Source organism: Synechococcus sp. A10-1-5-9 (assembly GCF_047716785.1).
GTDB lineage: Bacteria > Cyanobacteriota > Cyanobacteriia > PCC-6307 > Cyanobiaceae > Synechococcus_C.
In genome coordinates, this window is sequence record NZ_CP180406.1 from 102,207 (window position 1) to 152,267 (window position 50,061).

At 57.3% G+C, this 50,061-nt stretch carries 71 protein-coding genes and 2 pseudogenes (2 of these 73 running past the window's edge); 39 read left to right on the forward strand and 34 right to left on the reverse strand.

Annotated elements, in window-relative coordinates; genetic code table 11:
* The 3 genes from ACLM45_RS00655 to ACLM45_RS00665 form a co-directional block, all read left to right on the forward strand.
* On the forward strand, positions 1 to 123 hold the final stretch of the coding sequence (locus ACLM45_RS00655; RefSeq protein ID WP_415410042.1) for a hypothetical protein. Its footprint begins 351 nt before the window's first position; only the last 123 of its 474 coding nucleotides appear in the window; its start codon lies off the left edge, out of view; its stop codon occupies positions 121 to 123.
* Positions 120 to 296, forward strand: coding sequence for a hypothetical protein (locus ACLM45_RS00660; RefSeq protein WP_415410044.1), 177 nt, complete (start codon positions 120 to 122; stop codon positions 294 to 296). The genes ACLM45_RS00655 and ACLM45_RS00660 overlap by 4 nt, the downstream gene beginning before the upstream one ends.
* A 100-nt stretch (positions 297 to 396) precedes the next feature.
* The gene (locus ACLM45_RS00665) at positions 397 to 570 is read left to right on the forward strand and encodes a Nif11 family protein (RefSeq protein ID WP_071933719.1); all 174 of its coding nucleotides are present in this window, start codon (positions 397 to 399) and stop codon (positions 568 to 570) included.
* Between the two features lie 229 nt (positions 571 to 799).
* On the opposite strand, the gene ACLM45_RS00670 is transcribed toward ACLM45_RS00665, so the two are convergent.
* Complete coding sequence (locus tag ACLM45_RS00670; RefSeq protein WP_415410046.1) at positions 800 to 1,183, reverse strand: hypothetical protein; 384 nt, start codon at positions 1,181 to 1,183, stop codon at positions 800 to 802.
* A gap of 228 nt (positions 1,184 to 1,411) precedes the next feature.
* Between ACLM45_RS00670 and ACLM45_RS00675 the strand changes: the two genes are divergently transcribed.
* Complete coding sequence (locus ACLM45_RS00675; RefSeq protein ID WP_006040949.1) at positions 1,412 to 1,729, forward strand: TIGR03894 family protein; 318 nt, start codon at positions 1,412 to 1,414, stop codon at positions 1,727 to 1,729.
* A 13-nt stretch (positions 1,730 to 1,742) separates the two neighbouring features.
* Here ACLM45_RS00675 and ACLM45_RS00680 read toward each other — a convergent pair whose 3' ends face one another.
* The gene (locus tag ACLM45_RS00680; RefSeq protein WP_415410047.1) at positions 1,743 to 3,194 is read right to left on the reverse strand and encodes a glycosyl hydrolase family 57; all 1,452 of its coding nucleotides are present in this window, start codon (positions 3,192 to 3,194) and stop codon (positions 1,743 to 1,745) included.
* A gap of 199 nt (positions 3,195 to 3,393) precedes the next feature.
* Here ACLM45_RS00680 and ACLM45_RS00685 point away from each other — a divergent pair, with 199 nt between their 5' ends.
* A complete protein-coding gene (locus tag ACLM45_RS00685) occupies positions 3,394 to 3,936 on the forward strand; it encodes a hypothetical protein (protein ID WP_415410048.1) in 543 nt (180 codons plus the stop codon).
* An 11-nt stretch (positions 3,937 to 3,947) separates the two neighbouring features.
* Here ACLM45_RS00685 and ACLM45_RS00690 read toward each other — a convergent pair whose 3' ends face one another.
* From ACLM45_RS00690 to ACLM45_RS00700, 3 genes are all read right to left on the reverse strand, one after another.
* Complete coding sequence (locus tag ACLM45_RS00690) at positions 3,948 to 4,178, reverse strand: hypothetical protein (protein WP_415410050.1); 231 nt, start codon at positions 4,176 to 4,178, stop codon at positions 3,948 to 3,950.
* 88 nt (positions 4,179 to 4,266) lie between these two features.
* Positions 4,267 to 4,740, reverse strand: coding sequence for a hypothetical protein (locus ACLM45_RS00695; RefSeq protein WP_415410051.1), 474 nt, complete (start codon positions 4,738 to 4,740; stop codon positions 4,267 to 4,269).
* Complete coding sequence (locus ACLM45_RS00700; protein ID WP_415410052.1) at positions 4,737 to 4,895, reverse strand: hypothetical protein; 159 nt, start codon at positions 4,893 to 4,895, stop codon at positions 4,737 to 4,739. The genes ACLM45_RS00695 and ACLM45_RS00700 overlap by 4 nt, the downstream gene beginning before the upstream one ends.
* A gap of 135 nt (positions 4,896 to 5,030) precedes the next feature.
* Here ACLM45_RS00700 and ACLM45_RS00705 point away from each other — a divergent pair, with 135 nt between their 5' ends.
* Positions 5,031 to 5,282, forward strand: a complete 252-nt coding sequence (locus ACLM45_RS00705) for a hypothetical protein (RefSeq protein ID WP_415410054.1) — start codon at positions 5,031 to 5,033, stop codon at positions 5,280 to 5,282.
* Between the two features lie 29 nt (positions 5,283 to 5,311).
* Positions 5,312 to 5,611, forward strand: coding sequence for a hypothetical protein (locus ACLM45_RS00710; RefSeq protein WP_415410056.1), 300 nt, complete (start codon positions 5,312 to 5,314; stop codon positions 5,609 to 5,611).
* Between the two features lie 6 nt (positions 5,612 to 5,617).
* Here ACLM45_RS00710 and ACLM45_RS00715 read toward each other — a convergent pair whose 3' ends face one another.
* The 3 genes from ACLM45_RS00715 to ACLM45_RS00725 form a co-directional block, all read right to left on the reverse strand.
* A complete protein-coding gene (locus ACLM45_RS00715; protein WP_415410058.1) occupies positions 5,618 to 5,911 on the reverse strand; it encodes a hypothetical protein in 294 nt (97 codons plus the stop codon).
* Entirely contained in the window at positions 5,896 to 6,330 is a 435-nt protein-coding gene (locus tag ACLM45_RS00720; RefSeq protein WP_415410059.1) for a secondary thiamine-phosphate synthase enzyme YjbQ, read from the reverse strand. Before ACLM45_RS00720 ends, ACLM45_RS00715 begins: the two co-directional genes overlap by 16 nt.
* Before the next feature lie 157 nt (positions 6,331 to 6,487).
* On the reverse strand, positions 6,488 to 6,910 hold the full coding sequence (locus ACLM45_RS00725) for a hypothetical protein (RefSeq protein ID WP_415410061.1): 423 nt from the start codon (positions 6,908 to 6,910) through the stop codon (positions 6,488 to 6,490).
* A gap of 230 nt (positions 6,911 to 7,140) precedes the next feature.
* Between ACLM45_RS00725 and ACLM45_RS00730 the strand changes: the two genes are divergently transcribed.
* The 3 genes from ACLM45_RS00730 (at position 7,141) to ACLM45_RS00740 (ending at position 8,540) form a co-directional block, all read left to right on the forward strand.
* A complete protein-coding gene (locus ACLM45_RS00730; protein WP_415410063.1) occupies positions 7,141 to 7,317 on the forward strand; it encodes a hypothetical protein in 177 nt (58 codons plus the stop codon).
* Between the two features lie 132 nt (positions 7,318 to 7,449).
* Positions 7,450 to 7,812, forward strand: a complete 363-nt coding sequence (locus ACLM45_RS00735) for a nucleoside deaminase (RefSeq protein ID WP_415410065.1) — start codon at positions 7,450 to 7,452, stop codon at positions 7,810 to 7,812.
* Positions 7,813 to 7,853: 41 nt separating this feature from the next.
* Positions 7,854 to 8,540, forward strand: coding sequence for a hypothetical protein (locus ACLM45_RS00740; RefSeq protein ID WP_415410067.1), 687 nt, complete (start codon positions 7,854 to 7,856; stop codon positions 8,538 to 8,540).
* A gap of 144 nt (positions 8,541 to 8,684) precedes the next feature.
* Here the strand turns inward: ACLM45_RS00740 and ACLM45_RS00745 are convergent, their stop codons facing one another.
* Both ACLM45_RS00745 and ACLM45_RS00750 read right to left on the reverse strand, forming a co-directional pair.
* Positions 8,685 to 9,467: a PhzF family phenazine biosynthesis protein gene (locus ACLM45_RS00745; RefSeq protein WP_415410069.1), complete on the reverse strand. Its 783-nt coding sequence runs from the start codon at positions 9,465 to 9,467 to the stop codon at positions 8,685 to 8,687.
* Positions 9,464 to 9,667 carry a hypothetical protein gene (locus ACLM45_RS00750; RefSeq protein ID WP_415410071.1) on the reverse strand — a complete coding sequence of 68 codons (204 nt, stop codon included), beginning with the start codon at positions 9,665 to 9,667 and terminating at the stop codon, positions 9,464 to 9,466. Before ACLM45_RS00750 ends, ACLM45_RS00745 begins: the two co-directional genes overlap by 4 nt.
* 89 nt (positions 9,668 to 9,756) lie before the next feature.
* Here ACLM45_RS00750 and ACLM45_RS00755 point away from each other — a divergent pair, with 89 nt between their 5' ends.
* From ACLM45_RS00755 to ACLM45_RS00765, 3 genes are read left to right on the forward strand one after another with little or no spacing between them, the layout of a single operon-like run.
* The gene (locus ACLM45_RS00755; RefSeq protein ID WP_415410073.1) at positions 9,757 to 10,422 is read left to right on the forward strand and encodes an SDR family oxidoreductase; all 666 of its coding nucleotides are present in this window, start codon (positions 9,757 to 9,759) and stop codon (positions 10,420 to 10,422) included.
* A 55-nt stretch (positions 10,423 to 10,477) separates the two neighbouring features.
* Positions 10,478 to 11,269 (forward strand): J domain-containing protein, encoded by a 792-nt coding sequence (locus ACLM45_RS00760; RefSeq protein WP_415410075.1) that lies wholly within the window; start codon positions 10,478 to 10,480, stop codon positions 11,267 to 11,269.
* A gap of 34 nt (positions 11,270 to 11,303) precedes the next feature.
* On the forward strand, positions 11,304 to 11,513 hold the full coding sequence (locus ACLM45_RS00765) for a hypothetical protein (protein ID WP_415410077.1): 210 nt from the start codon (positions 11,304 to 11,306) through the stop codon (positions 11,511 to 11,513).
* Positions 11,514 to 11,517: 4 nt separating this feature from the next.
* On the opposite strand, the gene ACLM45_RS00770 is transcribed toward ACLM45_RS00765, so the two are convergent.
* Entirely contained in the window at positions 11,518 to 11,682 is a 165-nt protein-coding gene (locus tag ACLM45_RS00770) for a hypothetical protein (RefSeq protein ID WP_006040970.1), read from the reverse strand.
* 157 nt (positions 11,683 to 11,839) lie between these two features.
* Between ACLM45_RS00770 and ACLM45_RS00775 the strand changes: the two genes are divergently transcribed.
* Entirely contained in the window at positions 11,840 to 12,106 is a 267-nt protein-coding gene (locus tag ACLM45_RS00775; RefSeq protein WP_011932768.1) for a hypothetical protein, read from the forward strand.
* A gap of 6 nt (positions 12,107 to 12,112) precedes the next feature.
* Here the strand turns inward: ACLM45_RS00775 and ACLM45_RS00780 are convergent, their stop codons facing one another.
* Positions 12,113 to 12,502: a putative quinol monooxygenase gene (locus ACLM45_RS00780; protein ID WP_415410079.1), complete on the reverse strand. Its 390-nt coding sequence runs from the start codon at positions 12,500 to 12,502 to the stop codon at positions 12,113 to 12,115.
* A 22-nt stretch (positions 12,503 to 12,524) separates the two neighbouring features.
* Positions 12,525 to 12,890: a hypothetical protein gene (locus ACLM45_RS00785; RefSeq protein WP_415410081.1), complete on the reverse strand. Its 366-nt coding sequence runs from the start codon at positions 12,888 to 12,890 to the stop codon at positions 12,525 to 12,527.
* A gap of 122 nt (positions 12,891 to 13,012) precedes the next feature.
* On the opposite strand from ACLM45_RS00785, the gene ACLM45_RS00790 reads away from it, so the two are divergent.
* Complete coding sequence (locus tag ACLM45_RS00790) at positions 13,013 to 13,438, forward strand: DoxX family protein (RefSeq protein WP_006040974.1); 426 nt, start codon at positions 13,013 to 13,015, stop codon at positions 13,436 to 13,438.
* A 76-nt stretch (positions 13,439 to 13,514) separates the two neighbouring features.
* On the opposite strand, the gene ACLM45_RS00795 is transcribed toward ACLM45_RS00790, so the two are convergent.
* A complete protein-coding gene (locus ACLM45_RS00795) occupies positions 13,515 to 15,401 on the reverse strand; it encodes a gamma-glutamyltransferase family protein (RefSeq protein WP_415410082.1) in 1,887 nt (628 codons plus the stop codon).
* On the opposite strand from ACLM45_RS00795, the gene ACLM45_RS00800 reads away from it, so the two are divergent.
* The 3 genes from ACLM45_RS00800 to ACLM45_RS00810 are packed head-to-tail and all read left to right on the forward strand — an operon-like array spanning position 15,363 to position 19,710.
* A complete protein-coding gene (locus ACLM45_RS00800) occupies positions 15,363 to 16,994 on the forward strand; it encodes an FAD-dependent oxidoreductase (RefSeq protein ID WP_415410083.1) in 1,632 nt (543 codons plus the stop codon). The two genes, ACLM45_RS00795 and ACLM45_RS00800, sit on opposite strands and share 39 nt — an antisense overlap.
* A gap of 10 nt (positions 16,995 to 17,004) precedes the next feature.
* Positions 17,005 to 17,979 carry an SDR family NAD(P)-dependent oxidoreductase gene (locus ACLM45_RS00805; protein WP_415410084.1) on the forward strand — a complete coding sequence of 325 codons (975 nt, stop codon included), beginning with the start codon at positions 17,005 to 17,007 and terminating at the stop codon, positions 17,977 to 17,979.
* Between the two features lie 24 nt (positions 17,980 to 18,003).
* A complete protein-coding gene (locus ACLM45_RS00810) occupies positions 18,004 to 19,710 on the forward strand; it encodes an alpha-keto acid decarboxylase family protein (RefSeq protein ID WP_415410086.1) in 1,707 nt (568 codons plus the stop codon).
* A gap of 28 nt (positions 19,711 to 19,738) precedes the next feature.
* Here ACLM45_RS00810 and ACLM45_RS00815 read toward each other — a convergent pair.
* Positions 19,739 to 20,968: pseudogene (locus ACLM45_RS00815) on the reverse strand (iron-containing alcohol dehydrogenase); the annotation flags it as partial.
* On the opposite strand from ACLM45_RS00815, the gene ACLM45_RS00820 reads away from it, so the two are divergent.
* The 5 genes from ACLM45_RS00820 to ACLM45_RS00840 all read left to right on the forward strand — a co-directional run bounded on the left by ACLM45_RS00820 (position 20,947) and on the right by ACLM45_RS00840 (position 25,088).
* A complete protein-coding gene (locus ACLM45_RS00820; protein WP_415410088.1) occupies positions 20,947 to 21,156 on the forward strand; it encodes a hypothetical protein in 210 nt (69 codons plus the stop codon). The pseudogene ACLM45_RS00815 and the gene ACLM45_RS00820 overlap by 22 nt on opposite strands.
* Before the next feature lie 50 nt (positions 21,157 to 21,206).
* Positions 21,207 to 21,737 (forward strand): thermonuclease family protein, encoded by a 531-nt coding sequence (locus ACLM45_RS00825; RefSeq protein ID WP_415410089.1) that lies wholly within the window; start codon positions 21,207 to 21,209, stop codon positions 21,735 to 21,737.
* The gene (locus ACLM45_RS00830) at positions 21,716 to 21,928 is read left to right on the forward strand and encodes a hypothetical protein (RefSeq protein WP_415410091.1); all 213 of its coding nucleotides are present in this window, start codon (positions 21,716 to 21,718) and stop codon (positions 21,926 to 21,928) included. Before ACLM45_RS00825 ends, ACLM45_RS00830 begins: the two co-directional genes overlap by 22 nt.
* A gap of 817 nt (positions 21,929 to 22,745) precedes the next feature.
* Positions 22,746 to 23,273: a hypothetical protein gene (locus ACLM45_RS00835; RefSeq protein ID WP_415410093.1), complete on the forward strand. Its 528-nt coding sequence runs from the start codon at positions 22,746 to 22,748 to the stop codon at positions 23,271 to 23,273.
* Positions 23,274 to 23,489: 216 nt separating this feature from the next.
* Positions 23,490 to 25,088 (forward strand): hypothetical protein, encoded by a 1,599-nt coding sequence (locus tag ACLM45_RS00840; RefSeq protein WP_415410094.1) that lies wholly within the window; start codon positions 23,490 to 23,492, stop codon positions 25,086 to 25,088.
* 943 nt (positions 25,089 to 26,031) lie between these two features.
* Here ACLM45_RS00840 and ACLM45_RS00845 read toward each other — a convergent pair.
* Positions 26,032 to 30,660 (reverse strand): beta strand repeat-containing protein, encoded by a 4,629-nt coding sequence (locus ACLM45_RS00845; RefSeq protein ID WP_415410095.1) that lies wholly within the window; start codon positions 30,658 to 30,660, stop codon positions 26,032 to 26,034.
* A 587-nt stretch (positions 30,661 to 31,247) separates the two neighbouring features.
* Between ACLM45_RS00845 and ACLM45_RS00850 the strand changes: the two genes are divergently transcribed.
* Positions 31,248 to 31,673 (forward strand): hypothetical protein, encoded by a 426-nt coding sequence (locus ACLM45_RS00850; RefSeq protein WP_415410097.1) that lies wholly within the window; start codon positions 31,248 to 31,250, stop codon positions 31,671 to 31,673.
* Positions 31,674 to 31,781: 108 nt separating this feature from the next.
* Here the strand turns inward: ACLM45_RS00850 and ACLM45_RS00855 are convergent, their stop codons facing one another.
* Positions 31,782 to 33,941 (reverse strand): mechanosensitive ion channel family protein, encoded by a 2,160-nt coding sequence (locus ACLM45_RS00855; protein WP_415410099.1) that lies wholly within the window; start codon positions 33,939 to 33,941, stop codon positions 31,782 to 31,784.
* A gap of 113 nt (positions 33,942 to 34,054) precedes the next feature.
* On the opposite strand from ACLM45_RS00855, the gene ACLM45_RS00860 reads away from it, so the two are divergent.
* Complete coding sequence (locus tag ACLM45_RS00860) at positions 34,055 to 34,459, forward strand: hypothetical protein (RefSeq protein ID WP_415410100.1); 405 nt, start codon at positions 34,055 to 34,057, stop codon at positions 34,457 to 34,459.
* A gap of 46 nt (positions 34,460 to 34,505) precedes the next feature.
* Here ACLM45_RS00860 and ACLM45_RS00865 read toward each other — a convergent pair whose 3' ends face one another.
* The 3 genes from ACLM45_RS00865 to ACLM45_RS00875 form a co-directional block, all read right to left on the reverse strand.
* Positions 34,506 to 35,219 carry an SDR family oxidoreductase gene (locus tag ACLM45_RS00865; RefSeq protein WP_415410102.1) on the reverse strand — a complete coding sequence of 238 codons (714 nt, stop codon included), beginning with the start codon at positions 35,217 to 35,219 and terminating at the stop codon, positions 34,506 to 34,508.
* 116 nt (positions 35,220 to 35,335) lie between these two features.
* Positions 35,336 to 35,512, reverse strand: coding sequence for a hypothetical protein (locus ACLM45_RS00870; protein WP_006040995.1), 177 nt, complete (start codon positions 35,510 to 35,512; stop codon positions 35,336 to 35,338).
* Positions 35,513 to 35,569: 57 nt separating this feature from the next.
* Complete coding sequence (locus ACLM45_RS00875) at positions 35,570 to 35,746, reverse strand: hypothetical protein (RefSeq protein WP_415410103.1); 177 nt, start codon at positions 35,744 to 35,746, stop codon at positions 35,570 to 35,572.
* A 12-nt stretch (positions 35,747 to 35,758) separates the two neighbouring features.
* On the opposite strand from ACLM45_RS00875, the gene ACLM45_RS00880 reads away from it, so the two are divergent.
* Together ACLM45_RS00880 and ACLM45_RS00885 are read left to right on the forward strand one after the other, a co-directional pair.
* On the forward strand, positions 35,759 to 35,989 hold the full coding sequence (locus ACLM45_RS00880) for a hypothetical protein (protein WP_415410105.1): 231 nt from the start codon (positions 35,759 to 35,761) through the stop codon (positions 35,987 to 35,989).
* Positions 35,990 to 36,492: 503 nt separating this feature from the next.
* Complete coding sequence (locus ACLM45_RS00885) at positions 36,493 to 36,933, forward strand: tellurite resistance TerB family protein (RefSeq protein ID WP_415410107.1); 441 nt, start codon at positions 36,493 to 36,495, stop codon at positions 36,931 to 36,933.
* Positions 36,934 to 36,971: 38 nt separating this feature from the next.
* Here ACLM45_RS00885 and ACLM45_RS00890 read toward each other — a convergent pair whose 3' ends face one another.
* The 3 genes from ACLM45_RS00890 to ACLM45_RS00900 form a co-directional block, all read right to left on the reverse strand.
* Positions 36,972 to 37,361, reverse strand: coding sequence for a hypothetical protein (locus ACLM45_RS00890; protein WP_415410109.1), 390 nt, complete (start codon positions 37,359 to 37,361; stop codon positions 36,972 to 36,974).
* Between the two features lie 22 nt (positions 37,362 to 37,383).
* Positions 37,384 to 37,584: a hypothetical protein gene (locus tag ACLM45_RS00895; RefSeq protein WP_006041000.1), complete on the reverse strand. Its 201-nt coding sequence runs from the start codon at positions 37,582 to 37,584 to the stop codon at positions 37,384 to 37,386.
* A 271-nt stretch (positions 37,585 to 37,855) separates the two neighbouring features.
* Positions 37,856 to 38,257, reverse strand: a complete 402-nt coding sequence (locus ACLM45_RS00900) for a hypothetical protein (protein WP_415410110.1) — start codon at positions 38,255 to 38,257, stop codon at positions 37,856 to 37,858.
* Between ACLM45_RS00900 and ACLM45_RS00905 the strand changes: the two genes are divergently transcribed.
* From ACLM45_RS00905 to ACLM45_RS00915, 3 genes are read left to right on the forward strand one after another with little or no spacing between them, the layout of a single operon-like run.
* A complete protein-coding gene (locus ACLM45_RS00905; protein ID WP_415410111.1) occupies positions 38,247 to 38,462 on the forward strand; it encodes a hypothetical protein in 216 nt (71 codons plus the stop codon). The two genes, ACLM45_RS00900 and ACLM45_RS00905, sit on opposite strands and share 11 nt — an antisense overlap.
* Before the next feature lie 39 nt (positions 38,463 to 38,501).
* Positions 38,502 to 38,987, forward strand: coding sequence for a cupin domain-containing protein (locus ACLM45_RS00910; RefSeq protein ID WP_415411447.1), 486 nt, complete (start codon positions 38,502 to 38,504; stop codon positions 38,985 to 38,987).
* Positions 38,988 to 39,031: 44 nt separating this feature from the next.
* Positions 39,032 to 39,334 carry a hypothetical protein gene (locus ACLM45_RS00915; protein ID WP_415410113.1) on the forward strand — a complete coding sequence of 101 codons (303 nt, stop codon included), beginning with the start codon at positions 39,032 to 39,034 and terminating at the stop codon, positions 39,332 to 39,334.
* A gap of 45 nt (positions 39,335 to 39,379) precedes the next feature.
* On the opposite strand, the gene ACLM45_RS00920 is transcribed toward ACLM45_RS00915, so the two are convergent.
* A complete protein-coding gene (locus ACLM45_RS00920) occupies positions 39,380 to 40,201 on the reverse strand; it encodes an acid phosphatase (RefSeq protein WP_415410114.1) in 822 nt (273 codons plus the stop codon).
* A 218-nt stretch (positions 40,202 to 40,419) separates the two neighbouring features.
* Between ACLM45_RS00920 and ACLM45_RS00925 the strand changes: the two are divergent.
* Positions 40,420 to 40,812 (forward strand): annotated as a pseudogene (locus ACLM45_RS00925) (ATP-dependent zinc protease); the annotation flags it as partial.
* Positions 40,813 to 40,902: 90 nt separating this feature from the next.
* A complete protein-coding gene (gene rimK, locus ACLM45_RS00930; protein WP_415411448.1) occupies positions 40,903 to 41,820 on the forward strand; it encodes a 30S ribosomal protein S6--L-glutamate ligase in 918 nt (305 codons plus the stop codon).
* 219 nt (positions 41,821 to 42,039) lie between these two features.
* Here rimK and ACLM45_RS00935 read toward each other — a convergent pair whose 3' ends face one another.
* Both ACLM45_RS00935 and ACLM45_RS00940 read right to left on the reverse strand, forming a co-directional pair.
* The gene (locus ACLM45_RS00935; protein ID WP_415410116.1) at positions 42,040 to 42,297 is read right to left on the reverse strand and encodes a hypothetical protein; all 258 of its coding nucleotides are present in this window, start codon (positions 42,295 to 42,297) and stop codon (positions 42,040 to 42,042) included.
* Complete coding sequence (locus tag ACLM45_RS00940; protein WP_415410117.1) at positions 42,298 to 43,029, reverse strand: Coq4 family protein; 732 nt, start codon at positions 43,027 to 43,029, stop codon at positions 42,298 to 42,300.
* A 264-nt stretch (positions 43,030 to 43,293) separates the two neighbouring features.
* On the opposite strand from ACLM45_RS00940, the gene ACLM45_RS00945 reads away from it, so the two are divergent.
* Positions 43,294 to 43,509 (forward strand): hypothetical protein, encoded by a 216-nt coding sequence (locus ACLM45_RS00945; RefSeq protein WP_198005718.1) that lies wholly within the window; start codon positions 43,294 to 43,296, stop codon positions 43,507 to 43,509.
* Between the two features lie 351 nt (positions 43,510 to 43,860).
* On the opposite strand, the gene ACLM45_RS00950 is transcribed toward ACLM45_RS00945, so the two are convergent.
* The 6 genes from ACLM45_RS00950 to ACLM45_RS00975 all read right to left on the reverse strand — a co-directional run bounded on the left by ACLM45_RS00950 (position 43,861) and on the right by ACLM45_RS00975 (position 45,812).
* Positions 43,861 to 44,271 carry a YccF domain-containing protein gene (locus ACLM45_RS00950; RefSeq protein ID WP_006041019.1) on the reverse strand — a complete coding sequence of 137 codons (411 nt, stop codon included), beginning with the start codon at positions 44,269 to 44,271 and terminating at the stop codon, positions 43,861 to 43,863.
* A 51-nt stretch (positions 44,272 to 44,322) separates the two neighbouring features.
* A complete protein-coding gene (locus ACLM45_RS00955; protein WP_415410118.1) occupies positions 44,323 to 44,472 on the reverse strand; it encodes a hypothetical protein in 150 nt (49 codons plus the stop codon).
* Complete coding sequence (locus ACLM45_RS00960; protein ID WP_415410119.1) at positions 44,469 to 44,831, reverse strand: hypothetical protein; 363 nt, start codon at positions 44,829 to 44,831, stop codon at positions 44,469 to 44,471. Before ACLM45_RS00960 ends, ACLM45_RS00955 begins: the two co-directional genes overlap by 4 nt.
* A gap of 81 nt (positions 44,832 to 44,912) precedes the next feature.
* Complete coding sequence (locus tag ACLM45_RS00965) at positions 44,913 to 45,089, reverse strand: hypothetical protein (RefSeq protein ID WP_415410121.1); 177 nt, start codon at positions 45,087 to 45,089, stop codon at positions 44,913 to 44,915.
* On the reverse strand, positions 45,073 to 45,507 hold the full coding sequence (locus ACLM45_RS00970; protein ID WP_415410122.1) for a type II toxin-antitoxin system VapC family toxin: 435 nt from the start codon (positions 45,505 to 45,507) through the stop codon (positions 45,073 to 45,075). The genes ACLM45_RS00965 and ACLM45_RS00970 overlap by 17 nt, the downstream gene beginning before the upstream one ends.
* A complete protein-coding gene (locus tag ACLM45_RS00975) occupies positions 45,504 to 45,812 on the reverse strand; it encodes a FitA-like ribbon-helix-helix domain-containing protein (protein WP_415410123.1) in 309 nt (102 codons plus the stop codon). Before ACLM45_RS00975 ends, ACLM45_RS00970 begins: the two co-directional genes overlap by 4 nt.
* A gap of 166 nt (positions 45,813 to 45,978) precedes the next feature.
* On the opposite strand from ACLM45_RS00975, the gene ACLM45_RS00980 reads away from it, so the two are divergent.
* Genes ACLM45_RS00980 through ACLM45_RS01000 form a run of 5 tightly spaced genes read left to right on the forward strand, consistent with a single transcriptional unit; the run spans position 45,979 to position 47,975 of the window.
* The gene (locus tag ACLM45_RS00980) at positions 45,979 to 46,593 is read left to right on the forward strand and encodes a hypothetical protein (RefSeq protein WP_415410125.1); all 615 of its coding nucleotides are present in this window, start codon (positions 45,979 to 45,981) and stop codon (positions 46,591 to 46,593) included.
* Positions 46,594 to 46,601: 8 nt separating this feature from the next.
* Positions 46,602 to 46,934: a hypothetical protein gene (locus ACLM45_RS00985; RefSeq protein ID WP_415410127.1), complete on the forward strand. Its 333-nt coding sequence runs from the start codon at positions 46,602 to 46,604 to the stop codon at positions 46,932 to 46,934.
* A gap of 52 nt (positions 46,935 to 46,986) precedes the next feature.
* On the forward strand, positions 46,987 to 47,193 hold the full coding sequence (locus ACLM45_RS00990) for a YqaE/Pmp3 family membrane protein (protein ID WP_415410129.1): 207 nt from the start codon (positions 46,987 to 46,989) through the stop codon (positions 47,191 to 47,193).
* Between the two features lie 43 nt (positions 47,194 to 47,236).
* Positions 47,237 to 47,440, forward strand: coding sequence for a hypothetical protein (locus ACLM45_RS00995; RefSeq protein WP_415410131.1), 204 nt, complete (start codon positions 47,237 to 47,239; stop codon positions 47,438 to 47,440).
* A complete protein-coding gene (locus ACLM45_RS01000; protein ID WP_415410133.1) occupies positions 47,391 to 47,975 on the forward strand; it encodes a hypothetical protein in 585 nt (194 codons plus the stop codon). Before ACLM45_RS00995 ends, ACLM45_RS01000 begins: the two co-directional genes overlap by 50 nt.
* A 1-nt stretch (position 47,976) precedes the next feature.
* On the opposite strand, the gene ACLM45_RS01005 is transcribed toward ACLM45_RS01000, so the two are convergent.
* Together ACLM45_RS01005 and ACLM45_RS01010 are read right to left on the reverse strand one after the other, a co-directional pair.
* Entirely contained in the window at positions 47,977 to 48,813 is an 837-nt protein-coding gene (locus tag ACLM45_RS01005) for a class I SAM-dependent methyltransferase (RefSeq protein ID WP_415410134.1), read from the reverse strand.
* Complete coding sequence (locus ACLM45_RS01010; RefSeq protein ID WP_415410136.1) at positions 48,743 to 49,069, reverse strand: ArsR/SmtB family transcription factor; 327 nt, start codon at positions 49,067 to 49,069, stop codon at positions 48,743 to 48,745. The genes ACLM45_RS01005 and ACLM45_RS01010 overlap by 71 nt, the downstream gene beginning before the upstream one ends.
* A gap of 76 nt (positions 49,070 to 49,145) precedes the next feature.
* On the opposite strand from ACLM45_RS01010, the gene ACLM45_RS01015 reads away from it, so the two are divergent.
* Positions 49,146 to 50,061, forward strand: the 5' portion of a protein-coding gene (locus ACLM45_RS01015; protein WP_415410138.1) for a rhodanese-like domain-containing protein. 185 nt of this gene lie beyond the right edge of the window; the window shows 916 of its 1,101 coding nt (coding positions 1-916); the start codon lies at positions 49,146 to 49,148; its stop codon lies off the right edge, out of view.

A 50,061-nucleotide genomic window follows, 5' to 3' on the forward strand; every position in this document is an offset into this window, starting at 1 on the left:
GCGTTTCGTCCGATCCCGACCACGGCCATAGCGCCAGGTGCCGTGATCAATGGCCCCATCGCCGCCGCTTCTCTGGTGCTGTTGCTGATCAGTATCTGCCCTAGGCGAGAGGTCTCACCATGACGCAACGCACAGCCACCGGACTGGTTCTTCTGCTTCTTGTGGGCCTCATCACACACTGTGCATCCCAGGTGCGAACACGCGTGCGTTTTTGGGTGGTCCCCCAGCAGGGGCCAGGCAGGCTTGTGCCGATTCCAGGCCGTCAGCCTGCGGCCAAGCCAGGTGTTCTCCTGTGAGCGAATTGTCGAATTGTCAGCAGTCGAAGAAATCCCAACGTATTGCCTGATACACAGCTGCCGTTCCTACTGATGAAGAACCCCTTTGGAGGTTCTGACCATGTCGATGAAACAGCTGGAGACTTTTTTGGCCAAGGCCAGTGGCAATGACGACATCCGACGGGAGGTGGATCAGTGTGATGGCGACACAATCTGTGTCGCCAAAGTGGGCCTGCGCCATGGCCATAAGTTCTCCGCCGCCAATTACAGCCGGTGGCAGAGGGAGCACGGCTGAGGCTCGTCTGTGACAGCACGTTGACAGAAGCCACATCTGCCGATCGCGCGTATCTAAAACTGATGAGTCCCTGATTGAGATCCCGAATGGAGACTTGCTTTAGCAGGGACCTTGGGCGTTCGCTCGCTCTGATGCTCCTGGAATTACAGGCTGAACTCGACGAGTTTGCCTACCAGGTTGAACATTCTCCAGATGATGTGCCGGCCGTTGTTGAGCAGAGTCTGGGCGCTCAGACTCTGCTTTGATCTGGATCAAGAGGAAGACCCTTCAGTCCCAAAGCGATCTGTCGTGCAGCCAGGAGCCCTGGATACAGAAGGTTGGCTCGCCGTGTGTCACTGAAGAGGCCGTGAAGAAGACGTAGGAGTGGGTCGTTCGGCGTGAGGTGCTTGCAGAGCATGGCGATGGCTTCGCTTCCATGCCAGATCTGATCGCCGTTCATCAACACTGCGCCATTGCTGATGTTGTATCCGCGCTTTCTGAGGTTGGCTCTCAGCTCGTGATCACTGCGGCCATCGCGAATTACCAGGTCGGGCACTCCCCCAAGAAGTTCGCTGCGCTGGGCAAAATGCCGGCAGAACGGACAACCTCCGTCGTAGACGAGTGTGAAAGTCATCGACCCATCTTGGCGTTTTCATTAGATGTTCTGCGGCTTCATCGCCAATGCTCAGTGCCATTTCTCTAGGGAAGGCACAGGCTCAAGCAACGGGGACGATCGCTCCCCGATCTGTTCGGCTGCAGTGGTCACGCGGGTTGAGCCGACCTTTTCAATCCGCTGAACGGCCCGTTCCACCCTGAACGGTAGGTTGACTTGATTGAAACGATCGGAACGCTCGTCCCTGGAATGGCAGACAAGGAACTCCTCAGAGAAGTGGCGCTTGAGCTCTGGAGCTCAGTGAAGAAGTTGCGCCCTGGTCTGCCACGGGAATCACGGTTGGAGATCACTCTCAAGGCGCTGATGGTGATCGGTGATCTCAGCGATCAGATTCAGGCCGCTGTGGTAGTGGGTCTGATCGCTGAGCAGGAGCCCCCTGAGAATGAGCCTGAAGGCCAGGACGTCACGCTCAGTGAGGAGAGTTCAGACGCCAAAGCTGGTTCAGAGGTCGAGCAAATGCCCGACGGACGGAGGGTTGTGCGTCGCCGTTCCAGATCCGGGAGCTGAGCCCGCCGGATCTTCATGGTTCGGTCGCCAGTGCCGATTGCCCCCGGCGGTTGATCTCCTGGGCAAACTCTGTCCAGAGCCCTTGTCCCCAGTAGCGGAAGCAACTGGTTTCCAGCAGCAGAACGTGGAGCAGGGCCTGTTGATAGGCGGGGGTGGCCGTGACGGATGGATCCGTTGCAACGGCTGCATCGAAGCGTTGATGAAATTGGGCGCTCAGGCTCTGCATGGGTTCCAGCACATTGCTGTAGCCCTCAACCCAGCTGAGATTGTTGGTCCAGGACGCCCCTTGCATCGAAAAACCGTCGCCACGGGATGTGAGTGTTTCGATCGCAGTGGAGACGGCGTCAGGGTGAGTCGCCTCACCCACCTCCCGCCACAGCCTGTGCTGCAGCACAGGCTGGATCCTTGGGAAATGCTTGGTCTCAACCCCAATGGCATCAAGATGCGCCAGATATTCGGACCCATTGAGCGCCGCGATGTTGCCTTCTCCATCTCGAATTCGGCGATTGGCCTGACGGAATGCCTCAGGAAACTCGTTCATCATCACGCCACCATTCTCACCGTCTGCGATCTGGCTCACCAGCGATGGCACGTCCTTTCCATTCAGATGCTGTGACGCCAGCCCCATGGCCTCGTAGCAAGGCTGCATCTGGCCGACCAGTTTGGTGTCAGATCCCTGGGTCTTGATCAAGACCGTCATGCTGATCTCCTCGCCGGAGGAGTTTCGGGCGACGAGCTGATTGGGCAGGTACCGCTGAGCGTGCTCAAGGGGAGTCCCGTTGAATTGCTCCACGCTGTGCTCCTGCACCAGCATCCAGCGATAGCCCGCTTCCTTCAGGGCTTTCACAAGGGCAAACAGGGTGTCTGGGTGATTGGGAAGGTGCATCTCCGGCAAGGAGAATCCCTGCACCCGTTGCAGAGCCTCGTCGCCGAAGAGATCAGCGAATTGATGCTGCCAGGCACTGATCTGCAACGCCAGATCTGGAATGGGCGTCGAAGGCGCCACGGCATGGCTCCAGAACGTGCCGAGCCACTCAACATGCCGCTGCATCTGATCATCACAGGCCAGATAGCGCAGGGCTTCTGTGATGTCATCACGGCCCATCTGCATCACACCCCAGAGCAGATTGCCGGAGTAATCGAGCATGATCCGGGGTTTGCAGCCTTCTCTGATCAGCTCGGGAATGAGATCGGCCATGCGCCGATAGCACTGGGCGAAGGGTTCAGCGTTGTGGTTATCTCCCTCCCCTGGCCGCTCGACCATGTATTGCAGGTGGGAGATCAGGGCCCCATCAATTCCTGCTGGCACGGTGGGTTGATGCATGTGCAGCGCGCAGGCGAAGGCGGCCTGCAAGCCTTCAAGGCTGGTGTGTCCTGGGAGTATTGATGGGGCAGGGGGATTCAGCCTGAGTGTGTGGATCGTCTTCTCCCGTCCGGCGATCGGTGGCAAGTGCTGAGGCTCCATGAAATGTGCTCGCTGGGTGAAGATCGAGAGAGGTCAGGTGGGTCTGTCGTGAAGGACAGTGAATGAAACCGAGAACCGTCAGCGTGGTGGCTGTTGAGTGTTCAGGTCTTTGATCTCATTGTTGGTTGCCTCAACTCACTTTGACGTTTTCACAGCTCTTGCTAACTATTTGAGTAGAAGGAAAAAAGGAGCCTGACCAATGCATCGCTGCCGGATCGGAGCGACAGTTTTGCTCGTTGGCGTGTTGGGTTTGCAGGGTGTTTCCACGCGGGAGATCTGGGCTGGTTCCCACCATCACGGTGATGGTCACCATCACGGCCATGGTCACAATCACGGCCATCACGAGCACCACGGCGATGGCCATCGTCATGCGGGCGATCACCACTATCACCACCGCTACAGCAGGGGGTACTGGTATGGCCATCACGGTCGTTGGTATGGACCTGGATACGCCAACCGTTGGAATTGGAATACCTTTGGCGCGCTTGCTGGTGCTGCCGTGATCGGGGGGCTTGTCAGCAGTGCCTTCGACGCGAGCAATGCAACGATTGCGGTACCGGACAGCTCCTATGCGCTTGATTACGACAGCGTTCGTGCGAACGGCAATCTGATCACCTTTAAGGTTGATGGAGCTCCGATGAGCGCCGACTGCAGCAGTGGCTATCTCAACGGTCGTTCTCCTGAGAGTCGCGGACAAGCGCAATTGGTGAACGCGGTCTGCACCGTTGCTTTCGGTGTCTGATCGATCCAGTTTCAGGCGACTTCAGGGGCCCAGCCGGCCTGATGGTTCCAGCTGGGAGCCCACTGGCGGCAATGGTGCGTGAGGTGCGTTCCCTGAGGCAGTTGTTGATGCTGGCGTTCGCAGGCGAGCAGGGTGCGACCCTGCTCGTCACAGCCATAGCGGAAGTGCTGGCATGTGATACAGACGCTTGAACCGCGGCTGAGCCGAAGATCGCTGACACTGAGAATGCTCCAGGACTCCATCATGAAAGGGCGAGTACACTTGTACTAGCCCGGCAATTCGCTTGGGTCAAGGCGTTCTGGTGCAGGCCTCTGTGTAGGCGAGGTTGCCTCAAAGGCGACTGGAGGTGAGAAAGCCCCTGATGTAATCCAGTCCCCAATCGAGGGTGTGGACAGGGAGTTCGTAGCAGTCGTTGAACAAGCGGCGTTTGGCCTGCTCAAGCCGGGTTAGGCCGATGGCCTGAAGGTTGGCGCTGGAGGCAATGAAGAATTCCTCGCGGGCTTCAGGGTCGTTGCGCTTCATGCCGTTGACGTACAACGTACGGATGTCTTGGAAGAGGTCGGCCGTCTCGCCTTCGAAGCGGATGGTGTCGTCGCCCAAGGGGATTTCCATGGATTTGATGCAGCGCATCGAGAAGGCCATCGCCGATCGTGTTTCCTCGGGAGAAAGGGCGTCTTCGTGGCCATCGCGAAATTGATGCTGAATTACGCCGTTGCTGCATTCGAGCAGGCGAAGCAAGGCGAGCTTGTCGAGCTCGGCGTCCGGAAGTTGGCTGAAGAGACTGTGCCAGTTGCGTCGTTTCATTGTTCTGTGATCACCCAGGCGGTGGCTGCGCGTTGGCGCATGTACAAGTCGGCAAGCTCGCGAGCGAGGGAACGCAATTCCTGAACGTTGTCGGTGGTGTCGATCAAGCGTTTGAGCGACTCGACCTCGAATTTTTGGCTGAGGGACAGCTGCATGGAACAGCGCTTGAATGACGTCACCTTAAAAAAAGTTCACGATCATCGGCTGTTGTTTCTGCTGCAAAAAGGAAAACCGTTCCCGCGATGCGCTTCGGCGCCTGTCAGGATGTAACAACTTCGTTACATCGGCGAATGACAGTTGGCGAGCTTTTCCTCGAATCCCTATCCACGGGAGTGATTACGGAAGATGAGATGCAGTGGCTGACCTCGCATCAGCAAGGGTTTTCTCGTACGGAAGAAGCCGCTGCCGTGCGGCTGGGTCGTTTGGTCGATGAAGGGATCGTGAATCTGGGCTGCAGAGTGTCGAGTCGATTGCTGCAGCACCGCACAGTTCGCGACCACTGGATTGAGCCCTTGGGTCGGCGTCGCGGGCATCAACTCTGAGTGTGTGCGTGAGGACTCGCGCAAAGCCCATGGCGGATTTTCTCAATTGTGTTCGCATCGTGGTGAAGCAGGGCTGTGAAAAGCGCTATCTCGATGCTGTGGAGGCCTGGGTGTTTTCCAAAGGAATGCGTGAGCGCTATCTGGCGCGAACAGGTGAGCGCGCGTTCTGCTTCGTGGCTCTCTGGGACAGCCAGGATTCCCTTGTGGAGGTACGCCCGGAGATGTTTCAGCATCTGAATTCAGTGAGAGATCTGCTCGAGGAGCTGTCTCCGGAACTGCGCGTCACCGATCCGGTTTCCGGCCCAGTGATCCACTGCACGAACGGCTGAAGCACATCACGCTTCCGGAGAATCCTCGCGTTCGCGAATTCGCTGTTCGAACCGCCTCACGTGTTGGCGTTTCCTGGCGATGGGCACACCCACCACAAGGGCAAGTACGCCCACCAGCAGCAGAGTGGCAAGAAGCTGCGACAACGTTGCTTGAGGAAACACATTCTCCGACAGGCGTTTCACGGCTTCTTCCACAGCGCTGCCGTTTTCTGTGATCAGAACCGTTGCGATCAACGTTTGGTTGCATCTCTGTTCGTCATCATGCGCTCTTTCACTGCCAGCGGTCAGGCCGAGAGCCATTGCAGCGCCACGGTGCGCTGGCGCGGGCCATCCAGCTCCACCAGGATCACGTCTTGGTAGCGTCCCAGTTGAAGCGCTCCGTTGCAGACCGATACGGTCGCCTGATGGCCGAGCAGCAACGCTTGCAGATGGGCATGGGCATTCCGCGGCTCATCGTCGGGAATGCCGGGGCGCAGCTCCAGGTCGTTGTGTTTCCAAGCTGTGGTGGGTGGTGCCAGCTGCCGAAGCCACTGCTGCAGATCCAGCAGGAGTCTCTCCTCTAGCTCGTTCACGATCACAGCTGTTGTGGTGTGCTGCGTTGACACCACAACAGCTCCATCGCGTTCGCCATGTACTTGCACAAATCGACGCAGTTCAGCGGTGAGCGATAGGCACTGGAACGAAGCATCGGTGCTGAGGTGGAGGAGATGGGAGGTCATGAACGTTCACTGGTGTTGGCTGGTGTTGACTGAGGCGAACAGCCCTTCGCTCTGTGTCTATCTCTGCATAGAAACCTGCAGCGCGGAACGGGCTCATGTTTCGCACGTGATAAGAAATAGAGAAGCACCTTCTGTTGACTGATGGCCAGTTATGGCATCAATTCTTGCGATGTGAGGTTGATTCCAAGTCAACGGCTAAGCAATTCAATCCTATGTAGGTGAGTCCTAGATCAGCCTTGCCGTCGCAATCCAATCCTTTGTTGTTGCCTTTCGGAGGATCAATGTTGACTAAAACATGGCCAGGGTCGGAGATGTCTTCTCTGTATCGAATTGCAGCGATGCCAGTTGGGCATTGAACGCCTTTCGTGTTTTTCACAACATCCATCTTGGCTATCAACAACTTGCTGCTTGCTCCAGAGTTCATGCAAACGGCTCTCTTCATCTCCATCTCATTGTTGACAGGCATGAGATTCAGTAAGGTTTTGTGCGGTTCCGCACGTGCGTGCTCTGCGTAAGCAAGGCCGCTAAGCATCAAAAAGGCAACGCTTTTGTAAGATAGTGCCGATAAGAATTGGTGCATTGATCTAGAATCTTCAGATGTATATGCCAAACATGCTAGTGAATTGGCTTCTTGAAGGCAATTAATGCGATGTTTCCCTCTTTGCGGAGGGGCTCATCGTTTGAGTTGGCGAATGGCTGCTGATGCTTCCCCTGTCACTCCTAAAGTGCGTTAGGGCATGGTTGTGTTAACGAACGTCTTGACGTTGTGTTCACAGACCTCGTCCTCCGCAACGACTGATTCTTTGACCCATGGCGCTTTTGCCCCGCTGGCAGTACATGACCGATGAGAGCAAAGCGCTTGTCAAGCGTGGGGCTGTGAGTGTGCTGGTGCTGTTCGTGGCGGCGTTCCTGCTGCGAGCGCTACTGCCTTGGGTGTTGTTGGCCTTGATTGCCTGGTTCGTGTGGAGCTGGATGAACCGTCGTTGAATGGACGTTCAGAGGATCTGTGACCAGATTGCAGATGGACGTTTCCTTATCACATGGTTTCTGATCCGGACCGACGGCTGATGCTCGAGACCATACGTCTCATGCGCGAAGCCGGAGTGGTGAACCAATCAGGTGGTCGCTGCCGCCGGTAACCGTGTGGTGCGTGATCTTGACCCCAGTTCCCATGCTGAGGTCAACGCCATCCGGGCGGCTTGCAAAAAGCTGGGAACCTGGGACCTCAGTGGTTGTGTGATGTACACCAGCTGTGAGTGTTGTCCAATGTGTTACGCAACCGCTTGCTGGGCCGGCATCCGTAAAGTGTTTTATACCGCGGCATGGTCGGATTATTCCGATCTTTTCTCCGATCAGGCCATTAATGAAGACATGCAAAAGACTCAGGCAGAGCGGGAGAATCAGTTTAAACAGATTCTTCAAGATGAAGCCTGTGAAGTCTGGAAAGAGTTTCGTCTGCTGCCCGATGGTGCTCGGTACTGAGATGTTTGGAACTGAAACAGCGAGATGGATCTCTGAAGCGAATGGCTGAGCAACCTCTAAACGATGAACAATTCGTCTACACCTTTCACAGCGAGTTGTTGCCCTCCCAAGTCGAAGGCTTCATGCGTCTGCAAGCCGATATGGATATTGCTGCAAGAGATTTTGAAGGTTATCGAGGTCAGGAGCTGTCTTGCCAGGAGAATCAAGCGGATGGCCTGAACCATTGCACGGTGAAGATACGCTTCACCAGCCTTGAGTATTGCCTCGCCTGGTTGGATAGCAGTGTGCGCCGCAATCTTCTCTTTCATGCTGAAGATGCCATTGGTTATCACTATCGCGCCAGCGTTGAAACGCAATCCTTTGAACAGTGGATTGCGGTGCGCAGCGGTCAGCATCCTGCCACCTGGAAAGTGAATCTTCTGGTGTGGCTTTCGCTGTATCCCTGCGTGATGATTCTCACCCGGATCGGCCAAACCACCTTGGGGCGATTGCCCTTGCCTCTCAACATGCTGATCAGCACTGCCATCACTATTGCTGTGACGGGTTGGTTGCTGGTGCCCTGGTTGAGTCGCCTCTACGGCGGCTGGTTATTGAATCGATCCATGCGGTGGAACTGGGTTCACGGCACCACGATTGTCGGTTTTCTGCTTTTGTTTCTGGTGCTGTTCAGCGCATTGAGCATGCCGTCATCCCTGGATCAGGCAAACCTTCAGCTGCACCGGTGCTGACAGCACGTCGTTCATGCTTTCGGCATCGCGATCGAGGTTCACCAGCGCACGGCCTCACGTCCGCGGTGACGCAGCTGATCGGCGCAGGCTTCCCAGCATCAGAACCAATGTGGCCGTGGCCGACAGGAGAGGACTTCAGGGTGATCAAACCTGGATACTGCCGCTCAGGTAGGGGATCACCCGCCCAGTAATCAGTACCCGCTCACCTTGCAGCCTGCAGCGCAGCGAGCCGCCGCGGGCAGAGAGCTGACGTGCGTTGAGCACGGTCTTGCCCAGTGTTTCGCACCAGTAGGGGGTGAGGCTGCAGTGGGCGGATCCGGTCACGGGGTCTTCTGGAATGCCACATCCCGGCGCGAAGAACCGGCTCACCACGTCAACGTGTTGGCCTGGAGCGGTGGCGATCAAGCCTCGCCCCGGCAGAGCGGCCACGCGCTCCGGGTTCGGACGCAGTGTTCGAATCGTGTCTTCATCGGCGAACACGGCGATCAGATCCACTCCCAAAAGGCAGCTCTGAGGCGTAGCTCCGATGGCCTTCTGCAGGTCTGCTGGCGGCAGGCATGGGTGAGCCCGCTGCACTGGAAAGTCGAGGGTGATCCGATCCCCCTCGCGTTGCACCCTGAGCGTCCCGCTGCGGGATTCAAACTGCAGCGTGTGTTGTTCCGGTTCACGGCGGAACACCACATCGGCGGCCGCCAGGGTGGCGTGGCCGCAGAGATCCACCTCACAGGCAGGGGTGAACCAGCGCACTTTGTAGCGCCCTCGGCTTCCAATGAGAAAGGCCGTTTCCGACAGGTTGTTTTCCGTGGCGATCGCCTGCATCAGCGGGTCCGGCAGCCAGGCGTCCAGGCAACACACGGCGGCGGGATTTCCCTGGAATGGTGCCTCCGCGAAGGCGGCCAACTGTTCGATCGCAATCCGGATGCTCATGGGTCGCTCGGCTCCTCTCCGGTGCCTGAAGCCCGTGACCGTTCCACCTGGATGAACACCAGCCAGGCCAGTGCCGCCAGGCCTGCACTCAGCCAGTCATTGCGAAGCGCTTCCACCAGGGCCACGGTGCTGGCGGCAATGCGCAGGGCCCGCAGCAGCAGCGTGATCAGCGGAGGACGGGCAGGTTGTTCAGCAGTCATCAAGCCAGGCCTGGATCCCGCCATTCAAAGCCTCTCCAAGTGATGGAACCGCCTGCTTGGGCAGGATGTGGCTTGGTTGCGATTGGTTGATGGCATCGGTTCTTGTCACAGGATCCAATCGCGGCATCGGCCTGGAGTACTGCCGCCAGTTGCGAGACCGTGGCTTCGATGTGATTGCCGTGTGCCGGGAGCCTTCACATGAGCTGCAGGCCCTTGATGTCCGCATCGAGGCCGGTCTGGATCAGGCGGATCCCGGCATGCCCGCGGACTTAATCCACCGCCTCGATGGCCTATCGCTGCATTGGGTGATTCTCAATGCCGGCATCCTGGAGTCGATCGCGTTGGATCAACTGGATGAGGCGTCCATCCGCCGTCAGTTCGAGGTCAACGCTCTGGCTCCTCTGCGGCTGGTGCGGGCCCTGGTGGGACAGATCCCCAGCGGCGGCAAGCTGGCACTGATGAGCAGCCGCATGGCTTCAATCGACGACAACACCTCCGGTGGCTCCTACGGCTATCGCATGTCGAAGGCTGCGCTCAACAGCGCTGGCAAGTCGCTGGCGCATGACCTCAAATCACGAGGCATCGCTGTGGCGATTCTGCATCCGGGGCTGGTGAGCACCCGCATGATCCGCTTCAACCCCAACGGCATCACTCCTGAGCAGGCCGTGAGCGGTCTACTGGCACGGATCGATGCGCTCAGTCTCGAGACCAGTGGCACCTTCTGGCATGCCAATGGCGAAGTGCTGCCTTGGTGAGCTGAGATCGCAAGGATCCCCAGCCGTACATTGCTGACATTCGGGAGTGCGGGTCATGGGGTTCGATCCGCGCCAATGGTCGCCGCACCGCGATATGGCTTCTTGGCCGAGGTCGACGTCTGGCCAGCGGGTGACCAGCAATGTGGAAGCGATTCTCCGCGAGAACGATGCCCTGCGACGGGAGGTCAAGCGCTTGCAACAGGAGCTCGAGCGCGCGCGTCGTTCCCAGTGGCAGCAGCCCTCAGCCCATGCTCCTGCACGGATCAGTGCGGAGCAGGTCCAGGCCTGGGGTGCGGCCATGGCCAGGCAGCCGGGATGGAGTCAGCTGCGTCAAGTTGCTCTTGATGCTCTGATCGACCAGCTCAACCGCAACAGCTTTCCGTCTCGATTGAGCCTGCAGCAGCGACTGGATCGTCTGGTGAGCGGGTTGGGGACCGATCTGCTTGCTGCTGTCGGCCCCAGAACAACCAAGAAGACGGCTGCGGTGATGGCCGCTTTTGCCCTTTACGGCGTGCGGGCCAGCGAATGGCTCGAAGAAGATCCGGCTCGGGTCGTGAGCGAGCTTTGTCAGCTCCAGACCCAGTCGAGTCGTCGCCAGACCCAGGCCAATCGTCGCCAGACCCGGCGCACCCGCAGTGACCGGCGCACAACGGATCGTGAGCCTTCAGCTGCAGCAGTGAGCGAAGAGGAGAAGGCTCTGGCGGTGCTGGGTTTGCAGGTGGGTGCAACCCAGGAGCAGATCAAGCAGGCCTTCCGTCGCCTGGTGAAGCGCCATCATCCGGATGTGGGTGGATCGGCGCACGCTTTTCGCCGCGTGAACGAGGCCTATCAGCAGTTGATGGCCTGAAGCCAGCTGTGCAAGCAGGCCATCCAGCGTGGCGATGGCCGCGTTTGGCAGCTTGCGCCGCCAGAAGCCCGCCAGAAAGGAGAACACGGCCCAACGGCTCTTCATGGCTCGCGAGCCGGCCTGCAACGTCTCCAACCATTCGTCGTCGACCGCATCAGGCTCCAGGGTTCTCCAGTGCTGGATGAACCGATCCCAGAAGCGGCTAGAGCCCGACGCCGATTGGATGGATCAGCAAAAGCGTTGAAGCGCTACACAGGGCGTTGCTCCTGCTGGCGCAGTGTTTCGTAGGCCTGCCAGAGACCGTTCACTTCTGCACAATGGGAGTCGCGGTCGCAGACGCGGTAGCGACCATTGCCGACGGCATCGATGGTGGATCCGCGGGAGGTGGCGCAGATGCGGCTGACAAACGCCATGGGCTTGAAGCGAATGAACCCGGTTTACGCGTTGGCCTGATCCTTTCCTCAAGGAAATTTCATTTCGACATCACTTCTGGAAACGAAAAATCTCCAGGTTGGAGTGGATCGCATGCAGGGGACACGGTTCACAATGAACCCAACGCTTCCGTTCGAGATGTCCAACGCCCGCGACATGATCAACGCCCATCTGTTTCCGGTGCTGGGCCTCATCGCTACAGCCAGTTCGGTGTCGATCGCACTGTCGTTGCGACCGATTGCCGAACAATCCACCCGTTGGAACACCTGCTACAGCGACAGCCTGGCTTGGTATGAGGCCAACAAGCCTGATTGGACGATTCAGGACAAGGAGGTGTTTGCCTCGAATTTCTGCAACGGCGGTGTGCCAGTAAAGCCCGGAGCCGGATTTCAGTTGGCGCGTTGATGTCCGTTACACCCGGCTGTACCCCAGTTGGGTTTCAAAAATCTTCAGGGGGAGACCGAGTGACTCCATCAAGGTGCGGCATTCGTCTCCCACCGTTCCATACACCTCCACCCTGAAGTCGTCGGCCAGTTCGGCGTGCTTTTGCAGGTACTCCTGAACTGGAGGATTCGATACGTGTGCGGCAAAGGCGGCGTCGTTGGCATAGAGCTCTGACCACACAAAGGCCTGCGGGTCATCTGGATCCTGATCAAAGGTGTGGTGGAGCATTCCCGGTTCGCTGGCCTGCACTGCAGCGTCGGTGGTTCGCGCCAGCTCGAGATAGGCCTCCACGCAGTTGAGCTTCACGTGAATCCGTGCCAGCAGCATGAAAGGAGTGCTTTTGTCGAAGCTGGCCATGGCTTGAGATTCGGTTCAGCGATCATCGCCGGCGGCCGAGCACCATGCGCTTCACCACGCCGTCCTCCTTTTGGTAGAGCACCAGATCGTCTTTCTCGAGGGTGTAAAGGCGCCTAACTCCATCGCTGCGGTACTCGCGGTTAAAAGGAACCACCCAGGAGGTGCCCATCGCCATCACGTAAATCAGCTCCGACTGATCGGCGCTGATGCAAAAACGCACTTTCTGATCCTTGTAGAGCCCAACATCGCTCAAAAAGGGCGCCTTGAAGTAGTCACAGGAGTGGGCTCGCTGGTATTCATCTTTGATAGTCGCCAGAGCCTGTTCAGGTACAGCCGCGCCAAGCAGCAGGGTCCCGAGCAGGAAGGTGAGGAATTGGGATTGCCCCATGGCATCGACAGTGCAAGGGATTTGAGTCTTTGTAGCGGCTTCTGCTGCCCCCTGCAGGGAGGCAGGGCCGGGTTCTATGGTTCGATTCGCTACAGAATCGGTTGGTCCGGTTTTCGCTCGAGATGTTCCATCCCCTGGCCCCATCTAAGGTGCTCGACTTCCTGGGCCGCCTGTGTCTGGCAGCGGTGTTCGTGAACGCCCTGCCAGGCAAGTTCAGCAATTTTTCGGACACCGCTGCCTCGATCACAGCCAAGGGAGTTGCCGAGCCCCTGGCCGGTGTGCTGCTGGTGGCTGCGATCGTGATGCTGATCGCCGGCTCGCTGTTGCTGGTGTTTGGCACGAACACCCGGCTGGGTGCCTCCTTGCTGCTGGTGTTTCTGGTGCCCACCACCCTGATTTTTCACACGTTTCCGATCGATGCCGGCTTCTTCATGAACCTGGCTCTGATCGGTGCTCTGATCCTGGCGATAACGCGCTCCACCGGCGCAGCGGTTCCTAACTTCCGTGATGTGCGAGTCCGGGACGGCATGAAGGCGCTGCGTCACTGATGCCTGCTGATGAGCATCCGTCTGGGGAGCCCGAACCCAGCGATGGCTTGCTCTGATCGCGTGAGCGCCAGGCTCTTCACGGCAGGGCCAGGGCTGTTCCTTCCCGACGAGGGTCAGCGGCTCCATGCCAGCGATTGCCGATCCGTTGCACCAAGCCGATGCCGCTGCCCAGGGTCTGGAGGCGCAGCTCGCGGCCGGGTGCATTGAGTTCATTGGGATCGACGGGCCAGGGGAGCGGCGGTTTCCTCTCGATCACAAGGGTGTTTCCCTGGGGAGACACCAACGGCAGCCCAACCGATCGGGCCGGAGGCTCAGCCCACGGCAGTGCGGCCAGCAGCACCCGACTGATGTAGTGGGGGATGCGCTTTCCCCCCGGACTGCCCAGCGCCAGGACCGGCTGGTCACCGTTGAATACGATCGTGGGTGCCATCGACGACACCGGCCTGCGCCCTGGACGGCGGCGGTTGGCCACGGGGAGGCCCCCGACCACGGGCCGCCAGTCGAAATCGGTGAGCTGGTTGTTCATCACCATGCCCTCCACCAGATTGCGGCTGCCGAAAACGGTTTCCACCGTTGTGGTGTAGCTGGCGAGATTGCCCTTCCCGTCCACGATCGTGACGTGAGAGGTGCCCAGTTCGGTGCCGGGCCCGGGGCGACCGAAGGGAAACCGCTTCATCCCTGGCGGCAGACCCGGCTGCGCCACGCGTTCGGGTGAGGCCTGCATGGCCTGGACACGGGCCCGAATGTAAGCCGGATCCAGTAGTCCCTGGGTGGGAATGGTGCCATCAATTGGATCGTGAACCCAGTAGAGGCGATCGGCGTCGGCCCAGGATTCAGCCAGGACCAGATGGCGCCAGCTTTGTGGGTTCGATGGATCGTTGAAGCTGCCGGTTGCATCGAGCAGGGCCAGGGTCTGCAACACCGCCAGTCCGCCGCTGCTCGGAGGGGGCACTGTGCAGACGCGGTGTTTCATTTGCACCCGGCAGAGGGGAGCTCGGCGCACCACGGAATAGGAGGCAAGATCAGCGGCGGTCCAGCCTTTGAAGCCTGGTTCTTGACTCTGCAGAGCGTTGACGCCGCGCTGGATCCGTTGTGCCAGCGGGCCTTGGTAAAAGGCTCGGCCCCCCTCCTGGGCCAGGACCTCCAGGGTGCGGGCCAGGGCTGGGTTGCGGAACAGACGGCCTGCTGGCAGCGGCGTTCCGCCAGGCAGGTAAAGCTGTTGAAAAGCATGGTTATGGCTGGCACCGAGGCGCTGGGCCAGGGCCACGGAGCGGCGCAGCCGCGGGCTGGGCAGGAACCCATCGCGGGCCAGACGGATGGCAGGCGTGAGGGTGCTGGACCATGGCCGTTGCCCCAGCTGTTGATGGGCCTCCCAGAGCAGGGCTACGGTTCCGGGTACTCCGATCGCATGCGGATGGCGGGTGGCCGCCCGGTAGGACAGCGGTTCACCGGAGGGCTGAAGAAGGTCGTCGCTGCGACTGCGCGCCGGGGCCGTTTCACGGCCATCGAAAACCTCCAAGGCCTGACGACGGGCATCCCAGTGCAAGAGGAATCCTCCGCCTCCGAGTCCGGAACTCTGCGGTTCCACCACAGCCAGCACCGCTTGCGCTGCGACTAGGGCATCCACGGCGTGGCCACCGCTGGCAAGAACACCCAGGGCTGCCTTGCTGGCCAAGGGGTTGGCAGTGACGACCACCGCCGAACCGGCGGCGGTGGTCGTGGTTTGTTTGCTGGTGTCCGCTTGCTCGGGATCCTCGCGACTCACCGGAGCTGCGCTGCCGGGGGTGAGGCTGAGGGAGAGCAACAGCAGCAGGATGCGGATCACCAAGATGGTGCGGTGATTGGCAGGGCTGATGTGGAGTCTGGCGGGACAGGCACCTGCACTGCCTAGCGTGGGGTTCGGGATCGGCTGCAGGATCAGACCATGACAGAGGCAGTCCCATCGACTTCCAATCCGTCGCATGTTGTGGTGATCGGTGCGGGGTGGGCAGGCTGGGGTGCCGCCAAGGCCCTCTGTGAAGCCGGAGTGCGCGTGACGATGCTGGATGGGATGGCGGATCCCACGGGCAGCACCCCCCTGACCACCAGCAGCGGCAAACCTTTTGAAGCCGGCACCCGCGGGTTCTGGAAGGACTACCCCAACATCAATGCCCTCACCGCTGAGCTCGGGCTCAGCAACGTGTTCACGGAGTTCACCACCAGCGCCTTCTGGTCGCCCGATGGACTGGAAGCCACAGCCCCGGTGTTCGGTGATGCCCAGCGATGGCCCAGTCCCATCGGGCAGGTGCTGGCCACCACCACCAACTTCAAACGGCTTCCCGTGGCTGACCGCCTCAGCATTGCCGGGCTCCTTTACGCGATGCTCGATCTCAACCGCAGCGCCGAGGTGTTTGAGCGCTACGACACCATCGATGCGCTGACGCTGTTCCGAAGCCTCGGAATCAGTGAGCGGATGATCAACGACTTTCTCCGTCCCACGCTCCTGGTGGGCTTGTTCAAGCCGCCGGAAGAACTCTCGGCGGCGGTGACGATGGAGCTTCTCTACTACTACTCCTTTGCGCACCAGGATTCCTTCGATGTGCGCTGGATTCGCTCCAGGAGCATTGCGGAACAGTTGATTGCCCCTTTGGCGAAGCGGCTGATCGATCGCTACGGGCTGCAGGTGCTCGGCGGAACCCTGGCCACGCGTTTGAATCTCCATCCAGACACCAAGGCTGTTGCATCGGTGGACACCCGGGCTGTTGCCACTGGTGACGAGGGACTGATCGAGGCCGTGGATGCGGTTGTGCTCACGGTGGGTGCCAAGGGGATGGGTGCACTACTGGGCAACTCGCCGGCCTGTGCTGCTGCAGCCCCTGAACTAGTGGATGCCGGCAATCTCGGGGCCATTGATGTGGTGTCGGTGCGGTTGTGGCTGGACACCTACCTGGAGGTTGCCGATCCCGCCAACGTGTTCTCCCGTTTCGAGGCCTTGCAGGGGGCGGGCGGCACCTTCTTCATGCTCGATCAGCTGCAGAAGGAGACGGAAGCAGCCCTGTGGGGAGGTGAGAAACCCCGGGGATCAGTGATCGCCAGCGACTTCTACAACGCCACAGCGATCGCGGTCCTCAGTGATGAGGAGATCGTGGCGTTGCTGATGCGCGAGCTGTTGCCGGTGGCCAATCCCGCCTTTCACACCGCCAATGTGCTGGAGGCTGAGGTGCGCCGCTATCCGGGGTCGGTGGCCTGGTTCTCACCGGGGAGTTTCCGGCAGCGGCCGCCGTTGGAGACGAACATCCCTTCATTGGTGTGCGCCGGCGACTGGGTGAGGATGGGGGCGCGGGAATTCGGCGCCAAAGGGCTTTGCCAGGAGCGGGCCTATGTGTGCGGGCTGGAGGCGGCCAATTCCCTGCTCCGGCGAAGGGTGATCAAGGGATCGGAGTCTGCTGGCAGCGCTCAGCACCAGGTGATTCCGATCCGGCCCGATGAACCCCAGGTGCTGCTGGGACGTGCACTCAATGCCCAGGTGATGAGCACGGCGGAGACCCTGGGCTTGCGTTGGCCGTGGTTGGCTTGACGTGGTTGGCATGAAGCGGATCCTGATCACCGGAGCGAGTTCCGGCATCGGTTTGGAGGCCACCCGGCGGCTTGCCCTGAGTGACCATCAACTCACGCTCTTCTGCCGCACGCCAGAGCGCGGCGAGCAGACCCGATCGCAATTGGTCGCAGCTGGTGCAATGCCGAGCCAGGTGAGCTGGTTGGTAGCGGATCTCGCCGACCTGCGCAGTGTGCAGAGCGCCTGTGATCAGTTGCTGGATCGCGCTGAACCCTTGGATGGTCTGGTGCTCAATGCCGGGCAGCAACGGGCGGGGGCCGGGGCGCCGGTGTTCTCGCCCCAGGGCCTTGAGATCACCTTTGCGGTGAATCAGTTGGCCCATCAGCTGATCGCCACGCGCCTGTTGCCGCTGTTGCGGTTGGGATCGCAGCCCCGGTTGGTGATCACCGCCTCCGATGTGCACAACCCCGCTAGCGGCGGTGGGCGCGTGGGCCAACCGGCGGATCTGGGCGATCTGGCAGGACTGAAGGCCGGCGCAGGTTTTGCAATGCTCGACGGCAGTGCCAGCTTCGATGGCGACAAGGCCTACAAAGACAGCAAACTCTGCAACGTACTGCTGGGACGCGAACTCAACCGCCAGCTTGACGCGATGATGCCAGTGATTGCCTGGAGCCCCGGGTTGGTGATTCCCCGCAGCAGCGGGGGCTTCTTCCGCCACAACCGCCACAGCAATCCTCTGGGGATGCTGCTGTTTGCGTTGGTGGCCCGTGATGTTCTTCGGGTGACCGAATCCGTGCAGACCGCTGGTCGGTTGTTGGCGGATCTGATCACCGACTCTGGCTATGCAGCACCAGGATTTAGCTATTGGAGCAACCGGTTGGTGCGTCCCGGTGTGCATCGTTTTTCTGAAGCCAAAACCAGTGCCGAGGGTGCCGATCTTCAGAAGGCCGTCGATCTGTTTCGTCTCTCGGACGACTTGATCTGTGAAGTGTTAGCGCCAAACTGACGCCGTGATCCCCGATCGTTGCTGATGTCTCCCTCTGTAGTGACCTACGTGCTGGATCGGTTGGCGGATCTCGGCATCGGCCATGTGTTCGGAGTGCCGGGGGACTACTCCTTTCCTTTAAACGATGCGGTGGAGGTGCATCCGCGGTTGCAGTGGGTGCCATCGGCCAATGAACTGAATGCCGCCTACGCAGCTGATGGCTATGCCCGTCGTCGTGGAGCAGGGATTGTCTGCACCACCTATGGCGTTGGAGAACTCAGTGCCCTCAATGGCGTGATGGGCGCCATGGCCGAGAGAGTGCCTGTGTTTCACCTGGTGGGCACCCCCAGCGTGCGCATCGTGCGCCAAGGGTTGATCTGCCATCACACCCTCGGTGATACCCGTTACGACCGTTTCGAGGCGATCTCGGCTGCAGCTGGTTGCGTGAGTGCCAGGCTCACCCCCGAGAACGTGGTGGTGGAACTGGAGCGGGTGATCGACAAGGCCCTTGAGGATTCGAGGCCTGCTTACCTAACGGTGCCGATGGATCTGGCGCTGATGCCGATCACTGGCACGCCGATCCAGGGAACACCCATGGGCGCGGTCGATCAACACGCCAGTGTGGCTGTGGAGCTGGAGGCTGTGCTCGATTTGGTGATGGGGCGTCTCGCCGAGGCGGCCCGTCCTCTGGTGATGCCTACGGTCACCCTCAAGCGCTTCGGTTTGGTGGAGACGTTCGCCGCGTTTCTGAAGGCTTCAGGCTTGTCCTATGCCACAACGCCGATGGACAAGTCGCTGCTGAGCGAGGGGCATCCCGCCTTCCTGGGGATGTACAACGGAGCGCGTTCCACACCGGCGGCCCTCCAAGGCGTTGTGGAAGACGCCGACCTGTTGATCGATTTCGGCGGCCTGGTGATGGAGGACCTCAACACAGGCCTCTGGAGCGGGCATCTGGATGCAAGCCGGGTGATTTCCCTACATGCCGACTGGGTTCAGGCGGGTGATCAGGTGTTCACCAGCGTGAGCATCAGTGAGGTGCTGGCGGGTTTGATCAAGCGTTTCCAGGCCACTGGTTCCAGGCCCAGCCACTGGGGGGAGCAGCGCCCTGTGCAGCCTGAGCCCCTGCTCCCCTTGCGTGGTGAAGGAGATCAGCCCACGGGATCGGCGAGTTTCTATGGGCGTCTGCAGCGGTTTCTGCGGCCCATGGATCTGCTGGTGACCGACACCGGCACCTGCTTGCTCAAGCTCAATGCCATGCGCCTGCCCGATGGGGTGGCGATTGAAAGCCAGACCCTCTGGAGCTCGATCGGCTGGGCGACGCCGGCGGCACTGGGGTGTGCCCTGGCCGACAGCGAGCGACGGGTGGTGCTCGTGACCGGTGATGGGGCGCACCAGCTCACCGTGCAGGAGATCGGTGTGATGGGTTTCACCGGGGCCAAGCCCGTGGTGATTGTGCTGAACAACGGGCTTTACGGCGTGGAGGCCCTGCTCAGCGAAACGGGGCATGCCTACAACGATCTGCCCCCTTGGCAATATGCCCAGCTGCCCGAGGCCTTCGGTTGCCAGGGCTGGTGGAGCGGCCGCGTGTCCACAGTGGCGGAGCTGGAGCAGGCGCTGGTGGCGATCAATGCCCATGACGGCGGCGCTTACCTCGAGGTGATGATTCCTCCTGAGGAGAGCCAGCCGTTGGCGGAGACGTTGATCGAAACCATGCACCAGACGGCGACGCCGCATCTGGAAGCAGCTGAGTAAGCAGGGCTTCACAATCGCTGCGGCCCATCAACCGTGGCACCGGATAGGACGGGTGGGCTTCTATAAGGGCATCGGCGCTGATCCGGGGAATGTCGATGCTGCGCAGTGGTGCAATTAATGGAGGCACTCCCAGCTGCTGGTTGAGTGCGACCACCCAGTTGATGAAGACCCTCGCGAGCCTCTGGTCGCTGTCTTGCGATGTGCCCAGCCCTGCGGCCCGAGCCAACGCAGCAAGCCTCGGCTCGCAGGCTGGTAGGGAGAAGCGCAGCACACTCGGTAGCACCAGCGCATTGGCAAGGCCATGGGGGATGCCGTAGGCGCAGCCAAGGGCGTGGGCCAGGGCATGGGCGTAGCCCACATTGGTGCGAGTGAACGCCTCACCAGCGGCATGGGCGGCAAGGGCCATCTGCAGGCGGGCCTCGAGGTCGCTCCCATGGGAATAGGCCCGCGATAGCCAGCGGCTAATGGCGGCGGTGGCATCGAGGGCGCGACGGTTGCTGAAGGGGGTTCCCCCGCGGCCGATGTAGGCCTCCACCGCGTGGGTGAGGGCATCGAGGCCACCGGCGGCCGTGATCGCTGGCGGCAGACCGAGCATCAGTTCGGGGTCGATCACCGTGATCTTTGGAAGCAGCTTGAGATCGGCTATGGCGAGTTTGCGTTGCCGTTGGCCATCGGTGAGCACGGCTGCGATCGAGGCCTCTGATCCGGAGCCGGCGGTGGTGGGTACGCACGCCAAGGGCGCGGGCGGCAGCACCACTCGGAAGAGCCCCTCCATGGCCCGGCAGCTCAGCCAGGGGTTGGCGGCGCGGGCGCCGATGGCCTTGGCGCAATCGATCACCGAGCCGCCGCCCACGGCTACGAGGCTGTCGCAGTGGCCCTCGCGGTAGGCGCGCAGACCTGCTTCCACACAGGCAAGGGTGGGATTGTCGGGAACCTGATCGAACACCCGGCAGGTCCGTCCGTCCGCTTCGAGTTGCTGCAGCAGGGGCTGGGGCAGCTGCAATTGCAGAAGCTGCTGATTGGTGACCAGCAGTGGCCGTTGCCAGCGACGCCCTCGCATCTGCGGCGGCAACGACCGCAGGGCACCGGCGCCGATGAGCTTGCGGGGTTGAGGGAAGGGCAGCACCAGCGCCAGGCCCTGGATCAGGCGCTGATAAGCCCGCATCAGCAACACGCCAAGGCCTCCTGCCGGCCTGGATGCAGCAGTGTGATCACAAGACGTGGAGAGGTGACGCAATGGAGGAATGGACCGACGCATTCATCAGCTCTGCCCAGCAGGAGCTGGCGGCGATGGTGAAAGATTGGCAGTACGACTATGGAGCCAGCGACGACGAGTGTGCTGCCATGCTTCTGTGGATGGTGCTGCGCCTCAAACCTGATCTCAACCTTGATCCTCAGGCCTTCTCTGCGGCTGCCGAATCAGCAACAGAAGACCGGAAACGGTGACCAGGATCGTGAGTGTGCCGGATAGGCCGGCTGCAGATTGGACTCCATCGATGTTCATCTCCAGCAGCCAGCAGCGGCTCTGGTCCGCGATGTTGCATGGATTCAGCTTGACTGGAGCGAGGGATTGTGGCCAGGAGCCCGTCGCATTGAATTCTGGGGGCAGGCTGCTATCCATCGCGCGCGCGTTTGGCGTTGTTCTGGCCCTTGGCCTCGAAGCAGCATTTGCATCGGCTGACAAGGTCACGATCCGCAGCTGCGATGAAGGCGATACCTGCCAAACCGCCGCAGGCGAACGCATCAGGCTCGCCTGTATTGATGCTCCGCAAAGGAAGGAGATGCCTCGATTTCGTGCGACATCGATGCAGGCCTACGCGTACGACAACACGGATGCCGATGCATCCCGCGATCACCTCAACATGCTGGTGAAAGGCCAGTCTGTCGTCATCAGACGGATCAACACGGATCGCGACGGCCGCACTATTGCTGAGCTGTTTGTGAACGGCATCAATGTTCAGCAGGAAATGGTGGCGGCAGGCCATGCGGTGATCTCACGGCCGATGTGCTTACGATCGATGCCCTGAAGACAGCTGTTATGGAACCCATCACCTGGCTTGTGATCACCTGGGCGACCTATGGCGCTCACCGAACCACTGCTGCCTTGGAGAAGATTCCCCAGGCATCCATGGAACAGTGTTCAGAGAATGCTAAACGCATCATTGAATGGCAGCCCAAGGCGAGTGCCAAGTGCATTGAGGGTGTTCGCGGCATTTGATTGTCCTGGCGGCTGCCAGTGCAATGCTCCTTGTCGGTTTTTAGATGTACTGGTTAGGAAAACAAATAGTGCTTGTGACGGATCTCACTCATGCGGGTGATCGCTCTCATCAGAACTGACGCGTAAATCAGTGAGGGTGTGGATATCGCTAATCAGTGGCGACTCACTTACCTTCTCTGACTATGCATGTTCCACTTAAAATTATTTCTGCTTTCACAATCGTTAGTTCCATCCTTTTCGGTGCGACAGCTGCTTCAGCTCATCCGTACCATACACATCGGGTCCGTGTTGGCTATCCCAGGAGATGTACTCGTTGCACAACACTTATTCGTGCCCAGTATCCTTCAGCTCCTTGTCATGTTCATGATCAAAGTCCATTGTGGCTGAGATCATCATTGTTGTTGTGGCCATCTTCAAGACTGCACTACCGGTCAGTCACGCGTATCCGCGTGAGTAGCCACAATCACTAGCCATGATTGTTCTTTGTGCATTGGTACCACTGATGATGACCGTTGTGGTGATTGAGGTGTTTGGTCATTGATCTCGTGCAACCGAGCTCTGTGTTGCTTCTGTCAGACCCAGCGCTCGGACGTCGCTTTGAGGTTCTTCTGTTCGATGATCGAATGTGTCGGTGCTTCGATGGCTCTCTGTTCAAAAAAGATGAGTCGAGGCCATCTGGCCCCTGGGGCTGATGCTGATCAGGATATTCTTCAACATGGCGCGGATGACGTGGTTGCACCGTGTTCGATGCAGTGTTCTCGATTGATACGCCAGGCCAGTTTTTGCCAACAGGTGTTTGATCGGCTATCAAATCCCTATGCGGCATCCTTTCGAGCTGTTCAGGGTGATCATCAACCGACGTGTGCTCGCTGGGGGGCTGGTCACGGTTTTTGTGCTTTCCGATGCTTGCTTTGGAGCTGGCTCCAGGGGATCCAGCCAGGATTTTGAGGAGTGTGTGCTTCAGTCATCGGTTTTACCTGAGGCAGAGATCCGTTGGCACTTGCCACGGCAACCCGGTGTACCGCTTGGGCTCTGGCGGGGGGACTTGACTCAGGCGGGCCAGCGCAAGGCTGAACTCACCGCATCACGTTTTCAGGGCTATGGATCGGCGATCTGGAATCATGCGGGCGATACCGGACGAGCGGAGTACCTGATCCCTTTCATTGGCCCAAATCCGGCCAGAAGCGTTGGAGCCGCATCCGGCATTGATGGTTTTCTCTTCACTGGGCTTGGTTCTGATCTTTATTACGGCCGTGAGCGCAACAATCTTCCCCTGATTCGGGCTGCTGAGGGCGTCTGGAAGGTGAAATTAGGCTGCCGTCGATTTCTGATGTACAACAGGTGATTGCTATTGCTCAGATATTCACAAAAAGCTCTGATTTGCTTGCTTGCTTCTTCACAACTCGTTGTTTTTCGATTGCGAATATTGTTCTGAATCTTGCTAGTCTTTTCCTGAACAGTTGCCTTGTTTGTGCAGGCGCTGTTTAAATCTTTAACAGTCTGAGCAATCTTTGCCTCAGATTGATTGAGAAAATGTCCTCTCTTTCCTCGTTTTTCAATCATGGCTGCAGTCATTCCTGGCCTTTCTCTGTCTAAAATTGAGGAGGTCATCAACAATCTGGGCCTGGAACCCCTGGATCCTGTTGTTCTTCAAGAGTTGCTTGACAAAGTTCAGGCTATTGAGAATCAGGTTAATGGTGAGTTTTTTAATGCTTCACCTGTTGATGTAGAGAATGAATTGGTTCGAGTTATTGTTGAGAATTTTGTTCTGGGTCGAGACACAATTGTCGAGCCCTTTTTTATAGTCGACGAAGGGGAGGAGTTTCGCTTAAATGGTTCAATCTTCTCTCCAATTGTTCTGAATCAAGGGACAATTTTTGATGATGGTTTGTTGGGAGATAACATTTTCTCTGGCTTCCTCAGCAACGAAGGTGCCATTGATTTTGGATCTGGTCAGGATTTTGTCCTTGCGATCACAGGTGGTTTGGCGAATGGCGGCCTTCTAAGTACTGGTTTCGGTACTGACCTGGTCAGCGGAACAGCAACAGGTTCGATCCGTGTTGATGGCATTTTGAATGAAGGTCTGCTGACAACCGGCGTTGGAGGCGATCAGATTATCGGTAATGCATTGGGTCTTCGCGATGTCGATGGCATTGAAAATAGCGGTGGTGGTGAAATCATCACAGGTCGTGGTGATGACCTGATTGATGGTGAAGCAGCCGGAACCGATGGTGTTGGTGGAATCAATAATGACAACTCCGCCGTGATTCGTACAGGCTTAGGTGAAGATCAGATTATCGGCTTTGCTGACGATTTGACCGGTTTGGCGGAATCTGGCGAGATGAGCGGCATCCTCAATCGTGGTAACTCCTTGATTGATGCCGGTGTTGGTGAAGATCTCATCGAAGGGGTGGTTGTTGTGAATGCTGTGACTGATTCCGGCCGGATTGCAGGTATCAATAATGACTCCTCTCTCATCAAGCTTGGTTCCGGTGAAGATGGTCTGTTTGGTGAGGCATGGGCTGCTGGCGCGACATCGGCCTCAGGAGTGTTCAGCTTGCAGGGAGAGATTGACGCAGGAGCTGGGGAAGATCTTGTGTTTGGTCTAGGTGAATCTCAAGGCGGGCAGCAGGTTTCTGGCGTCGCTCTTGTGTCATCAAGACTTCGATTGGGTAGCGGAGAAGATGTGATCGAAGGTCTCGCCTCTGGAGGCCTCATTAATGCTGGTGTTTTTGTTGACCAAAACAGTGTGATCAATGCTGGAACTGGTGAAGACTCTCTCCTTGGATGGGGTTTCTCCACTGGAGACAATTCTGCAATCAGCAACTTTGGCTTGATCAAAATGGGTCGTGGCAGCGACCTCGTTGATGCCTCCTTCGGAGGCTTCAGTGGCGACGGACTGACGAATTTAGGGGCTGGTGACGACCAACTTCTCGGTTTTGGTACGGGCTTCTTTAATGGTGGTCGTGGCCTTGACACTCTTCAATTGGGTGAAGGAGAGTATCTCTTTGATTCCGCTGCTGGCACACTGGTTTCCGGTGGCATCACAATGAACCTGGCCAATATTGAGCAGGTTGGCGGTTTCGCTGATACTCAATTCCTGCTTCTGCAAGACGGAACCTACATCGTTAACGCAGAGAATCAAATTCAGTTTGTCTGAGCTTGTTTTTGGCTCCCAACGGACTGTTTATTCAGCTTTGCAAGCCCGCTTCGGCGGGCTTTTTTGATGGTTTTCTTTTCTCGGTTGGCTATTGACACATAAACGCACTTCAGCCATGACTTGAGCCACTGGTGAACAATTGGCATGAAGCGCTTTGTGCAGTGTCCGGGGGACAGATGTTCCCATCTTTGAGCATTCCGGCACTCTCTATGTGGTGTCGTGAGTCTTGTCACCCCCTTTTTCGTGGTGTTGGATGAGATGATCTGTCTGGTCATCGTTGCTTGCAGGATTCATGACTGGGTCTGTGCTCGCTCGCTGTCGTGTTTTTTGCGAGTGTGCTGATCTTATTAGTTTTCTTGTTCTGCAAAAGCTTGCATGACGTCTAGCAAGGTCAGCTGAAGAAGTTACAGACCACTTTCACTTGTCTTGGTGCTGATTGGGTGGAAATTTTATCAATGCTGGTCTGAGAGCCTGTACTGATTGTTTTGAAGCGGGTGTTCAAAATCATCCTTGTTGAAGTTGTAAGCAACTCCAAAATTCATTTGTTATTGATTTCTGAACGAGTTTGACGTTTTGACACTAATGGATTGATCTCTTTCGCAATTCGCTTGTAGCTTTCATGTTTGCCAAGCGGTTTGCATAAGAATGCAAAGCCAAGCATTTATTGTTAGAGATGAGTAAATGTTTGTTTGAATCTGTCAATATTTTTTGTTGATTGTTTCAGTGCTTGAGTTTGTGTGTGTCTTGTCTTCTTGGTTGGTTTTTTGAATGTTTCTCTGTATGCGGACGTTGTTATTGGAAAAAATGCATTTACCATTTTGTTCTTTTGGGTGTGTGACACCTGCCATTACTTAAAGAAGAAAATAAAAAAGCCTCGCTGCACGCAGCGAGGCTTGAAAGATATTTATTAATAGCTAGGCCCTTTCGGGCTCAGCTATTTCAATCACACAAAGGTGATGTCACTGAAAGCGAGTTCATTTGCGATAGCAATCAAATCTGAACCGCTGCCAGGAGTGTTGAGGAGAATATCAACACTACCAGTGATAAAGTTGCTATTGAATGAGTAGTCACTGGCTACACCAGCAAGCTGGAGGGTATCCACACCGGACTCGAAGTCAAGAACTTCAGCAAATCCGATTCCTTCGTAGTAAACCGTGTTTTCAACACCGAGAACGAAGAGGTCTGCACCGCTGCCGCCAGTGAGTCTGTCGAAATCATTAGCGCCGAACTCACCACTGAACCATGCCGTGCCATCGAGTTCGTCGTCGCCTTCTCCACCGAAGAGGACGTCGTTTCCATCACCACCAGCAAGGGTGTCGGCGCTTTCACCACCGCTAAGGACATCATCGCCGTCATTACCAGTGAGTATGTTGGCTTGATCATCACCAGTGATGCTGTCATCACCGGCTGTACCGAACACATCATCGAAGTTGACGACTGTGCGGTTGATCACAACAGGCACACTCTCAACATTAACTGCGAGGGATTCAGCTGCGAGGTCAACAGTGAATGAGACACCTGCGTTGTTTTCACCATTGATTGTGTTGTTGCTTGCGAAGGAGTCAGCAACGATCGTCTCGATGTTATCGATGGAATCAGTTCCAAGGGATCCACCTTTTTCGATGTCTCCTGTATCGAGAAGTGTGATGCTTTCTCCAAGGCCCTCGTAGGTGAGGGTGTCATCACCACCCAAACCATCGTAGGTGTCATCCCCGGCGCTGCCGACAAATATGTTGTCATTGTCGTTGCCGACAATGCTGTCTGTGTTTCGAGTACCAACCACATTGTCGAAGTTGATAACTTCGAACGTGAAGGGTCCAACATTCGGAGTGCTGATGTTAACGATCAGCTCATCTTGGCTGAGATCAATGTCGAAGGAACCATTGCCTGCAGCATTAAGCTGACCGTCGATGAAGTTGTCCTGCGTTGCAGAACCGATAATGGTTTGGATGTTTTGAATGGTGTCTGTGCCGAGACCTTCCTTCAGGATGTCGCCACTTCCACCCAGAACGATGGATGTGTCGAGATCGCTGTAGTCAAGGGTGTTGACGCCACCATCACCATCAATAACGTCGCTACCGCCACTGCCGAAGATGATGTTGTCATCTTCAGATCCAGTGATGAAATCGGCAGAAGAAGTTCCTCGAACTTGATCGAAGTTCTTGATCGTGAATTCGAGAGGATTCGGAACAAACGTAGGAACGTTGGTCAGAACAATCGTCAGAGATTCTTCTCCAAGATCGATTCCAAACTGTGCATTCTCTTCATTGCTACCATCAATCAAATTACCGAAGACATCGTCCGCGATAATCGTTTCGAAGTTGGCAATACTATCGATACCTGCATCACCACCTTTGATGATTTGAGCGTTGAAAGTTAAACCAGCTGGCGTAAGAGTGATTGTTTCACCGAGACCGGTGTAATCAAGGGTGTCGCTGCCGTCAAGACCATCAAGGAAGTCATTGCCATCAGAACCACCGAAGGTGTTGTCGTTGGCGTTGCCGATGATGGAGTCATCGTTGCCAGTACCAATCACGTTGTCGAAGTTTTTGACAACGTAAGTTTGGGTCGCCAGATTTGGAATACCCGCCGTGAAGGAGATCTCCAGCGAATCTTGGCTGAGGTCGATGTCAAAAGAAGCCCTTGCATCTGAAGGGTCGGTTGGTGTTCCGTCAATGGTGTTGACGATGTCTGGGCCAACATCACCAATGATTTCTTCAATCGAAGCGACAAACGGATCAAGAATTTGGCCAGTACCGGATCCCACCAGGGTGTCGGTACCAAGGTCACCCGTAGTTGCTGCGGTTTTTGTAATGACACCTTGGCTACCAAGGCTCACGCTTCCGCCTAAGCCTGTGTAGTCGAGAGTATCGCCACGGCCGCCACCGTTAATTCTGTCGTTACCAGTACTGCCCTTGATGGTGTCATTTCCAGCATTACCCAACAGTGTGTCGTCACCAGCACCACCATCGATTAGGTCGGCACCGCCTTTTCCGCTAATGAAGTCGTCTCCATCATCACCACTCAAGACGTCAAGGTTTCCGCCTCCATCAATTTTGTCGTTACCGTCGCCACCTGAAACGGTGTCGTTACCGGAATCCCCTCTCAGCGTATCTTCACCATCACCGCCAGCAACGTTGTCATCGCCCTTACGGCCAAAGACAAAGTCATTGCCTGCCTCACCATCGAGATCATCTGCAGAATCTGAACCTTTAATAACGTCGTCATTAACGGTTCCAACAACCTCGCTGAAGTTCTCGATATTGAATGTGATTGGGCCGAAAGGAGCTGGATCCAGGGTAGAAGTGAGGGTGAAAGTTTCAGCCCTGAGATCGATATTGAAGGTTGCTTTATCTCCAGCATCGAGGAAAGCACCATTAGCAACGCCATTAATTGCGTTGATTTCAGACGCATCACCGATAATTGTATCAATACCAGTGGTTTGATCTGTACCGTTGGTTCCAAGAATGGTATCGCCAAACAAGGATGGTCCTTTAGCGATTTGCCCCTGGGTCAGCAGTGTGATGCCAACACCTAAATCGCTGTAATCAAGTACGTCATTTGAACTTGAACCGGGGAGAGTATCATCAAAACTCCCATTAATTACGTCGTTACCAAAGCTACCGACAAAAATGTTATTCTCAGTATCATTGCCAATGATTAAATCATCGTTGACAGTTCCTACAACCCGACCGAAGTTTTCGATGTCAAAGTTAAGAACCTGGCCTGCGAATGTTCCGCTTTCAAATCTTATGTTAAGTCCTCCGGTTTCGAGATTGACTTCGAAAGAAGCATTACCTTCGGCGTCCAGAGAGCCATCAATTGTATTATCTAATCTGAAGTTTTGATCAGCAATGATATTATTAATGGTATTGAAGAGAAGCCCCATCTCGACATCACCTATAAGTGTGTCGGTACCGAATTCACCCTTGTCAATCAGACCACTACCGCCAAGAGCGATTGCACCACCAAGACCACCATCGAAGTTGTAGCTAAGTGTGTTTTCGGCCATTCCATAAGAGCCATAAGAGCCATCAGGAATGAAGGCTACCCGTCCACCGAAATAGGTGTCATCACCTTTGGATCCAAAGAAGGTATTAGCTACTTGACTTTCACCAAAAATGACGTCGTTGTTGTCAGTACCGCGAACGTTCTCAAAGTTTTCAACAACAAAGCCCAGTCCAGAACCAGGGAACGGACTGCTTGGAAGGAACTCGATAAACAGGCTATTTAATTCCAGGTCGACAAAGATTGATGCCTGATTAGGTTCGTCAGTAGCAGCGTCGATGAGATCGGGATTTGTTGCATTACTTGCAATAATTCTTTCGACGTTTTCGATTTCGGTAGTGAACTGGCCCAGACTAATAGAACCACCAGCGTTAAGTACGATCGGTGCATCTGAGTTATCTTTTACAGCGCTGTAATCGACGGTGTCAAAACCATCACCACCATCGAGAGTGTCGTTACCCAGGCTGCCGCCAAAGGTATTGTCTTCAGCGTCACCAATGATTGAATCATTGTTAACGGTTCCAATTACATTTGTGAAGTTTTCAACGGTGTAATTTACTTCTGTTCCGTTGACATCGACAGTCAGCAGTTCTTGTGAGAGATCAACAGTAAAGGTGTTGCTGAGCAGCTCATCCAGAGTTCCATCAATGGTGTTGACTCCAGTTGCGGAACCAATGATTGTTTCGAAGCCGCTAAAAGCATCGAATTCAATAGTTGTAGGATCCGAAAATGTTTTTTTAGTAATGCCAGATCCATCAGACTTGAAATTGCCGATATTGATATCAGCAGCTAATCCTGAATAATCGAGTGTGTCATTACCACTCAATCCATCGAGGTTATCAGTGCCGGAACTACCGCTAATAACATTATCTTGATCATCGCCGATGATGATGTCGCTGTTGCGAGTACCAATGACGTTGGCAAAATTTTCAATGGTAAAAGTTTGTTGAAAGACCAAAGGATCAATTGGGATTCCTGTTGTGGGATCCACAAAAATGACTTTGAAATTATCAGTTGAGGCTGACAAATTAATGTCAAAGGCTCCGTTACCAGTCGGCGGCATGCCGGAAGGATCAGAAGAACCATCAACGGTGTTGACTTGAGTCGAATCACCAATGATTGTTTGGATCGAGGGGATAAAATCCATCCCATCAATAGGGAAGCCCAAGCTACCAACTAATTGATCTGTGCCTGCAGATCCAGTGAAGGTATTGTTCGTAAAGGTTTTACTTATTTGCCCTCGAGCTTTCAATGTAATTGCGATTCCACTATCCTCATATGTGAGGGTGTCGTTGTTGCCAAGAAGCTGAACCCCACCAAAGAGGAAATCATTGCCTTGACTGCCAATAATTGTGTCATTACCTTCACCACCATCAACTGTATCGTCTCCGGTGCCGGGTTCAATCAAGTCATCGCCACCTAATGCAAGAATGGAGTCGTCTCCATCAAGTGCTGTAATTTGGTCGGCTTCATTAGTTGTTGCCACTGCAACAACGTTAGGGTCACCTAAAACAGGTGTTCCTGAAAGTACGTCGTTAAGTGCTGATCCAAAAACATCGGCCATTTGGGAAAGTGTTGAGAGAACAAAGGGTCCGGACCCTTCACTGCAAGGCAGTAGAAGGTCTAATAACTGTAGCTACTTAAATATTATTGGTCAAGATTTTATAAAGACTTTTGATGAGTAATTGATGAGTTTATACTGTGCTGTGTTATAGCTTTTAGATTTTAATGTAATTTTAACTATCTGATATCCTCAATACTAGCCCCGCGAGGCTTTGCTTTGATTGCTCTTTGAGCCACTTCTTCTATCGGCTCGGCACGTTCTCACTCTTTGTCTTGTTGGACTTTGGTCTCTTCGGGCCAGTGAGAATGAAATTGAAGCCATCGTGGCTGGGAGGCTTATTGGAGGACCCTTTTGTATCTCTAGATCAATCAAAAATTGTCCAATGTTTGTGTTTCCCTTCGGGCATTTTGTCTCAAGCTGCTCTTGCGGTTTAAAATTAACAGCCCTCTCATGGCCAAGGGGGGTCTTGTGCAAACAGATTTATTGATTTATGGATTTATGGCGTTGCGTCCTCGTCAGTGAGAACCAGCTTTTGCTTCGCGTCGCTCAATCGCTACCGTTGATGCAGCAAGGCAAGGGTTGGCGGGATGGCAACATCGTCGAAGCCATGGCTCTCCCTTCCGCTCTTTCAAGAGAAGCCGGCGGCCTTTCTCGATGCTGTCGCCGCTTATCTGAATTCCCTCAGTGCCCTGAACTTTCAGCAGCGCAGGGATCTGGCGGTGTTCAAGGCTGCTGAGCTGATTAATGCCCTGATTCAGATCCGTGAGCGCAAGAAGACCCCCGATCGGCTTGGACCTGCTCTGGCGCGAGCTTCGTTTCAACAGGTTCGGCGTGTGATCCGAGAACGGCGCCTCCATCTCGGCAATGGTGAGGTCATCGATCTGCGCGATCCTCTGATCCGCGATCTGATCGATGAAGGCTGCCGTCTGTTTCATGAGGGCAAACAGGATGCGGCCGTCTACCAAAGCGCCCTGGCGCTGTCGGCCGCGCAGTGCTTGGTGTTGAACGGTTAGCTCGATGAAGCGATCTACCGCTATGTCGCCGCCAGCTCTCTTGTCTTTCCCGATTCACTTCTGGATGACGTGCTCAACAGTTTCATCAAGGCGTACCGCACCTGCTGATCAGACCTCATCTTTTTGGATCTCAATTGCGGTGGGGAAGGGAATCACGATCTGAGCCGCTGCAAGCTCGCGCAGCAGTTCTTTGTTGATGGTATCGATTGAATCCTTGAACTGTTTGTAGTTCAGCGTTGGGCAGATCAGATGGCATTTGAAGTTGTAACTGAACTCGGCGATCTCCATGAGCCGGCAGGCTTTGAGTTCAAAGCCCGGCGTTCGCGCGATGATCCCGCGAAGAATCCCAGGAACGGCCGCGAGCTGTTCATTGGTGCTGTCGTACGACACCCCAAGCACGAAGTGGGAACGATCGACTCTGTCAATGAGCTGATTGAAGGCCAACGTCAGTGACTCCTGCAAATCGATGTAGTCACGCCAGTTCTCGACGTGAATCAAGGCGATGCAACGCAATCGTTGGGGTGAGCCAGGTTCCAGCTCAATGGTGAGGCAGGGGTTGATCAGATCCGGCCGGTTCGCAACGTAGGCCCTGGCCAATGCCAGCAGATCTGTCATCTGATCCGGACTGAACGGGTCGTTGGCATCGAGCTCTAGGCTCAGATCCAGCCCTTGCCGCTGTGCTCCTCCCGAGGTCGCAGGATTGCGAGAGAGATTGTTGATGATGCAGTCATCAGCAACGGCATTGGGAATCGTGACTTTGCCGGTGACGGTTTCGATCTCCACCGAGCGCAGACCGATCTTGGTGAGGAAGCCCCGCGTGTCGCCGATCTCGCAGAACTCACCCACCTTCAGCGGCCGGTCGGTTTGCAGTGACAAGCCGGCAAACAGATTGCTGAGCAGCTTGGAAGCACCAAGGCCGATGGCCAGGCCGGGAACCGTGGAGAGTGCGAGCACGAGCGTGGGCGACAGCCCAAGCTGCAACAGCAGTTTGTAGATCAGCGCCACACCCACCACGCCGGACATGATCCGGCAGATGGGCATCACCCGGTTGCTGGTTCTCGACAACCGCCAGATGTCCTGATCCCCGGAAAGCCGTACCAGTCCTTCAGCGAGAGTGCGTCCCAGCGCTTCGAAAAACAGAAACACGAGCAGGACGAACAGGCTGAAATAAGCCGCTTCGAACAGCACGGTGAGCACCACCAGCGCGGTGCCGGTGAAGTTGAGGTAGAGGTCAATGAACACCTCAACCGCTTTGGTGGCCAGCACCATCGGCAGCACCAGCACAACCCGCTTCCAGGCCAGGGAATCGAGCGTCCAGATCAGCGCCTCATCATTCGTTTTCTGTTTGTACGAGCGGATCAGCAAGCGGCCAAGACGCGTGATCAGCAGCAGGAGCAGCGCGATGATGACGATCGAGAGCACCAGCCGGAACAGGGTTTGCCCGAACAGCACCTCGGCCTCCAGGCCTGCGCGTGCACCAGCCGGCAGATTCAGATACCACTTGGGCGGAAACAGTCGGCCAGGGGTGTGGACAAAATCCTGGTAAAAGTTTCGGGTGAAGAACGTCTGATCATCGAGATCAGCAACCTGCTGCTTCACCTGTTCATACATGGCAGCCACATTCGCCACGGTGGAGGTCGAGAACAGAAAATCGCTGTTGATCGGATTGTCAGCCAGCTCACTGGTGAGAACGATCGAGGATCCCGGCAGCGTCCACGACTGGGTGTCTTTGGAGCGCCCGTCATTGAGCACCTTCATCGCCTTGGCGTCTGGGATGGAGATGATCTGCCGGCTGCTGTTGAAGATGAAATCAAGGACATGCTTCAACTGAATGGCTGCTTCGTCTTTGAGGTAGGGACGAACGCCGAGCGCAAAGGACGTGCCATCGAGAACGTCCACCGCCGCATTGAAGAGCACCTCCACCTCTTCGATTTCGGCCCGGGCCTGGCGGTTCCAGAACAGCCCGGGGTCATTGCGATGGGAGGTTTCAACACTTTCGATCAGAAGGCCGACATCGGCCATCACCGCATAGAAGTTGAGCAGGGTCTCTTTGGGTGAATTACCCACCACTTGTCCCAGGGGGGTATGCCGCCAAAGCTCAGCACGTTGCACTAAGTCGGGATAAAACGGCTGATCCTCAAGGGGAATCACCGGAAGGGAACTCGCGTGGCGCAGACCCAGGGGCTGTAAGACCGATGACGGTGAAGCGGCGCGCAGAGGAACACCGGAGAGAATGATGACGCTCAGCAGACCGGCCAGGAAGGCCATCAAGCGCTTGTTCGTTCGCACGCCAACGGTTCGCTAATCACTGACAACCTAATGAACGCCTGCTCTTTTACGATTTTTTCGAAGCGATCATCCATGAATGGAGATGCTTCCTGATGGGTCGTCAACGGTTCCGGGGTTTGTACCTGCAAGCCACGGGTCACCCACTTTGTTTTTCGTTTGTGACCTACACACCGCAAACCAGGGAGCAGATGGTTGCCTGCGGTGATCTGCGCGCAGACGAGGAATATTTCAACCCGGTGTTGTTTGATTTTCTTTTGTTCGTTTCGGAAGGCATTCTCGGTTCATCGCCGGATGCTTTGTTCCCGCTTGGTTACGACGATCTCGTGCTCGTGGCGTCCCGCATCAGAGGAACTGGAGTGCAGCATGAATATCTGATCGCCATCAATCCAATTGCTTGGAACGAAACCAAGCAAGCGGTGCTGCACCAGCTGAGGACCATCCTTTCTGCTCAGTCGTGGGATGGGGCAAGGTTGCGCAGGCGCGATGATTCTCCGTAGCAGCCTGTTAGTTGGATGGTTCCAGCCACTGCATCGATGGACGGTGCTAAAAGGCGCAGTCGGTGGGCATCACTGCAATATCACGGATGCAGATGTGTGCTGGTTGATGCCAACAGAACAGCACGATCTTCGCGAGCTCGTCTGGGGTGATAAAGGTGGGGTTGCCGAGCATCTCGCAGTACGTCTCGAAGCTGATTCCCATGCTCTGATGAATGTTGGTTTGAATCAAACCGGGAGCTACATTCATCACTCGCACATTGTGCTCCGCCTCTGACATGTTCATGCTTTCACCGAGTGAGCGCACGGCATGTTTGCAGGCGTGATACACAGGCGCACCAGCTGCTGGCTTGCGATCACCAATCGAGCTGATGTTGATGATCGTGCCACTCCTGCGTTCACGCATTCCCGGCAACACGTGGTGAATGCCATTGATCACCCCGGTGATCATTGTGTTGATCTCTTCTGCAATCTGATCCAATCTCAAGCTCTCGATTCCGCCGATGTGGATCATTCCAGCGTTGTTAATCAGGCAACCTGTCGGCCCGTACTGGCGTTCTGCAGCCGTGATTGCATCCGCAAGCGCACCAGCATCGCTGACATCCAGCTGGTGGTAAAGAACCGGCCGGTCTGAGAGTTGCGGATCAGCCTCCTGGTGCCTGGTGATCAGCATGCAGGGATGTCCCTCTGCAGAAAAAGCACGGGCCAGTGCCTGACCAATCCCGGCTCCTGCGCCAGTGATCACCACGAGTTCTGAGGCCACGTCTGTTCTCCAGGTCAGCCTTCAAACTGGCAATGTTTGATTGATTTGCCCATGGACAGGTTCCCAACATCTGCCGTGGGAGCCTGGTTTCAACCCGGTGCTGCTTTTGAAATCTTTCAGATCGAACCGCATTCGAGGAGATGATCCATTAAGGCTGCATACAGCTGGGTTTTCATGTTGAGCAGGCAGGCTTGCTCGTTGGGATCGCCGCCGGGCCAGTTTGCGTAAGCTTCAGCCACAGCACGGTGAAGTAGACGCAAGGCATCAATTTCCATCGAGATTGTGGTGACCATTTGATTGTTGTTCAATGTTCTGAGAAACGAAGAAATCGGAATGGTGTGAACGGAATTTTAGAGACCCTGGCGCTGACGCAGAGCCCAGGCTGAGGCGGCTTGCTGCTGTTTCCAGGCAACTAAAAGGTCTTTAGCGATACTGCGCAATGCTTGCAGATCGTCGGAGTTGTCAATTTCGCGTGAGAATTTTTCGATTTCAAATTTCTGGCCCAGAGTCAACGCGATCGGTTCCATTGGCTTTTGGCTTTGCAAGCGGAACGTAATCCAGAACTTTGGATGCAGCAAATTAAAAACGTAGTGTTTGCAACCAATGGCATCAAAACATGGTCAGCTCAATACATTGCCGTCATTACGGAAGGTTTCTGTGTGCGGCTGATCACGCACATCGGAAGTGCTGATGGGTTTATAAAGTACTCTGACGACTGGGCTGGATGCATTTTTCTTGGGAAAAACATCTGGAGCTTTCCCGGAATGTAGCTGTTGCGTCTGACGGCAATCAGGGTTCAGCTCTTGCGTTGATGGGTGTTGCTCTCACCCTCTTGGCGAAGGATTTGCTCGCGCATGAGCTGCGGGCCACTGCTCAGCAGTCATCCAAGGCTTGAGCCAGCCGTGTTGATCATCCATTCGGTCATCTTGGACACATCGGCTGTAGGCAGATCGTGATTACGACTGAAGGAGCATTCGCTTTTGGCTATGTCTTTCGACAAGCTTGACCGCACGACGCAGTACATCCACGCCGCAAAAAGTCGTGCCACTTCCGTGCTGAATGAGGCAGCGCCAAAGTTGACTGCGCTGGAGAAAGCGATTTGGTTGCAATTGAAGCGGAATCAGCGCTCCACCCGATGACAGGGATACCGTTGGCTGTGATTGAGAGACTTGCGATCGATAGGCATAATCACTTAAGGCTTCAGGCTTGTAGTGGCTGCCACAACAACGGTTCTTGAGCTGAGGTCATAACGAAAGTTCTCCATCACCTGGTTATGGATTCTCTGACGGCATTTGCAGCTGTGGGGTTTGCAGCTGTGTCCTGGGACAGTCATTTCACAAAAGCGGGCACGCGGGCCTTTCGCCATGCCTTGGATTATCGCGAGCCTTTTTGTCGGATGGCTGATGGCGAAATGATTGCTCTGTTGGATGAACTCCTGGAGTTACGGCGCTCTGTCGGGGCTCATCAAATGATGCTTGAAGCAGCAAAGTGTCTCACCAAAGCGCAGTGCATGACGGCCTATGCGATGGCCTCAGAACTGATGCGTTCTGATGGCCCTTTTGAACCAGAGGAACGACGCTTTCTTGATCACCTCGCTGTGACATTGGAGATCTCTAAATTTGAAGCGCAGCGCATCGATACGGTGTTTGAAATTTTTCATGCCAGCCTCACCTTAAGCAGCACGATCGAGGTGACTCCTTCAGTTCTGGTCTAGGGCCCCTCTCCCTGCTGGCACGATCGCTCGGTTGTGGATCAGCGCCTGCGCCGCCATGTTCCACTCCAGCCATCGGCTCCTCTGAGCTCAATCAGGGTTCCGGTCGCTGAAACGCGGCCTTCAACGGTGGACCCACTCCGATCCGTGTAGGTGAAGAGGTCGTTGCTCAACCACCGGGCTGTGTAATCCACACGTGGATCGGCGCGGCCCGGTTTGGGGAAGACCTGGATCCAGAGACTCTCCGCCTTGCCCGTGTAGGCAAGAGTGATGTCGGCACCCGAGGAGGATGACCAATCGCCCACAACGCGATCACTGCGTTGCTGCTGGGTTTGCGACACCAGCACTGGGTTGTCAGCGGACTTGCAGACCGCTGTCCCGAAGACCGCGCAGCTGAGAACTGCTGCCAGCAGTGGCACGTTCGCCTTCATCAGCGTTCACCGATCAGTTGTTTCATCGCAGCAACAGCCACATGGCCAGGGCTCCAAGCCCCACCCCCTTGAAGAACTGTGCCCAGGTCAACGCGTAGGTGTCCAGCCCAAATGTTCGCATCATCCAATTGAGCACGTCTTTGTGCTTGCGAATCATGAATGAGCTGTCGGCCGTATTCAGCTGTTGAACACGTTTGAGCTTGAGTTCTGCAAGCTTGGCCATGGGCTGCGTGACGTTTGCATCGACTGTAAAGACGCTGTCGTGCCGCACCAGGTGTCTTTGCTTTTGATTCCTGAAGGGTTCAGTGTTGTTCAAGGCAGCCATTCATGCCGGTTGCTTGCTTCCCCAAGATCGACAACATCTGGTGGTGAATGGCAGGTCAGTTAACAAGGCACCATGGCCGTTTTCACGGGCCGAGGGTGCACTGGTTGTTGCTGGGACCAGGTGGACTGAGCTTTAGCAACCCTGACCCATTGTTTTGTACTTACGTCGCTCAGCAGAGATCGCCCAGGGCAGAACTGTTGCGGCATTCTTTCAGGGTCATGCCAACGATGATGGTATTCCCGTTGGTTTGATTGACAAGCCCGAAGCTGCCGGCATAGCCCCTCAGCATCCATTCCCCTCCCCGTGTGTCTTTGTAGAAGCCCACATTGCGTGCAGCGCCGTCTCTGATCCGTGTGTAAGTGTCGTGGATGCCGTCTTTCCACTCCAGTTTGAAACGGTTGCAAGGGGCACCGGTGCAGAGAAAGGTGCGCCGGCAGGCGATGCTTTTGTTGTTGTAGAGGCAGTTCACCCAGGGCTCGGCGGCCATGGCCTTTGCGGCACTGCCCACCGTGATGTTGTTCAACCCGCCGATGAGGAGTGCCCAACTCATCCCCAGTGCAATGCGCTTCATCGTGTGCGTGATGCCGTGGCTTGTGGTCATCATCCTTGGTGAGCCTGCTGCATACCGCGCTGCCTTCCTCGCTGATGAATCACTTGAAACGTGCAGATGTTTCGCCGACAAGAATCACTGCGACTCTGCGCCAACGCACCGGCTTGGGCACTGGCTGGCCGTTGAGGGATTGATCAGCGACAGGCCGATGGATCACCAGGGCTGAAGACCAGGGCGGGCATTGTGCTGGTGATTCTTGTGTTCGGTGCAGTACAGCGCAGAACGAGCGAATCCTCTAGAGGCAGAGGGCTTTGTCTGGACCAACATGCCCGGCCCGCTGAACCAGGAACCAGAAGTGTGCAATGTGCTGGGAGACGCCATCACATTGCGGCTCACCACTGAGCAAACCGACGGTAAATACAGCGTTGCCGAATTCGCAACACCCGGCGGTGTTGGCCAGCCCCCTCACACCCACGCCTGGGATGAGACTTATCTCGTGCTGGAGGGGGAGCTCAACCTCAACATCAATGGTGAGACCACCGTTGTGGGAATGGGTGGTTGCTATCAGGTCAAGGCTGGTGTTGTTCACGCCCCTACACCCAACGGTGACTTCTGCCGCTACGTGATGGTTGGTCAGCCTGGCGGTGTCGAATCCGTGTTCAAGAGTCTGAAGGCCAACGAAAAAGACCTGAACGACATGGCCAAGGTGGTCGAGATCGTGACCAAAGAAGGCGTCAACATCGCTGGTTGATTCACCGCTCTCCCTCCCATTCATTCCCATCACATAACAAATCAGTGGCATCCCGCTTTTTTCATGTTCAGCACGAATTTCGTGCCGGAACCTCAAAGAAATGGTTTGAGACCGTTCAAAAGGCCTTGGCCCCCGGTGGTGGCTGGGACGCCGCCGTGACCCGCAATCTTGAAGGGCCTGCCTTCTGCATCTGGGAAGTGCGTGATGGCATCAGCGACGTTGAATTCCAGGCCTTCATCGATAGCCCCAACGGCCCCGACATGGGGACCGGCGCTTTGTTGAACATCTGCCGTGAGATCAACGTTCAACTGGCCGGGACCACCCCTTATCCCCGCAAGTTCGCCTGACGCACAAGACGCCCCTGGCCTCATGGTGCGCGCGTTTGCCTTCCCCTAGGGACGATTCGCGAACGCAGCCTCCTCCAGCTTGCAGTCACCATTGGGCTGGGCCTGCCTGGCTCTGAGCTCTTCCACTTCCTGGCGTGCTGCCTGGAGATCAGCCTGGAAGACAGGATCAGCGTGAAGCCTGGCGGTGGTCGCCGAGGCCATCAACTCACCGGCCTGCACATCGCTGTGCCAGTGCACGTTGCAGATGCTGCGGCTTTCACCGAACGCCCGGCCTCTGGCAATCAGTTCGTCGCTGCGTTCCGGCGCGATCGTGCTCAGGATCAATCCCCACCCCCAGCCCACCGCAGTGTGGCCCGAGGGATAGGAGCCGTCGCCGCGTAAGCCCTGTTCATCCGCAGGCGTGCAGATGGGTTGGTTGTTGACCATGAACGGGCGCTGGCGCTGGTAGCGGTTCTTGGCGGGGTAGGTGGCGAGCCCCAGGTCCGTCATGCTGCGGCGCATCAGCACCAGCAGTCTGGGCGTGTCCGTTGCATTGATCGGTACGCCCAAAGCGCAGGAGAAGCTGATGGCCGCTTCCGGGAACTGCAGATCGGCATCTCTGGCGGCGAGCGTCCAGCGGGGCGAGTCGCGCAGCGCAAAGCTGGCGTTGGCCTTAGCTTGATCCAGGGCTGCAGCGGCGCTGCCCGGAGGCGGTGGACCCTCCAGCAGGGCCAGGGCATTGGCCATCGCCTCCTTCTCGAGATAGCCCTTCAGGAATCCCGGCTTGATCTCCGGCACCGTTGCGGGTGATCCGGGCCCGAGTTCACAGGGGGTGGCGGCTTTGGCAGGCTCGGGGATCCCCGCCAGCAGGGCGATCAACAGCGTCATCACAGCTGAGCTGCGGCAAAGCCTGGCCATCGTCATCGTCGAGATCTTGTGGGTTGATAGCCGGAATGCAGGAAGCGTGCCGCTGTTCAGGTGGCGTTGAGGAGTACGGCCAGCTTCATGGCCTGATCAATCCGTTGGATTGAGGGTCTGTCAGCTGCAGTGAAGACCTCAACGCCACTTAAGATTTTTTTGTCTTTCGATAAGGACCGTTCGCGGCCTTGACCAAAAAAATCATTGTCGGCAGTGAGGAGTGGTGCTCTCTGCCAGGGCTTGGTCTGCCGGCAATCAAGGCAAGGGTTGACTCCGGCGCAGCAACATCCTCCTTGCATGCCTTCAACATCGTGCCGTTTCAGCGCGATGAAGCCCGGTGGATCAGTTTTGAAGTGCATCCGCTTCAAAACGACCGTTCCGTGGTGATCCGTCATGAGGCGACTGTGCTGGAACAGCGCGGTGTGCGCAACACCAGTGGCATCACCGAAACCCGTTACGTGATTCGTGAACAGCTGGTGCTCGGTGAAGAGAGCTGGCCGATTGAGCTGACCCTCACCAACCGCGATGCAATGGGCTATCGCATGCTGCTCGGCCGTGAAGCCATGGTGGGCCGTGTGTTGGTGGATCCCGAGGGCAGCCACCAACTCGGTGATCTCCGCCAGGACGAGCTCGAGGCGATGTACGCCCCTCTGCGCACGGAGCGCCATGGCCTGCGCATTGCCCTGCTGGCCTCGGACCCGGAGCTCTACAGCAACCGCCGTCTTCTGGAAGCCGGCGAGGAACGGGGCCATCGCATGGAGTTCCTCAATGTCAAGCAGTGCTACATGCGCTTGGATCCACAGAACCCTGAGATGCATTACCGGGGAGGCAATGTGCTGGAGCGCATCGATGCGGTGATTCCGCGGATTCGCCCCAGTGTCACCTTCTACGGCTGTGCGATCACACGGCAGTTCGAGGCGATGGGCATCCACGTGCTCAATGCCGCAGAACCGATCAAGCGCTCGCGCGACAAGCTTCTGGCCTCCCAGTTGTTTGTGCGGCACGGCCTGAACATGCCGGTGACCGGCTTTGCCAGCTCACCTCTCGACACCAAAGACCTGATCAAGATGGTGGGTGGTGCCCCGTTGATCCTCAAGTTGTTGGAGGGGGCCCAGGGGCGTGGTGTTGTGTTGGCTGAGACTCAGAAAGCGGCGGAAAGTGTGATCAACGCCATGAAAAGCCTGAACGCCAACCTTCTGGTGCAGGAATTCATCAAGGAAGCAGGTGGAAAAGATCTGCGTTGTTTCGTGATCGGCGGCAAAGTTGTGTCCGCGATAGAACGCACGGCTGCGGCCGGAGATTTTCGCTCCAACATTCATCAAGGTGGATCGGCCCAGGCCGTGCGCATCCGTCCGGAAGAACGCAAATTGGCAGTGTCAGCGACCCGTGCCCTCGGATTGGATGTCGCCGGAGTTGACATCATTCGCTCCGAGCGAGGCCCTCTGCTGTTGGAGGTGAATTCAAGCCCTGGTTTGGAGGGCATTGAAACGGCTACAGGCAAGGATTTGGCCGGCTTGATGATTCAAGACATCGAGCGAAAACTCGGCTGGGTCCGTCCACGCTTGGCGGAATCTCTGGTCGCTTGTTGATCTGGATCCTGCTCGATTCGTCACAACCATCTTTCAACCAGATTGGTGTTGCTCTGTTTTTAAAGCCCTTCGATGCTGGCACTGCTGGTGTTGGTGATTTGGATGAGTTTGATTTCATGGCGCTTATCGCGAAAAGCGCCGTAACTGGGGGCCAGGGCCATACCACCGGGGGGGTGTGGTCTCCCCTGGCGGTGTCGATGCCTGAGGCCTCCTTGAATCTCACCAGAGGGTTTGGCAAGGGAAGGTGGAGAGCTGTGGGTCGGCGGTGAGCAGCACCAATCGATCCAATTCGGCTTGTGCGGCCAGCATGCGATCAAATGGATCGCGGTGGGGTTGGCTGTAACCGCCAGCGCGCAGGCCATGGTGGTGCTTGAGGCTGGTGATGGTCGTGGGCGGGATCTGCCAGAGGGCCTGTTGAGGATTGATGTCCTCTCCCATGGCCCACCACACGGCAGAGCCCGCATCTTCAGACCTCAATCATTCGAGGTTTAATCCATAGATGTTTGCAAATTCATCCTGGAATGGAGAGGTTTTCAGGAGCTCACTGAGTCCCAGTTCATCCTGCCAATCGGTGATCGGCCTTTCCCAGCCTTCTTCCCAGCGAGGCGAGAACAGTTCAGGAACCTCCTGGCCAATTGCAATGCCGAAACCGATTGCATCCCAGATCAGCCTGCGCTCACCTGGTTCGTAGGCACCACGCAGCATCCAAGATGAAAGAATTCCGATATGAAAGGGGCTTGAGCCAGTGCTTGCATAAAACGCCGTCGCAGCAGCTTCGCCGGCCACTGTGATCGGTAGACCAAGAATCGTGTGGTGAATTTCGTGCAGACGCGTACCTCTCGTTATGACGAACTCTTCATCCGTTTGGGATTCGGGCACCTGAGACTGATCAACTAAAAAAGAGATCCCAAGCTTCTCCAATCGGCGATGCACACACCATCCAAGACTCCCTTTGGGCATGGCAGCCATTTGCTCAAGATCTGGCCATGTTTGTGAAGGCCGGTTGGCCAGTAGGTTCTTCACTTCTGGGGTGGCCAGAGCCCTCTCAAAAGTGTCTTTTGCCAGTTTGGTATTGGCTGGAATTCCAAAATATCGGCCGTGTTGAAATGCTCTTTCAGGCTGCTTTGCTGTCTGCAGAATTGAAATTCCTAGCTTTGTGACACCCTTGGAAAATGATGAGCGTGCGTAGTGTTTTTGTTCTGTAGCCATAAGTTGACGAAGTTCTGCAATGAATGTCGCTGGAACCCCAGACGATTTCCTCCCCCGAATGGGTGATTTGTTTCTGAGACTTTGCTGAGTCAACAGGGATTGGCTTGACCAGTCGGTCGGCGTCAGTCGTGGCGCCAATGGCGAAGGCCACATCTGCGCTGACTGCTGTTTCTTCAGGCACGCCGTTCTGACTTTCGCCGGTTTCAGGGGTGGAGGCAATGAGCGTTAAGGCTGGTAGCCAAGTGCTGGCGGCGCGTTGACAGTGTGTTCATCGAGATCGGAGGCGCTGATGACAGCCGACACTCCACCGCAGCACAATCGAGAAGTCGCCTGACTTTTCAAGCCACTGCTCCACAAGTTTTCGCACCATCCATGGGCTTGCCCTCGATCCGGCGCCATCTCCTGGAACCTTGGCCCCAGCAGCTTGAAAGGCCCGACACTTCGCCCTACGCCGGCAACGGCCTACGGCATGACCCCTGATCCATCCTGAAGGGGTGTCGGAAGCGAGCAATACGAGAGGTCACTCCGTTCCTGTCGTAGACGGGCTGACCTCTCACCGACATCGCTGGAGGACCGAGGGAGTCCTCGAAGTTCTTGGTTGCCTCACATGAGAGTCGTTTTGTCGTGATGGTGACGACGCGTAGGTATTTCTTCCATCACATTGGTGGAGTTCCCTCTTGGAGAAGGGGGGCAATGCGTCTTGCGAGGAGGGATTAGGGCCCCTCCTTTTTTTTGGACGTTCGCAACTTGCGCTCTCAACTCTGCTTGTGGATCGGTGGTGATGCGTCTGAGAGTTCCACGCTTCCTCAGAGAAAAAGCCCTCAGGGCTGCTCACCGTGATCCAGTTGCCGGCACCACCGTCATCCCCACCGGCGCCAGGGCGATCAAGGCCAGCTTCATGTGCTGGATCCCGAAGGGAATGCCCACGATGGTGATGAAGCAGGCCAGGGCGGAGCTGAGGTGGCCGATCGCCAGCCACCAGCCAGCCACCAGAAACCAGAGCACGTTGCCGAGCAACCCCAGCGGACCGGTGCCCAGATCTCCCCGGCCGCTCAGGTCTCTGCGGTTCACAGCTTCCTGCCCGAACGGCCAGAGCGAAAATCTTCCGATTACAAAGCAGGAGCGTGCCCAGGGCAGCCCGATGATCGTGATTGCGCAGAGCAGGCCCGCTAGCCACCAGCCCAGGGCCATCACGAACCCTCCGAGCACTACCCAGAGGATGTTGAGCAGGGCGCTGATCATGGTTCGTTGATGGGTGCGGAGAGGGGGCTGCCGCTTGCCTCCATAGTCTGCTCACTCCATCAGCTTTGCCGGCAACCAGATCGCCGCGGTGGCATCCCCCAGGCCAACGGTGCGGCCGTCGAGGTGTTCGATGCCGATCCAGGCGCAGATCAGGGCATCGAGCATGTCTTCCATCGGCTTGAGTGACGAGAGCGTGGTCACCTTATTGGGCTGGGGCAGGCTGAGCGGGATGGCGCTGATGCGCTGGCTTGGATGGCGGTGAACTCCCCGAGCAGACGCCTGATTCGTTCGTTGATCGGAGGCCGCTCAGCCTTCCAGTACTGAGCCGAGCGGCTCACCTTGTAGGGCACGCGATAGTCGCGATTGAGCAGGGCCAGCAGGGCTACATGGGGGTAGCACTCGATCAGGGCCGGCCCTTGGCGAGCTGGAGTTGTGGTGTGCAGGGCAACGCCGAGTTCGGCGAAGCGTTCCCGCAGTTGATCGGCGATGGCTGTGTCGGCGGCCCGGCGGCTGGTGATCGGTGTTGTTGCCAGGGGCATATCGACCGACACGCAGTCCACGGGTTGTCCCGCCAGTTGTTGGCAGGCCGCCAGCAGCGCTTCGGGATCGGGTTCACTGCCCTGGGCTTTCCGGTTCTGGTCTCAAGGTTGGCCGGCGGCTAGGGCAAGAAACGCCTCATAACTGGGGGCCAGGGCCAGGCATTGCCACCCCTCAGCAGCCCGTTGCACCAGGGCTACACCACTGGGGTTGTGGGCCGTCCAGGCGGCATCGATGCCGAGAACGCAGGGGGCATTGATGGGATCAGCTGGATCGCCCATCCAGGCTCCAGGGATTGATCAGGTGTAGGCCGATCGCTTCGAAATCAGCGGTGTTGCGGGTGGCCAGTTGCCCGTCATGGGCGAGAGCTGTGGCGGCGATCACGGCGTCAGCTGTGCTGATCGAACGAGCCATGCGTTCGCGATGGCTCACCAGGGCCGTATACCAGTGGGCCGCATCACTGTTGAACGGAAGCACGGGGTGCTTGAGCACGGTCGTGAGCAGGGCGTTCCATCCCTGTTCAAGCTGTTGCTTGCGTTGGGAGTTGGGCAAGCGGGCGATGCCTTGCAGGATCTCGGCTTCGTTCATGGCGGTGATCGCCACCTCCTGGGGGCTGAGCTGATCAGCCCAGGCCAGAACGGACTCAGCAGGTTGCTGCCGCATCAGTTCCGAGAGCACATTTGTGTCGAGAACGATCACAGCTCAAGCCTTGCCGCGGTTGGAGTGTCATTGCGTGATGGCAGCTCCAACTCGACGCTCCCGAGGCGGGCGAAATGGTTGTGTATGCGCGAGCCCAATCCTTCTGTTGTGGCCGCTGGATTCTTGGGTTCAACCACCTGGCGAAGGATCTGGCGCACCTCTTCTTCCATCGAGTGACCGTGCTCGGCGGCACGGCGCCTGAGCCGATCGCGCACGGCGTCGTCGAGGTTGCGGATCGTGAGGGTGGCCATGGCTTGGCTGCTGCCAGCAGTGCTGTCATTGCTGTCAACGCTAGCGGTTGGCATGGGCATGCTCTCTCTGCAGCTCTGTTGAATGAATGCCCGGGCTGTCTCTTGGGATCGCTCTTCGTCGACATCAGACAACGCAACTTGCAGCCTGAAGCCTGGGTTGAAGCATTGGTTCCCTCACTTGGGGGATGAGATCTTGGATTCACCCCCTGCCTGATGCTCCTTGACCAGCCCCGCCGATGCCGACGCCAATCTCAAGCGGGCCCTCGAGCAGCTCAATGCAAACGAAGCGGCGGTGGCCGAGGCGATCAATGAGGCCCGGGCTGAACACTCCCGCACCGAGCCGCCGGTCACTGGGGTGGAGTTGCTCGAACGCATCGATGCACTGGCGGCGCAGCGATCGCTCGACAGCCAAGACGCCGCGATCCTCTGCCATTGGCCCGATGCCGCCTCCATCGGCCAGGCCTGGTTTGCGCTCAAGCATCCCGGCCAGAGTGTGCCCAGCCCGATGCTGGTGCTCGATGCCTATTTGGTGGGGGCGCCGCCGTTTCTGAGCAAGGCTCAGCGTGATCAGGTGAGCGACTGGTACCGCAGCCAGGTGTCGGCTAATCCTGAGTACACCGATGCGGTGACCGGTGCCGCTAAGGCCTTTGTGCTGATCGGTGATCTCAACGCCAGTGCCGCCGGTATGGCCTGGCAGACGATCATTCCCGATCTGCTCGCCAAGGGCCACAACCTGGAGTTCAACGTCACCAAGGAACAGGTGACGGCAGCCGCTGCCCGCTGGATCGTGGCGGTGGCCGATACGTTCACGCCGCCATCGCTCACGGGACAATGAGGTTGACGATGCGGATCCCAACCACGCTCGTTGTTGCATTGGGGCTTGCCGCTGCGTGCCTCCCGAGCGCCATGGCCCAGCAGCCGGTGCGTCTGTTGCCCAAGATCGGCTCGTGTCCGATCGGCTATTACAGCTCCCGCGATTACTGCGTTCCCAGCAAGAGCGGCAACGTGAGAGGGGCGATTGAACAAGTCGGCAATGGCTGCCCCATCGGGTTTTACGCATCGGGCAGCTACTGCCTGAGTAGCCCCAGCAACCAGCGGCAAGCGATCGAGAAAACAGGCAATGGCTGTCCGGTCGGTTGGTTCAGCTCCGGGCGCTATTGCGTTCAGAGCCGCTGAAGCATCCCTAAACGGGGGGATTGGCTAGCAAGAGGGAGTCATCTTTAGACCCATGACGCTCGGCGATCTCCTTCGCATCATCCTGGCCTTCTTTTTGCCACCCCTGGCGGTGGCCTCCCAGGTGGGCCTCACCGGTGCGTTCTGGCTCAATCTGCTCTTCTGGTTGCTCAGCTTCGGAGGCCTGGGGCTGCCACTCATGGCCATCATGTGGCCAGTGGCTGTGATCCACGCGATCTACATCTGCGTCACCCGCAAGTGAGGGCTGGTTGCCCACGCTGATGTTGCGTGCACAAGGTCAAGAAATGGCACGGTTCCCTTCAGCAGCACCAAAAGGGCTCGATGCTGAATCAATGGGATTGATGCACTGCCCCCTCTGTGTTGGCTTGGCCGTTGTTTCGGCCGCTCGCTTCTCAGCGCATCTTGTGATGCTGTTGCAGCTCGAGCTGCTGCGCACGGATGGTTCTGAGCATCCGGCCGATCTGTTGGGAACCCTTCTGGAGCTCTGAAGCGCACGTGGTGGAGAGGCCATGGCGATCCTTGCCGGTGTTCGATGAGAAGTCGCCCGCGTTTCTCGATGCCGTGGCCGCCTATGGGCATGCGCTGAGCGCTCTGAGCTTGCAGCAGCGCAGGGATCTGGCCGTGTTCAAGGCGGCTGAGCTCCTGAATGCGTTGATTCAGATCCGTGAGCGCAGGCAGTCACCTGATCGGTTTGGACAAACCCTCGCGAAAGCCTCCTTCCAGCGGGTGCGCCAAGTGATCCGGGATCGGCGCATCGTGTTGCAAGGAGGCGAGGTGGTCGATCTGCGCGATCCTGTGCTCCGAGACCTGATCGATGAAGGCTGCCGCCTGTTTCATGCCGGACGCAAGGATGCCGAGGTGTATCAACAGGCCCTGGCCCTGTCGGCGGCCCAGTGTCTGGCGCTCAACGATCAGCTCGATGAAGGGATCGCCCGCTACATCGAAGGCAGCGGATTGTCGTTTCCAGACTCCCTTCTGCAGGTGGTGCGCACCTCCTTCATCGAGGCCTATCGAACGCCCTGAATCAGCTCTGGGCCCGGCACAGCCAGAGGCGGATGAATAATCCCTGGTACAGCTGCAGCGGAGAAGGCCAGCCGGCTTGCGCCAGCACCGTTGACAGCTGGCTTGGATCCATTGAGAACACCACCTTGTTGCGGCTCTCCACGATCGCTTCAACCGTTTCCGGCGGGACGCCGCGATCCAGGAGCCGTTGACGCGCCACGTTGAACACCAGGCGTTGGCTCTCGGGCTCTTCCGCTTCGCTGTAGGCGCTCAGCAGCAGAACGCCGCCATCCGCTGTGCACTGTGTTAGTTGCTGCAGCATCACGTCTTGCGCGTCGCTGCCCAGGAGGTGAAGCACGTTGTGGCACACCACCAGGTCAAAGCGGGCGCCTGCCAGCTCGCCCTCGAGGGCCTCGTTCAAGGTGTGCTGAAGCAGGCGGCAGCGCGCGCTGCCGGGGTGATCCGCAAGTGTGTGGCGGCACTGCTCCAGCATTTGAGCACTGGGCTCGAGCACGGTGAGCGCAGCATCCGCGCAGGCGTTGAGCAGAGGGGGGAGTTCATCGCCCGGGCCGGGGCCCACCACGAGCACCTGCTGGGCCTCGCTGGCTGTGCTCTGCACCGCTGCAAGTGCGATCTCGTGCAGAACCTCGTGGCCGGGAATGGAGTTCTGGATGCTCTGGCGATAGCTGCGTCCGTAATCACCATCGAAATCAAGCGAGGGCATCAAGGCACCGCGATGGAGCAACCCCAATGATGGACTCAATTCGAGGAGCGCACCGGCATCACCGTTATTCCATGCTTCGCAGCCTGGCTTCCAGGGTCTGCCGCAGCCGTTGGCTGACGAGTGCGCAGAGGTCATCCACCAGGGGGTCATCGGCGTGAAAGATCAGCCGTTGCCCCTGGCGTTCGCTGCGCACCAGCCGGGCCTGGCTCAGTTGGCTGAGCTGTCGGCTGATGTGCGACTGGGAGAAGCCGGTGCGCTCCATCAGGGTCTGCACGTCGCTGGGTGAGTCGCGCAGCTCACAGAGCAGCTGCAGCCGGGCCGGTTCACTGAGCAACCGGAAGAAGCGGCTGATTTCGGCGAGTTGTTCCGGTCCTGGCTTGGCGTTTGCCATGGCGGTGCAGCACCTGCATTGATTATGGCGTTATGGGTTTATGCGTGTAGAGTCATATCTCTAATTTCGGGGTCTGATGGCTGAGTCCTTGGCCAAGCTCGCCGCCGGCGAGGGATCCCTGTTGTTTCGCCAGCTCCAGGATGCCGACACCGGCACCTTCACCTATCTGTTGGCGGATCCGGCGACCGCCGAGGCGGTGCTGATCGATCCCGTGTTCGAGCGCCAGCACCGTGATCTGGCCCTGATCCGCGAGCTGGGTCTCCAGCTAGTGGCCTCGCTTGATACCCACGTGCACGCCGATCACGTCACCGCCAGCTGGTGCCTCCATGCCGCCAGCGGCTGCGCCATCGGCCTGTCAGCCATCGCCGGGGCTGACTTCGTCACCCGGCCGCTTGCCCATGGCGACCGCATCTCTTTCGGCAGCCGTTCGCTGCTGGTGCGGGAGACACCGGGGCATACCGATGGCTGCCTCACCTATGTGTTGGATGACGCCTCAATGGCCTTCACCGGTGATGCCCTGCTGATCCGGGGCTGTGGCCGCTGCGATTTTCAGCAGGGCAGCGCCAGCAATCTCTGGCAATCAATCCAGGGCCAGATCCTCACGTTGCCGGACACCTGCCTTCTCTATCCCGGCCACGACTACAGCGGCCGTTCCGTCACCAGCGTGGCGGAGGAGCGTCGCTTCAACCCGCGCTTCGGCGGGGCTGCCCGCGAGCAGGACTTCGTGCTGCACATGGACCATCTGCGCCTGCCCCATCCCCGCCGGATCGATGAGGCGGTGCCAGGCAACCTGCGCAGTGGTCGCCCCCCGCAGACGAGCGAACTTCAGGAGCCCTGGGCTCCGCTGCAGCGCACCTATGCCGGTCTCGATGAGGTGCTCCCCGACTGGGTGTGCGCCCATCGCGATCAGATCACCCTGCTCGATGTGCGCTCCCGCGAGGAATGGCAGGGCCCTGATGGCCGCGTGTCTGGAAGCGTTCACCTGCCGCTCT

What these genes read in the sequence shown, in the direction of transcription:
- ACLM45_RS00875 (WP_415410103.1), bottom strand. Translation starts at nt 35,746, where the DNA reads ATGGAACCGATCGCGTTGACTCTGGGCCAGAAATTTGAAATCGAAAAA.
- ACLM45_RS00660 (WP_415410044.1), top strand. Translation starts at nt 120, where the DNA reads ATGACGCAACGCACAGCCACCGGACTGGTTCTTCTGCTTCTTGTGGGC.
- ACLM45_RS00765 (WP_415410077.1), top strand. Translation starts at nt 11,304, where the DNA reads ATGGCCGCGTTTGGCAGCTTGCGCCGCCAGAAGCCCGCCAGAAAGGAG.
- ACLM45_RS00755 (WP_415410073.1), top strand. Translation starts at nt 9,757, where the DNA reads ATGGCATCGGTTCTTGTCACAGGATCCAATCGCGGCATCGGCCTGGAG.
- ACLM45_RS00670 (WP_415410046.1), bottom strand. Translation starts at nt 1,183, where the DNA reads ATGACTTTCACACTCGTCTACGACGGAGGTTGTCCGTTCTGCCGGCAT.
- ACLM45_RS00705 (WP_415410054.1), top strand. Translation starts at nt 5,031, where the DNA reads ATGACAGTTGGCGAGCTTTTCCTCGAATCCCTATCCACGGGAGTGATT.
- ACLM45_RS00730 (WP_415410063.1), top strand. Translation starts at nt 7,141, where the DNA reads ATGGCGCTTTTGCCCCGCTGGCAGTACATGACCGATGAGAGCAAAGCG.
- ACLM45_RS00870 (WP_006040995.1), bottom strand. Translation starts at nt 35,512, where the DNA reads ATGGTCACCACAATCTCGATGGAAATTGATGCCTTGCGTCTACTTCAC.
- ACLM45_RS00835 (WP_415410093.1), top strand. Translation starts at nt 22,746, where the DNA reads ATGCGGCATCCTTTCGAGCTGTTCAGGGTGATCATCAACCGACGTGTG.
- ACLM45_RS00950 (WP_006041019.1), bottom strand. Translation starts at nt 44,271, where the DNA reads ATGATCAGCGCCCTGCTCAACATCCTCTGGGTAGTGCTCGGAGGGTTC.
- ACLM45_RS00745 (WP_415410069.1), bottom strand. Translation starts at nt 9,467, where the DNA reads ATGAGCATCCGGATTGCGATCGAACAGTTGGCCGCCTTCGCGGAGGCA.
- ACLM45_RS00795 (WP_415410082.1), bottom strand. Translation starts at nt 15,401, where the DNA reads ATGCGACGGATTGGAAGTCGATGGGACTGCCTCTGTCATGGTCTGATC.
- ACLM45_RS00995 (WP_415410131.1), top strand. Translation starts at nt 47,237, where the DNA reads ATGGCACGGTTCCCTTCAGCAGCACCAAAAGGGCTCGATGCTGAATCA.
- ACLM45_RS00920 (WP_415410114.1), bottom strand. Translation starts at nt 40,201, where the DNA reads ATGACGCTGTTGATCGCCCTGCTGGCGGGGATCCCCGAGCCTGCCAAA.
- ACLM45_RS00985 (WP_415410127.1), top strand. Translation starts at nt 46,602, where the DNA reads ATGCGGATCCCAACCACGCTCGTTGTTGCATTGGGGCTTGCCGCTGCG.
- ACLM45_RS00825 (WP_415410089.1), top strand. Translation starts at nt 21,207, where the DNA reads ATGTTCATCTCCAGCAGCCAGCAGCGGCTCTGGTCCGCGATGTTGCAT.
- ACLM45_RS00715 (WP_415410058.1), bottom strand. Translation starts at nt 5,911, where the DNA reads ATGGCTCTCGGCCTGACCGCTGGCAGTGAAAGAGCGCATGATGACGAA.
- ACLM45_RS00900 (WP_415410110.1), bottom strand. Translation starts at nt 38,257, where the DNA reads ATGAAGCGCATTGCACTGGGGATGAGTTGGGCACTCCTCATCGGCGGG.
- ACLM45_RS01000 (WP_415410133.1), top strand. Translation starts at nt 47,391, where the DNA reads ATGGTTCTGAGCATCCGGCCGATCTGTTGGGAACCCTTCTGGAGCTCT.
- ACLM45_RS00855 (WP_415410099.1), bottom strand. Translation starts at nt 33,941, where the DNA reads ATGGCCTTCCTGGCCGGTCTGCTGAGCGTCATCATTCTCTCCGGTGTT.
- ACLM45_RS00690 (WP_415410050.1), bottom strand. Translation starts at nt 4,178, where the DNA reads ATGGAGTCCTGGAGCATTCTCAGTGTCAGCGATCTTCGGCTCAGCCGC.
- ACLM45_RS00905 (WP_415410111.1), top strand. Translation starts at nt 38,247, where the DNA reads ATGCGCTTCATCGTGTGCGTGATGCCGTGGCTTGTGGTCATCATCCTT.
- ACLM45_RS00710 (WP_415410056.1), top strand. Translation starts at nt 5,312, where the DNA reads ATGGCGGATTTTCTCAATTGTGTTCGCATCGTGGTGAAGCAGGGCTGT.
- ACLM45_RS00740 (WP_415410067.1), top strand. Translation starts at nt 7,854, where the DNA reads ATGGCTGAGCAACCTCTAAACGATGAACAATTCGTCTACACCTTTCAC.
- ACLM45_RS00780 (WP_415410079.1), bottom strand. Translation starts at nt 12,502, where the DNA reads ATGGCCAGCTTCGACAAAAGCACTCCTTTCATGCTGCTGGCACGGATT.
- ACLM45_RS00720 (WP_415410059.1), bottom strand. Translation starts at nt 6,330, where the DNA reads ATGACCTCCCATCTCCTCCACCTCAGCACCGATGCTTCGTTCCAGTGC.
- ACLM45_RS00895 (WP_006041000.1), bottom strand. Translation starts at nt 37,584, where the DNA reads ATGGCCAAGCTTGCAGAACTCAAGCTCAAACGTGTTCAACAGCTGAAT.
- ACLM45_RS00965 (WP_415410121.1), bottom strand. Translation starts at nt 45,089, where the DNA reads ATGGGCGATCCAGCTGATCCCATCAATGCCCCCTGCGTTCTCGGCATC.
- ACLM45_RS00840 (WP_415410094.1), top strand. Translation starts at nt 23,490, where the DNA reads ATGGCTGCAGTCATTCCTGGCCTTTCTCTGTCTAAAATTGAGGAGGTC.
- ACLM45_RS00680 (WP_415410047.1), bottom strand. Translation starts at nt 3,194, where the DNA reads ATGGAGCCTCAGCACTTGCCACCGATCGCCGGACGGGAGAAGACGATC.
- ACLM45_RS00860 (WP_415410100.1), top strand. Translation starts at nt 34,055, where the DNA reads ATGGGTCGTCAACGGTTCCGGGGTTTGTACCTGCAAGCCACGGGTCAC.
- ACLM45_RS00975 (WP_415410123.1), bottom strand. Translation starts at nt 45,812, where the DNA reads ATGCCAACCGCTAGCGTTGACAGCAATGACAGCACTGCTGGCAGCAGC.
- ACLM45_RS00805 (WP_415410084.1), top strand. Translation starts at nt 17,005, where the DNA reads ATGAAGCGGATCCTGATCACCGGAGCGAGTTCCGGCATCGGTTTGGAG.
- ACLM45_RS00695 (WP_415410051.1), bottom strand. Translation starts at nt 4,740, where the DNA reads ATGAAACGACGCAACTGGCACAGTCTCTTCAGCCAACTTCCGGACGCC.
- ACLM45_RS00800 (WP_415410083.1), top strand. Translation starts at nt 15,363, where the DNA reads ATGACAGAGGCAGTCCCATCGACTTCCAATCCGTCGCATGTTGTGGTG.
- ACLM45_RS00775 (WP_011932768.1), top strand. Translation starts at nt 11,840, where the DNA reads ATGTCCAACGCCCGCGACATGATCAACGCCCATCTGTTTCCGGTGCTG.
- ACLM45_RS00790 (WP_006040974.1), top strand. Translation starts at nt 13,013, where the DNA reads ATGTTCCATCCCCTGGCCCCATCTAAGGTGCTCGACTTCCTGGGCCGC.
- ACLM45_RS00750 (WP_415410071.1), bottom strand. Translation starts at nt 9,667, where the DNA reads ATGACTGCTGAACAACCTGCCCGTCCTCCGCTGATCACGCTGCTGCTG.
- ACLM45_RS00850 (WP_415410097.1), top strand. Translation starts at nt 31,248, where the DNA reads ATGGCAACATCGTCGAAGCCATGGCTCTCCCTTCCGCTCTTTCAAGAG.
- ACLM45_RS01010 (WP_415410136.1), bottom strand. Translation starts at nt 49,069, where the DNA reads ATGGCAAACGCCAAGCCAGGACCGGAACAACTCGCCGAAATCAGCCGC.
- ACLM45_RS00785 (WP_415410081.1), bottom strand. Translation starts at nt 12,890, where the DNA reads ATGGGGCAATCCCAATTCCTCACCTTCCTGCTCGGGACCCTGCTGCTT.
- ACLM45_RS00665 (WP_071933719.1), top strand. Translation starts at nt 397, where the DNA reads ATGTCGATGAAACAGCTGGAGACTTTTTTGGCCAAGGCCAGTGGCAAT.
- ACLM45_RS00940 (WP_415410117.1), bottom strand. Translation starts at nt 43,029, where the DNA reads ATGGCTACAGAACAAAAACACTACGCACGCTCATCATTTTCCAAGGGT.
- ACLM45_RS00820 (WP_415410088.1), top strand. Translation starts at nt 20,947, where the DNA reads ATGGAGGAATGGACCGACGCATTCATCAGCTCTGCCCAGCAGGAGCTG.
- ACLM45_RS00770 (WP_006040970.1), bottom strand. Translation starts at nt 11,682, where the DNA reads ATGGCGTTTGTCAGCCGCATCTGCGCCACCTCCCGCGGATCCACCATC.
- ACLM45_RS00725 (WP_415410061.1), bottom strand. Translation starts at nt 6,910, where the DNA reads ATGCACCAATTCTTATCGGCACTATCTTACAAAAGCGTTGCCTTTTTG.
- ACLM45_RS00675 (WP_006040949.1), top strand. Translation starts at nt 1,412, where the DNA reads ATGGCAGACAAGGAACTCCTCAGAGAAGTGGCGCTTGAGCTCTGGAGC.
- ACLM45_RS00890 (WP_415410109.1), bottom strand. Translation starts at nt 37,361, where the DNA reads ATGAAGGCGAACGTGCCACTGCTGGCAGCAGTTCTCAGCTGCGCGGTC.
- ACLM45_RS00810 (WP_415410086.1), top strand. Translation starts at nt 18,004, where the DNA reads ATGTCTCCCTCTGTAGTGACCTACGTGCTGGATCGGTTGGCGGATCTC.
- ACLM45_RS00885 (WP_415410107.1), top strand. Translation starts at nt 36,493, where the DNA reads ATGGATTCTCTGACGGCATTTGCAGCTGTGGGGTTTGCAGCTGTGTCC.
- ACLM45_RS00760 (WP_415410075.1), top strand. Translation starts at nt 10,478, where the DNA reads ATGGGGTTCGATCCGCGCCAATGGTCGCCGCACCGCGATATGGCTTCT.
- ACLM45_RS00845 (WP_415410095.1), bottom strand. Translation starts at nt 30,660, where the DNA reads ATGGCCGATGTTTTTGGATCAGCACTTAACGACGTACTTTCAGGAACA.
- ACLM45_RS00685 (WP_415410048.1), top strand. Translation starts at nt 3,394, where the DNA reads ATGCATCGCTGCCGGATCGGAGCGACAGTTTTGCTCGTTGGCGTGTTG.
- ACLM45_RS00700 (WP_415410052.1), bottom strand. Translation starts at nt 4,895, where the DNA reads ATGCAGCTGTCCCTCAGCCAAAAATTCGAGGTCGAGTCGCTCAAACGC.
- ACLM45_RS00990 (WP_415410129.1), top strand. Translation starts at nt 46,987, where the DNA reads ATGACGCTCGGCGATCTCCTTCGCATCATCCTGGCCTTCTTTTTGCCA.
- ACLM45_RS01005 (WP_415410134.1), bottom strand. Translation starts at nt 48,813, where the DNA reads ATGACCTCTGCGCACTCGTCAGCCAACGGCTGCGGCAGACCCTGGAAG.